Consider the following 57,671-nt stretch of genomic DNA (forward strand, 5'->3'; position numbering starts at 1 on the left):
AGGGCGTGACGCCCGAACATCAAGCCCAGCGGCGCCATCAGCATCACCGCCCCGACCCGAGGGTCAGCCCGTGGCGCCAATTCGCTGTGGTCGGCAATTAGCACGCCATGGGTCTTGCAGGCATCGGCATCGCCCGGGCGGGCCTCACAGTAGCGGCGCAGCCGTTCGAGGTCAGGCCTGGCGCCAGACAGGATCAACGCGGTTTCGCCCCCGGCCGAATAACCGATCACCCCGACCTTGCCATCGTTCAGGTAAGGCGCGAGCAAGGCATCGGCACGCGCCGCCGTGATCGCGGCGCTTATCTGCAAAGGGCGGCCATAGAGGTTGCTGAGGGTGCCCAGGCGGCTGTGGTCGCGGTTGTTGTCGCCGGGATGGATCACCGCCACCACCACGAACCCCAGGCGTGCCAAGCCATTGGCCAAATCGTGCAGGGCCATCGGGCTGCCGGTGTTGCCGTGGGAGATCAGCAGCAGCGGGAACCGCCCCATGGCCACCGGTGCTTCTTCGGCGACCCGGGTCTGGTAGCCCTCGATCCGCAGGTTGCGCACCTGGCCATTGGCCGGATAGAACACCAGCGCCTGCATGGGCCGCGCATCGACCGGGTCGGCCAGGGTCAGATGGTGCAAACCGGCAACCCATGGCGCCGCGTCGGCGCGAGCCAACAGGCCGGCGAGCAGCAACAGGGCCATCAGGGTGCGGGTTCGGTTCATCGCGGTGCGTCAAGCGGGCAGCGGTATGGATCAGCATAGAACCCGCTTCGCCGTGGCCACATGAAAACTGGATGAAAAAAACCGACTGGCGCGCGAGGCGCCAGTCGGCTTGCTTGCCGCAGTGCGGGATCAGGCAGCGGCGAACAGTTCACCGGCAATCTGCGCCTGGGCGGCGTCGATGGCCTTGGCGCGGTGCTCGGGGCCATAGGCCAGGCCGTGGGCACGGACGATTTCCAGGTCGGTGATACCGATGAAGCCGAGGAACACCTTGAGGAAGTCCTCATGGCCAACACCGGTCGGCTGGCCCTGGTGCAGACCACCGGCGGTGGACACCAGTATCACCTTCTTGTCGCCGCACAGACCTTCAGGGCCGGCTTCGCTATAACGGAAGGTCTTGCCGGCGACGGCCACGCGGTCGATCCAGGCCTTGAGTTGGGTCGGCACGGTGAAGTTGTACATCGGCGCGCCAATCACCACCGCGTCGGCGGCCAGGAACTCTTCCAGGGTTTCGGCGCTGAGCCTGGCTTCGTGGGCCTGGGCGGCGTCGCGCATTTCCTCGGGGGTGCCAGCGGCGACCAAGGTGGCGGCGGAGAAATGGCTGATGGCGTCACCGGCCAGGTCACGGTAGACCACCTCGATGCTCGGATCTGCGGCTTTCCAGGCGTCGACCACTTCGCGGCTCAGTTGGCGGGAGGCGGAATTGTCGCCCAGGATGCTCGAATCGATATGCAACAGTTTCATGGGACTCTCCTGTGAATGAAGACCGCGGCGGTGGGCGATCACGTTGGAGAGAATCCTACCTATACAGCGAATGGCTGATAAGTCGGCAAAAATGCGTTAGTTTGTTCTACTGATGGAACAATGAGACTGTCACATGCAAGACCTCAACGACCTGTTCTACTTCGCCCGGGTGGTCGAAGCTGGCGGTTTCGCCGCTGCCGGGCGCCAGCTGGGGATTCCCAAGTCGCGGCTGTCGCGGCGCATCGCCGAGCTCGAAGAGCGCCTGGGCACCCGCCTGCTGCAACGCACCACCCGCCAGCTCAAGCTCACCGCGGTGGGCGAACGCTACCTGAGCCACTGCCAGGCCATGCTGCTGGAGGCAGAAATGGCCGACGAAGTGGTGGCCAGCATGTCCAGCGAGCCCCGCGGCCGCCTGCGGGTGTCCTGTCCGGTGGCCCTGGCCCATGCCTTTCTGCCGGATGTCATCAGCCGCTTCTTGGCCCAGTACCCTCAGGTGCAACTGGACATGGTACTGCTCAACCGTCGCGTCGACCTGATCTCCGAGGGTATCGACGTGGCCCTGCGCGTACGCGACCTGGGCGATGAAGACCCGGCGCTGGTCACCCGCCGCCTGCGTCAGGCGCAGATGCAACTGGTGGCGGCGCCGGGCTTTGCCGAGCATGTCCACGAGCCGGCGCAACTGGCGACATTGCCGGTGCTGGGCGCCACCGAGGCCGACCGCCTGGTGCATTTTCGCCTGTTCGGCCCCGGCGGTCGTGAGGAGGAAGTGGCGCTGGAACCACGCCTGGCCATCGACGACTTCGTCGTGCGCAATGCCGCGGTCCGCGCGGGCCTGGGCTTTACCGCCCTGCCCAGCATGTTCTGCGAGGAGGAACTGGCGCGTGGCGAGTTGGTGCGCCTGCTGCCAGACTGGTCGCTGCCGGGCGGCTACCTGCAGGCGGTATATCCGCACCGGCGAGGGTTGCTGCCGGCGGTCAGGGTATGGATAGACCACCTCGCGGCTTCGTTCGAGGCATGTGGAGAGCGTTATGTCTGAGCACAGGATGACGGCAGAACAGGTCGCGGCCTTCTGCCTGGCCCTGCCCGGGGCGCAAGAGGACTATAAATGGGGCGGCATACGGGTGTTCTCGGTGGCCGGCAACAAGATGTTCGCGATCCAGGGCCTGAGCGGCGACGGGCTGGCGTTCAAGGTGGCCGATGAGCTGTTCCTGGGCTACTGCGACCGCCCGGGGATACGCCCGGCGCCCTACCTGGCGCGGGCCAAGTGGGTCAGCCTGGAACAGCCCTATCCCATGGCCCGGGAAGAAATGAGCGACTTGCTGCGCCGCTCGCACCAGTTGGTGGTACGGCGCTTGCCCAAGCGGCTGCAGCTGGGGTTGCTGCTGGACTGATGTGCTGTGCATGCGCCGCGTTGCCTGGTTCGCCAGCAAGGCTGGCGCCTACAGGTGGCAAAGCGCATGTGGATCAAAACCATTGGCCGAACCAACGGCCACCCAGCAGCAGGTGATCGATCCAGAACAGCTGATGCACCGCGACAATGGCCCAGAACACCAGCTGATACGACAGCTTGCGAGTCTTGTGGCGCAACAGCTGCTGGGCCAGCAATGCCCCCGGCCAGCCCCCCAGCAGCTCGCTGGCATGCAACACCTTTTCCGGCGTACGCCAGGCCTGGGCACGTGCCTGCTGCTTGTCCTGCCAGTACAACAGCAAACTGATCAAGCTCACCGCCGGATATAACGCCAATGGCAACCACGACTGGCCGCTGAGGCCCATCTGCAGCCCCCCCAGCAACGGCAGCAGGCACAGCCCCGCCAGCACCAGCAACTTCAGGCGCGCATGGCGCACGCCCTGGGCCTCTCCCCGGCCCGCTGTCTGTGCCCGCGCCATCAGCCGTGCGCCGTCGCCCAGTCGACCCAGCCAAACTCCCAGGTAGCCAGGATCAGCAAGCCAAAGGCAATGCGGTACCAGGCAAATACCGCGTAGCTATGGTTGGCAATGAACTTGAGCAAGCCGCGCACGGCAATCATGGCGAAGATGAACGACACCACGAAGCCCAGGGCGAACACCGGCAAGTCGCCGGGCTGGAACAGCTCGCGGTACTTGTACCCCGAGTACACCGCCGCGCCGACCATGGTCGGCATGGCCAGGAAGAACGAGAACTCGGTGGCGGCCTTGCGCGACAGGCCGAACAACAAGCCGCCGATGATGGTCGAGCCGGACCGCGAGGTGCCCGGGATCATTGCCAGGCATTGGATGAAACCGATCTTCAAGGCATGGCTCCAGCGCATCTCGTCGACATGGTCGACGTCCACCCGGTGCTCGCGCCGCTCGGCCCACAGCATGATCAGGCCGCCCACCACCAGCGCGGCCGCCACCGTCACCGGGTTGAACAGGTACTCATGAATCAGGTCGGCGAACAGCACGCCCAACACCACCGCCGGTAGGAAGGCGATCAGCAGGTTGGCGGTGAAACGCCGCGCGGGTGCCTGCGTCGGCAAGCCGACCACGACATCGAGGATCTTGCGTCGAAACTCCCACACCACCGCCAGGATGGCGCCCAGCTGGATGATGATGTTGAACGCCATGGCGCGTTCACCGCCAAAGCCAATCAGGTCGGCAACGATGATCTGGTGCCCGGTACTGGAAATCGGCAAAAATTCCGTCAGGCCTTCAACCACGCCCAAGATGATTGCCTGCAAGGCACTCCAAAAATCCATCAATCCCCCAAGTGCGACGCTGCGCGTGGCAGGCCGCTTATTTTGATTTATCTACAGGTGCCACACGCGGCGACGCTGTTTTACAGCGACAGTTGGTCCCGCAGCCAGCGGAAAAGTTCAGCGGCCTAAAGGTTTCATCTGGCGCGGCCGAAATCTTATCAAAGCAAGTGTTGCAGCTTCTGTATTACCTGCAACAAGGCTTGTCTGGTTTTACCCATTAGCCGTTGGTCGTGTGGGGGCCGATGGCAAAGCATGCTTGGATGCAGACAAAAAAGAACAAGACTGGAGTAACGCATCATGAAGACCCTGAGGTCGATGTCGATCAGCCGCCGCCTGTGGCTGATCCTGCTGGTGGCGGTGGCCATGCTGGTGGTACTGGGCCTGCTGCTGTTGCGCCAGTTGCATGGCGACCTGTACCAGGCCAAGGCCGAGAAGACCCGCCACGTGGTGCAAACCGCCGCCGGCGTGCTGGCCTACTATCAAGGCCTGGAAGCCGCTGGCAGCCTGACGCGTGAGGCCGCGCAGCAGCAGGCCCTGCAGGTGGTGCGCGGGCTGCGCTACGACCAGAACGACTATTTCTGGATCAACGACCTGCAGCCGAAGATGATCATGCACCCGGCCAATCCCAAGCTCGATGGCCAGGACCTGTCTGCGATCCGCGACCCTGACGGTTTCGCCGTGTTCAATGAAATGGTCACCCTGGCCCGCAGCCAGGGCGCAGGCCCGGTCGACTATCGCTGGCCCAAGCCCGGCGCCAGCGAGCCGGTGGCCAAGACCTCCTACATCCAGCTGTTCAAGCCCTGGGGCTGGATCATCGGCTCAGGCGTGTACATCGACGATGTGCAGGCCGAGTTCGCCCGCCAGTTGCGCGATGCCTCGTTGGTCGGCCTCGCCATTGCCCTGGCAATGGCCCTGCTGGTAATGCTGATCGCCCGCAGCATCGCCCGCCCGCTGCAAGAGGCGGTACACGCCATGGGCACCATCGCCAGCGGCGAAAGCGACCTGACCCGGCGTCTGGATACCCACGGCCGTGACGAGATCACCCACCTGGGCGAGCACTTCAACCGTTTCAACGGCAAATTGCAGGGAGTGATCGGCCAGTTGCAAGGCGCCGCCCACGCCCTGGCCGAGTCTGCCGGGCATGTCGGCGACAACGCCGGCGCAGCCCAGGCCCGCAGCGCCCAGCAGTCGCTGCAGATGGACCAGGTGGCCACCGCGGTCAACGAAGTCACCTACGCCGTGCACGACGTGGCCAAGCACGCCGAGCAGGCCGCCAGCGAGATGCGCAACGCCCAGGCCCAGGTCGGCCATGGCCAGCAGGCGATCCATGGCAGCCTGCAACAGATCGACCGGCTCTCGGCGACCATCGACCAGGCCGTGCAGGTGATCCGCGAACTGGCCAGCCACAGCACCAAGATTGGCGGTGTGCTCGAGGTAATCCGCTCGATCGCCGAACAGACCAACCTGCTGGCCCTCAACGCCGCCATCGAGGCGGCCCGTGCCGGTGAACAGGGCCGTGGCTTCGCCGTGGTCGCCGACGAAGTGCGCCTGCTGGCCCAGCGTACCGCCCAATCGACCGCCGAGATCCAGACCATGATCGAGCACTTGCAAGGGCAATCGGAGGCGGCAGTGCGCGCCATCGACACCAGCAGCGAGGCCTCGCGCCAGACCGTCGAGCAGGCCCGTGAGGCCGGCAGCAGCCTGGATGCCATCAGCCAGGCCCTGGGCAACCTCGGCGCGCTCAACGCCTCGATCGCCAGCGCCACCTTGCAGCAGTCCCATGTGGTCGAGGAGATCAACCGCAACGTCACCGAAACCGCCGACCTGTCGCAGCAGACCGCCGAGGCGGCGCGCCAGTCCAGTGATGCGGGCAGTGCCCTGGCACGGTTGAGCGAGGAGCTGGAGCAGTTGCTCAAGCAGTTCAAGGTCTGAGGCCTTTGGCAACCTGGTATTTTTTCCAGTAGACGCCTCTACCTGCGTAACAGAACCTTGACCTCCCAGCCAAGACAGGAGGTCTCATGTACCAGCACACATTGGTGATTGCGTTGCTTCTCGGGACGTCGGCCGCCCAAGCTGCCACGGTTGTGGCCGTCGACACCCCGCAGAACACCGTCAAGCGCATCAACGCGAACTACAACAGCCTTCGCAGCGACTGCAAGGAGCCCGCTGGCGCGCCGCGCGGTTATTACTATTGCAGCGGGGTCAGCGTGCGGATGGTCGACGACGGCCCCTTCAACCCATGGGACTACAGCCCTTATGCGCTGAAAACAGGCGCCACCTCCTTCAGCTGGATTCGCGCGGACCTGAGCACCAATCGCCTGATCCGCCCTGCCGGTTTCATCCTGCGCACGCCGGAGGATGCCCGGCAACTCAAGGCGCCGGTCATGGAGACCGGCTTCATGTGCATCTACAGCTTCGATGGTTTCACCGGGCCGGAGCGTCTAGCCCATGGCTGCGGCGCCTACAATGCCGCGCTTCCCGCCAACCATCAGGCTCGTTCGGCGACCAGCCCGCAAAACCTCAACAACACCCTGGCCTATGGCAGTTGCGACAGTGCCGGCATCGATACCGCGGACCAGTGGCGCAAAAACTATCGCTATGTGCGCAACGACCTGAACCGCATCCAGGTCACCCAGTGCTCCTGGAACGTCGAGCAGCCCAGCGACTGGGCGGCGATGATCGATGTGCACCAGAACCCGCGAACAGTCACGCGCTACCCGCTGGGCAGGGAGGAGCCGGCAGCCGACAGTTTTGCCCGCAAAGAGCTGACCAATGAAATGCTGCTGCGCAACGCAGGCCAAACCAGTGATGGCAGCGCGCGCCTGCCGTTTATCGACGCCTTCGTCTGGGATCCCAACAGCACCTATGTTGCCAATACCCGTGGCGATACCAGCAAGGCCAAGCCCACCGTCGGGCTCAAACCGGCACAGGCGTTCCAGCGTAAGCTCTATGCGCAAGGCTACGCGGTACCGGTGCTGCGCATCGACTTCAGCAAGCCGGCCAGCGAGCGCTTCAGCTATGTAGCCGCCGATCAGGTCGTGCCGCTGGGTGATCAACCCTTACCCAGCGACGGCGACGCTCAAGACCAGGACTACATCGACTCCGCCACCTGGGTGAAGCGCCACGACCCTGGCATGGGCCGCGAGGAGTGGACACTCAATGTCGTGCTCAAGCAAGGAGTCAAGGTGAGCGCGGGCAACCTCCAGGCCATCTACCAGGCGCTGGAAAATCGCTATGGCGACGGACAGCACTGGCGTGAAAACGAGATCTATCCAGGCAGCATGCGCGCCCAGGTCGAATGCCTGGCCAGCCACTATCCGAACAAGACGCAATGGAACCTTGAGCCCTTCCGCCCGACCGTCTCTGCCAATGACATGCGAAAGAGCGGCTGCAACCCGGTGCGCAAGTAGATCGAGGCGGCTGCCTGGTCCGAACAGACCGATAACAAGACCGGGGCGAAATTCTTCGGACTGCAGGTCGTGCCGACCCTGAGCGGGCGGCAGGCTTCAAAAGACTGGAACCTCGAACCCTACCGCCAGGCCACCTCGTCGGGCCAGACCGAAGCGGCCCAGTGCAACCCTTGACGGCCCATTGAACCACTGCCATGAAAACGGCCCGCAGAGAATCGCGGGCCGATTTCATGGGTCACCCCATACCACTGGGCGCAACAGCGCCCGTCAATAGGGATTGCACTTCATCTTCAACGCCGTTTCATGGTCGACATAGGGGCGCGCAGGCTCCAAATTCCACTCAGGTTTGTTGCGCACTGGCCGATCATCATCCACCAAGGTCAGGTGACAAACCATTTGCCGGCGCATGGAGCCACCATTCTGGCTGTATTGGCGCCACTCTTGGTCATCCTTATGCTTGTTGTACAGCTCGGCCCACATCCGATCAGTCTGCTCGTCGGAGATCTTGCGCCCGCAATCGGTAGGCACGACCTCCAGCGTCCAGGTGTCTTTTCCCAGTTTGGGGTCGTCACGCTGGATCCAGTTGCTGGAGGCGATGTACTTGTCACAATACGGGTTGGCAGGCGGTGTCGGCGCCGTGCTCACGCAGGAGAACCTGGCCTTGCCGTTCGGTGTCTTGGGGAAATCGATCTTGACGATATTGCGCTCCTTGCCCGTCTTCGCCTTGTAGTCCGCCGCGTTTTTCTTCGCGTCCTCCAGGCCTCGGGGTTCACTGTAGAAGAAGGCCAGAATCGGCAACTCATCGGTTTTCGGATTGCCCAGGCGCAGCTCGGTCTGCGTCTGGAACTCGCGGCTATTGATAACCTGCCGCGCCTTGATGAATTGCTCAAACGCAACAGTGCGGTTGTCATTGTCCTTGGCGCTGCGCCCCCTCATGTCGAAGCCACATTGCCGCAAGTTCTGCTGTTTATCGCTCTGGTACTTTTTGAACAACGCCACCCAGGCTTTGGCGTCATTGATCGGTGGCTGCATGGCCTGGCAGACCGGCTCTTGGGTCGAGGAGGTTCTTTCGTTGTCACCGCAGCCCTGATCGTCGCGAAAATCGGTCCAGGCATCGTTGGGAAAGGCGCAATACACGTGTACGGGTGTCTCTGGCTTATCGACCCTGTCGAACGGTGTAATCAGATAACCATTGTTGGTTCGCAGCCCCGGGTCTTCATAGCTGATCCCATCGGCGCGCATCCACGAGGCAGCGAAGGTGCCTTTTTGCACCGCCGTCGGACTGGGGTTCCAAACGTCGTACTTGCCGTCTGGCGAACGATGGGTGCCTCTGATCAGCAGCCCTGAACAGTTCGACGCCGGCCCCGAGCGGCACCTGTCAACGGTGTTGTTGTACAGCGACTCGACGGTTTTCAAGGTTTCAGCGCACGACTCGGCACTGGCGGCCAAAGGTTGCAACAGTACTGGGAACACCAGGCACGGCAGCAGTTTTACGAATGTTGTTTTCATCACCCCTCCATCGAATCCATGATTGAGCGTGCGGCGCCCAGGCGCCGCAGTGTGGTTTTCCCACACCCGCCGGGTTAGCCTGCCAACTCCCATAGCCAGGCGAAACTGACAAAACTGCCAGGTGCAGGGTCGGCACAAGGTGGGTGGCACACCACGTGCCAACGGGTACAATCCCCTCCCTTCACTAAACCAGCCCAAGGATCGCCGATGTCCGGCCTCGAACTCTTCGCCGCCGCGCTCGGCGTCATCGCCGTCTGGCTCACCGTCAAGCAGAACCCCTGGTGCTGGCCCATCGGCCTGGTGATGGTGGTGCTGTATAGCTGGATCTTCTACGAAGTGAAGCTGTACTCGGACATGCTCCTGCAACTGGTCTACGCCGTGCTGCAGCTGTACGGCTGGTGGCAATGGACCCGCCCGGAGCGGGTCGAGGACGCCCGCCAGGTCAGCCGCCTGGCCGTCGCGCCGCTGCTCAAGGGCCTGGCGGCGGGCCTGCTGGCCAGCCTGCTGCTGGGCGCCGGCATGGCCCACTGGACCGATGCCGCGCAGCCCTGGCTGGATGCCGCCCTCACCGGCTTCAGCCTGGTGGCGCAGCTGTGGATGGCGCAGAAACGCCTGCAATGCTGGGCCCTGTGGGTAGTGCTGGACGTGACATTCGTCGGCCTGTTCCTGTACAAGGGGCTGTACCTGACCGCCGCCCTGTATGCCTTGTTCACCCTGATCGCGGTGCGCGGCTGGCTGGAGTGGCGCCGCGACCCGGCGCTGGTCGCGGCATGAAGGTCCTGGTGCTGTGTGGCCCGGAATCCAGCGGCAAGAGCTGGTTGGCCGGCGAAATCCAGGCCCACTTCGGTGGCGTGCTGGTGGGCGAGTACGTGCGCCACTTCATGGAACGCGAGCAGCGCGACACCTGCTACGCCGACATCCCCACCATCGCCCGTGGCCAGCTCGCCTGGGAAGACCTGGGCCGCGCCCAGGCGCCGGGCCTGCTGATCCTCGACACGCACCTGCTGAGCAATATCCTCTGGAGCCGCGCGCTGTTCCATGACTGCCCCGCCTGGCTTGAGCAAGCCCTCGCCGCCCGGCATTACGACCTGCACTTGCTGCTGCGCCCCGAGGGCGTCGAGTGGATCGGCGACGGGCTACGCTGCCAGCCGCAGCTGGAGGAACGCCAGGCGTTCTTCGAAGACAGCCTGGCCTGGTTGCAACGCCATCGACAGACCGTCCAGATCATCGACGGCGACTGGGCGCGGCGCAGCGCCGTGGTGCTGCAGGCGGTGCAACGGCTACTAGACGGCAAACTGCCATGCTGCCCCGCCGAGTGTTAGCCTGCCGTTACACGCCACCGCGCCCCACCCCCCGTGTTTGCGAGCCCAGCGCAAAATCTGGGGGGAGTGTCTCAGGCGTGCAACAGTTTTGTGAAAACCTCGTGGATTCCCCGCCACTGCCGGGTTTGCCGACGGTTTGCCCGTGAGTTTGTCTCAACACTGATACAACAAAAAGCCGGCGCGGCCCATCACACCGCGCAACCCTTTGATTCAACAGCACTAACAAAAAGCGGCACACCTTCTGCTCTGCCCTTGGCAACGCGCGGCGCCAGGCCGACACGCCAAAGAAGGAATTGCCATCGTGGGGAAACCAGACAAAGGCATGTATCGCCTCCTGCTGCTCGGCTGCGCACTGGGGTCGAGCTTCAGCCTGCCAGTGCAGGCCGACAACGGTATCGTCGTCATCACCCGTGAAGTCCAGGTACGCAATGCCATCCGCCCGCCAGTGATCCCCGACCCCAACCCGGTCACCGTCAACACCAATCCCTCGGCGCAAATCCTGCGCCAGACCAACGAGCTGAGCGACGGCGACTTCGCCGGCATCAGCAGCGGCGCGGGCATCAATTCGCTGATCACCCAGCAGACCAGCACCCTCGGCACCAGCATCAACACCCAGACACAACTGCCGAACATCGCCGGTGGCCGTGGCTCGGGTTCCGGCGGCAACGGCATCGCCAACATGGTCAATTCCAACGTCCAGCAAGGCCTGGGCGCGCTGAAGATCCTCAACGGAGGCCAGTGACATGAGGCGCTCGCTGCTGATGCTCGTCACCCTGTGCAGTGCTTCGGTCCTCGCCCAACCGCCGGTGGTCAACAACGCCACCATCGACAGCTCCGGCGCCCGCTACCAGGGCAACCTGGGGGTCAACCAGGCGGCCGGCGACCAACAGCAGCAGGTCAACGCGCGGGCCATCGCCATCGGCCATGACGCCAACGCCAGCACCCAGATCCGCCAGCGCTCGCGCAGCCTGGTCGACCCGGCGCTCGACGCCCAGGCGAGCATCCAGGGCAACGCCTTCAGCCAGGGCAGCGGCATCCTCGGGGTCAACCAGAGCGCCGGCGCCAGCAACCAGCAAGCCAACGCACTGCGCATCAGCGTCAGTGCCCAGCCACAAAGCATCGACGACAGCGTCCTTCTGCAACAGAACGTGGCGCTGCTCAACAGCTCGGATTCAACCGCAGCAACACCCGGCCATCGCCAGGTCAGCACCAGCGACCAGGCATTCACCGGTAGCCGTGGCGTGGTGCAGTTGAATCAGAGTGCCGGGGTGGGCAACCGAACGGCCAACACCCTGAGCATCCGGGTCGCTGACTGACCCAAAACCTGCAAGACAACACTTAACCTAAGAAAAGTACGGAGAATCACCATGAAACCCTCGATGGCACTCAAGCCTCTGGTTTTCGCAATTGCTGCGATCATGGCTGTAGCTGTACAAGCTGGGCAGAACGACCGGCGTGGCAATGACCACCATAATGGCCACCATAACAACGGTCACCACACCCCTCCTCCGACCAAGATCCCTGTGTATGCCACCGCCAATGCCTGGGACAAGCAAAGCAGCACTGGCAACCGCATCCGCAACGAAGGGACTGTCAACGAAGCTGAAATGAGCAACTCGGCCTCCGGCACCAGCGGCAACGTGGGTGTCAACGTGGCGGCCGGTGCTGGCAACCAGCAGGATAACGCCGCCGCCATCGCCAACGCCGGCGCCGACTCCAGCCTGGACAACAGCTTCGTGTTCGGCTCCGCCTCGGCCACGGCCGATGTGCGCCAATACAGCAACAACAACCGCGTCGACAACTACGGCACCACCAACTCCGGCATCATGAGCGGCTCGGGCAACAACGGCAGCGGCAACATGGGCATCAACGTGGCCGGTGGCGATCTGAACCAACAGAAAAACACCATGGCCATTGCCAACTCCAATGCGCCACTGGGCAACGCCACCGCTACCGCCTCCGCCGACCAGAACGGCCCAGGCCTGACCGTGAACAACAACGCCGACCGCACCTACCGGGTCGACACCCTGTCGTTCACCACCACCAAGTCCGGCAGCGCCTCGTACAACAAGGACTCGAACTACAGCAAGGACAGCAGCGCCTCGTCGAGCTGGGAAGCGGCCGGTGCCAACAGCTGGAGCGCCAATGGCTCCAACAGCTCCAACGCCAGCGGCTCGCATAGCCGTGACTCGAGCTCGTCGGCCAGTGGTTCGTTCAACGCCTCGCTGGAAGCTTCGGCAGACGGCAGCGTGACCCGCACCCAGGACTTCGGCCGCCACGAGCGCAGCCGCACCGACTCGTTCGATGCCTCGCTCAACGCCTCGATCGACGCCTCGTACGAGAAGTCGCACGAGAAGTCCTCCAGCTCCTCGTTCGAGAAGGCCTACGACTCTTCGTTCGAGAAAGCCTACGACTCCTCGTACGAGAAGTCGGGCAGCGCGGCCAACGAGTCGTCCAAGTCGGGTTCGAAGAGCTTCAGCGAATCCAGCTCGTATGATCTGAGCAACACTGTGTCGTTCCAGGTCCTGACCCCGACCGGCTGGGCCAACCCTGTGACCAACACCGCCACCCTGAGCGGCTCGGTCAACGGTGGCAGCGGCAACCTCGGTGTCAACGTGGCTGCCGGTGTGGGCAACCAGCAAAGCAACTCGCTGGCCATCTCCAACACTTCGTTCTGAGTGCAATGCCCATGAGGCCCCCTTCGGGGGGCCTTTCTTCGAACAGGACCAGGAGGCACCGACCATGCGTATGATCGCCCTGGCGTTTGTGCTGTGCATGGCCAGTTACAGCGAGGCGGCGCAAATGCCGCTTTCGGTGTTGCCGGGGGGCGCGGTGATCTACAAGCCCATCCAGAGCATCCGCGAGCGCAAGTTCGCCGACCTGGTGCAACAGAAAACCGACTTCAGTTGCGGCGCCGCGTCGCTGGCAACCATCCTGCGCCAGGCCTACTGGCTGGATGTGAACGAGGAGCAGGTGATCGAAGGCATGCTGGCCCACGCCGACCAGGACCTGGTCCGCGTCCAGGGTTTCTCCATGCTCGACATGAAGCGCTACGTCGAAAGCCTGGGCATGCGCGCCCGCGGCTACCGAGTGGCCGCCGACACCCTGACCAGCGTGCGCATCCCGGTGGTGGTGCTGATGGATATCCGCGGCTACAAGCATTTCGTGGTCCTGCAGCGCGTCGACAAAGGCTGGGTATACATCGGCGACCCGGTGCTCGGCCACAAGCGCTACAAGGTCGAGGACTTCCTCAAGGGCTGGAACGGCATCATCTTTGCCGTGATCGGCCAGGGCTACGACAAGGCCAACGCCTTGCTCGACCCGCCGTTGCCCTTGAGCGCCAGGGATCGGATCAACCGTTTCACCCCGGTCAAAGATGCCGAACTTCTGGACTTCGGCTTCATCCGCAGCGATTTCTTCTAATGACAATCGAGCACGACGCTCCGGGAGCATCCGATGAAGACCCCAGCCTGGCTCACCCTGATCTGCCTGGCCGCCGCCCTGCCGGCCCAGGCAGAGACGTTCAAGCCCATTGAGCTCAAAGACCAGGAGCTGGCGAACCTGCGCGGGCGCTATGTGATGCCCGGGCGCATCGTCAGCTTCGGCATCGTCATGTCCACCACCTGGCAGAACGCCAATGGCGATGTCATCGGCGCGACGTCCTCCATGCAGGTCCAGCAGACCACCATCAAGCCGCAGTTCTACGTGTCGATGATCGACAAGAAGGGCTCCGGCCTGGGCAACGCCGAAGGCCGCGGCAGCGTCACCGGTGGCAGCGGCCTGAACACCAGCGAAGGCGTCACCCAGGTGGTCAGGGCGGCCGGCGACAACAACACCGCCTACAACAACGTCGATATCAACGTGAGCAAGGCCAGCCAGGCGCCGGACACGCCGCAGCAAGGCCAGGTGCTGGCCGCCGGCACCACGCTGGTGGGTGCCAATGGCGCCGGCTCGCTGAGCGTCTCCGCCAGCGGCGGCGGCGTGCAGCTCAATGTGGTGGCCAACAACAACCAGGGCAGCAGCCTGCAACGCATCGCCCAGGGCGGGTTGCTGCAGAACGCGACGCTGCTTGGCGATGGCAACCGGGTCAGCAACCTCACCTCGCTCAACGTGGTGCTGCGCGACAATATGGCCGCCACTTCGCTGAACGGCAATCTTGACCAGCTCAAAGGGCTTCGCGGCTTCGGATACTGATCTACGCTGACGTTCATCGTATGTTGTCTGAAGGGACGGCTAACCCATGCACCGATCGTTGACGTTCAGAGCTGTAGTCTGTTTGAGTACGCTGGCCCCCGCCACCGCGCTGTATGCAGCCGCGGACCCTACGGTCGAGGCGCTCAAGCAGGAGCTTCGCGAGCTGAAACAGCGCTACGAAGCCCAGCAAAATGCCCTGATGGTGCTCGAGCAACGCGTTCGCCAGGTCGAGGAGGCCCCCGCGCTGGCCCCGCCCAAGCGCCTGGTGCGCTCCCCCTCGACGCCGGCCAAGGGCGCCGAAACCGTGGCCACGGCCAATGGCGGCAGCTCCTACGGCCAGTCGCTCAAGGAAGACTCGGAACCCGCGCAAAGCGTTTCCAACCTGTACGACGAGGCCAGTGGATTCTTCGGTGGCGGCAAGTTCAGCGTCGAGACCGGCCTGACCTACACCCACTACGACACCCGGGCGCTGACCCTCAATGGCTTCCTGGCGCTGGATTCGATTTTCCTCGGCAACATCAACATCGACCGCATCAAGGCCGATAACTGGACACTGGACCTGACCGCTCGTTACAACATGGACCAACGCTGGCAGTTCGACATAAACGTACCGATTGTCTATCGCGAAACAACCTATTCCTCAGGTGGCGTCAGTGGTTCCGGCACCAACGCCTCGGATGCCTCGGTCACCCGCGATCCCGCCATCGGCGATGTCAACGTGGGGGTCGCCTACAAGTTTCTCGATGAGTCGGAGAACTGGCCGGACGCGGTGGTCACGCTACGGGTCAAGGCCCCCACGGGCAAGGATCCTTATGGCATCAAGCTGATCCAGGACCCAACCAACGACAACCTCGCGGTTCCAGAAAGCCTGCCAACCGGCAACGGTGTCTGGGCGATCACACCGGGGATCTCGCTGGTCAAGACCTTCGACCCCGCCGTGCTATTCGCCAGCCTGTCCTATACCTACAACGTGCAGGACTCGTTCAGCGATGTCAGTCCTCAGGTGAACAGCAAGGTGAAGGGCGATGTCAAGCTGGGGGACTCCTGGCAAATCGGCGGCGGTATCGCCTTCGCCTTGAACGAACGGATGAGCATGTCGTTCTCCGTCACCGACCAGTTCGCCAGCAAGAGCAAGATCAGACCCGACGGCCAGGACTGGCAGTCGATCACCAACAGCGACTACAACGCCGCGAACTTCAACGTCGGCCTGACCTTCGCCGCCACCGACAACCTGACCATCGTGCCCAACCTGTCCATTGGCCTGACCGAGGATGCCCCCGACTTCTCGTTCAGCCTGAAATTCCCCTACTACTTCTGAGCCTGCCCATGCCGGCCCCGCTTTACCGGGCCGGCGTTTCGTAACCAGCCTTGTCCTACAGCACCTTCGTATGCCCAGCCTGATATCATCCAGCAGATTTGTGTGACGGTTTGATGGCAAGAAGGAATGCTGCAGTGAGAAATTTGCTTGACCACCCTCGGGCCCGGCTGATCGCCCTGGCCAGCCTGGTGCTGGTCTTCCCCCTGTGCGCACGTGCGCTGCTGGGCTGGTCGGACCCGCTCGGTTACCTTTCTGACCTGGCCATCGGCGCCCTGCTGCTGCTCCTGTTGCAGCGCTGCCCGCTGTGGCTGGCGCTGCCGCTGCTGCTGGCCTGGGGCGGGCTGATGATCGCTTCGGCCGAACTGGTCAGCGCCGTGGGTCGTCTGCCCAACCAGACCGACCTCGGCTACCTGTTCGACCCGCAGTTCATGGAAAACTCCACCGGTGGCGGCCTGGCGCAGCCCTGGCTGCCGTGGTTGCTGGGTGGCGCGCTGCTGGCCTGGCTGGCCAGCGCCTGGTTCGCGCGCCAGCAACGCCCCGCCACCTTGCCGCGCAAGGCCTGGGCCGTGCCAGCGGTGTTGCTGGCCGCCCACTGGGGCAGCCAGCAACTCGCGCCATCGGACGCCGACCAGTGGCGCCAGTACAACCTGCCTCACCAACTGCTGGCCGCCGCCACCGGCGCGCTGCAACACCGCGCCCAGGTGCTGGTGGCCGGCGAAACGCCGGTGACGCCGCTGCCAATCAACGGCCTGACCCAGGCCGACCTCGATGGCCGCCGCCTGCTCGACGGCCCCGGCGCGGCGCGCAACCTGCTGGTGATCACCGTCGAGGGCATCCCCGGCGCCTATATCCGCAGCAACCGCCAGGCCATCGGCAGCCGCTTCGACGACGAGCTGATGCCCAACCTCAGCCGCTGGGCCGAGCGCGGCATGAACACCCCCGACTACGTGCTGCATACCCACCAGACCATCCGCGGCCTGTACGCGATGCTCTGCGGTGACTACGACAAGCTGGCCAACGGCACGCCCAAGGGCGTCGAGCTGCTGACCCAGGACCTGCGCAACCAGTCCTGCCTGCCAGCGCAACTGCGCCAGGCCGGGTTCACCACCCACTACCTGCAAGGCGCCGGCCTGCGCTTCATGGCCAAGGACCGGATCATGCCGCACATCGGCTTCGATGCGGTGCACGGCCTGGAATGGTTCACCAACGACAACTACCTGGAGTTCCCCTGGGGCAAGGACGACCGGGCCTTCTTCGAAGGCGCGCTGGATTATGTCGGCGAGCTGCGCAAGCAACCGCAACCCTGGATGTTGACCCTGCTCACGGTCGGTACCCATCAGCCCTACTCAGCGCCGGAGGCGTACCTGCAACGCCATGCCACCGCCAAGCAGGCCGCCGTGGCCTATCTGGACGACGCCCTGGGCGACTTCCTCGACAGCCTCGAACACCAGGGTGTGCTCAAGGACACCCTGGTGGTGGTCACTTCGGATGAATCCCACGGTATCGATGGCGTGCGCCTGGCCTCGGCCTGGGGCTTCAACCTGACCCTGGCTCCTGAACAGGCACAGTTGCCGCACCTCAAGCGCGGCACCTATGGCCATGTCGACCTGAGCACCTCGCTGCTGGACTACTTCGCCCTGCCGATCCCGGCGGCGCTGAGTGGTCGCTCGTTGTACCGCGACTACGAGACCGGTCGCGAGATGATTTCCTACACCAACGGTGTGCTGCGCTACCACGATGGCCAGGGCACGTTCAGCGAGTGCGACTTCCAGCAACGCTGCCGACGCTACGCCAGCGAGGGCTTCATTGCCGCGCAGGCCAAGTACCTGGGGCGCGGCGCCGACAGCTTGGGTCCGCAGATGAACCTGCTAGCGGCGACCCTGGACCAGTCCTTGCTGCAAACGCCGCTCAACCTGCGTTACCAGTTCGGCGGCCCGTCGCCCATTGCCCTGCAGGCCCGCATCCGCGACGACTGGGCCGACAACCTGATCGGCGCGCAGTATCTGGAAATGCCGCAGGGCACCCGCACCAAGGTGCGCTTGAAAGTCCGCGCCCTTGACCCCCGGCATGACGCCTACATTCAGCTAAAGGCCAAGGAGCTGGAGCAGGATGTCCAGCTGGGCCTGCCCGAGGAGATGCGGGTTAGCGCCGACCAGCCGTTGGAAATGGAGTTCGACTTCGACAACCCGACCGTGCGCAAGGCGTTTTCCTTCCACTTGCTGGGTTACGGCGGCGGTGAGGTCGAGGTGAGTGATTTCAGCGTGATCACCGCCGTGCCAGGTGAAGAGGAACTACCCGAGGAACTGCTCGACACCCCTATCGCCCATTCGAGCTGAGTGGCCGTTATCCACGGGCTGGCACCGGCGACGCCGGTGTTCGCCGGCAAGCCGGCTCCTACACTGACTGCGATCTGCCTGGCCCGCAGGAGCCAGCTTGCTGGCGAACCAGGCGACGCGCTGGCTGGCACCGGCCGTGCCGGTGTTCGCCGGCAAGCCGGCTCCTACACTGATTGCGACCTGCCTGGCCCGTAGGAGCCAGCTTGCTGGCGAACCAGGCGACGCGCTGGCTGGCACCGGCCGTGCCGGTGTTCGCCGGCAAGCCGGCTCCTACACTGATTGCGACCTGCCTGGCCCGTAGGAGCCAGCTTGCTGGCGAACCAGGCGACGCGCTGGCTGGCACCGGCCGTGCCGGTGTTCGCCGGCAAGCCGGCTCCTACACTGATTGCGACCTGCCTGGCCCGTAGGAGCCAGCTTGCTGGCGAACCAGGCGACGCGGTGCTTGGCAGTGTTCGCCGGCAACAGTGTCACCCAGCCCGCCGCCAACCAGTCCTCAGCAGCCCTCGGCGGCCTCCTGCGCCGACACCGGCACGTCGAAGACCTTGTCGAAGCCCCACTGGAAGACAAAGGCATAGGCGAAGAAGAACACGAACAACGCCAGGTTGGTCACCAATGCCGCCCACAGGCTGATGTCCAACCAGTACGCCACCAGCGGCAGCAGGAGCAGCACCAGCCCACCCTCGAAGCCCAACGCATGCAGCAAGCGGCGCATGAAGGTGCGACTGCGCTTTTGCTGGCGCGCCTCCCAGCGCTCGAACGCCCAGTTGTAGGCCATGTTCCAACTCATGGCGATGCCCGACATCAGGATCGACAGCACCGTCGATTGCGCCATGCCCGCGCTGAACGCCAGTTCCAGCGCCGGCGCCACGCAAGCCACGGCAATGGCCTCGTAGAGGATGGCCTGAACGACCTTGCGCGCCTTGCCTTGCATGTGCAGCCCCCTCAGAAAAGACCCATCACGTTACTAAAACTGTCCTACAAGTAAAAGTCAGAAATACTTTATTGACTGACCGTTCAATCAAGAAAAACTAGCATAAACGTTTCCGCAAGCTGTATCTCCCTGGTGTCCGGCCCCCTTCCCGCGCCGACACGACCCCGCTTGCATGACGCCTCGCCAGGGTTTGCCCTGCTGCTTTGAGGGTCATCGGGCGCATTGGACAACCCCGCATTCGGCTGCTTGTATCTATCACGTGCAAGCGGCGACACGTCGTACAACTTCGTCCAGGGAATCGAACGAGGAACTCCACGATGGCCTACACCGTGATGATGGTATTCGGTACCCGCCCAGAAGCGATCAAGATGGCCCCACTGGCCCGGGTGCTGCGCAACTGGCCCGGGGTCGACCTGCGCATCTGCTCCACCGGCCAGCACCGCGAAATGCTCGAACAGGTGCTCACCGCCTTCGGCCTGGCGGTCGACCAGGACCTCCAGGTGATGACCCAGAACCAGACCCTCAACGGCCTGTCCCGCGACCTGCTGGACAAGCTCGACCAGACCTACGAACAGGCCAAGCCGGACATCGTCCTGGTCCACGGCGACACCACCACCAGCTTCATCGCCTCGTTGGCGGCATTCCATCGGCATATTCCCATCGGCCATGTGGAAGCCGGGCTACGCACCGGCAACCTGCAGCAGCCGTGGCCCGAGGAGGCCAACCGGCGCCTGACCGGGGTGCTCGCCGACCTGCACTTCACCCCCACCCGCGACTCGGACGCCAACCTGATCCGCGAGGGGGTATCACCCGAGCACATCGAGGTCACCGGCAATACGGTCATCGACGCCCTGCTGTGGATGCGCGACAAACTTCAGCAGGACAACTGGCGCCCCGCGCCCGAATCTCCGCTCAACGTGCTGCGCGACGACCAGCGCATGGTGCTGATCACCGGCCACCGCCGCGAGAACTTCGGCAGCGGCTTCGAACGCATCTGCCTGGCCCTGGCCGAACTCGCCTTGCGCTACCCGGATGTGCAGTTCGTCTATCCCGTGCATCTCAACCCGCAGGTACAGCACGCGGTGTACAGCGTGCTGTCCGGCCGTGACAACATCCACCTGGTCGCGCCCCAGGACTACCCGCACTTCGTCTGGCTGATGAACCGTGCCCATATCATCCTCACCGACTCTGGCGGCGTGCAGGAAGAGGCCCCGGCGCTGGGCAAGCCGGTGCTGGTGCTACGCAAGGTCACCGAACGCCCCGCAGTGCTCAAGGGTGGCACGGTCAAGCTGGTTGGCACGCTCACCGAACGCATCGTCCACGAGACCAGCCAGTTGCTTGACGACCCACAAGCCTACGAGCGCATGGCTCAGGTCTACACGCCCTTCGGCGACGGCCACGCCAGCGAACGCATCGCCGAGCGCCTGAGCCAGTGGTTCGCCGAGCAATCTGCCGCACGGGACGACGCATGAGCCTGGCCTTCATCGATTTCCTCACCTATGTGCTGTTTGGCCTGAAGATCCTGGCCATCGTCCTGGCCGCCTTGATGTTCGTGCTCGGCCTGGACGATCTGTTCATCGACCTGTGCTACTGGGGCCGCAAGCTGATCCGCCGCTTTCGCATCTACGACAAGTACGAGAAAGCCGACGAGAAGCGTCTGTTCGAGGTAGCGGAGAAGCCCTTGGCGATCATGGTGCCAGCCTGGAACGAAGTCGGCGTGGTCGGCGAAATGGCGCGCCTGGCGGCCTCGACCCTCGACTACGAGAACTACCAGATATTCGTCGGCACCTACCCCAACGACCCACAGACCCAGGCCGACGTCGATGCCGTGTGCCTGCACTACCCCAACGTGCACAAGGTGGTCTGCGCCCGCCCGGGCCCTACTAGCAAGGCCGACTGCCTGAACAACATCATCGACGCCATCCTGCGCTTCCAGCAGGACGCGCGCATCGAGTTCGCCGGTTTCATCCTGCATGACGCCGAGGACGTGATCTCGCCCATGGAACTGCGGCTGTACAACTACCTGCTGCCGAACAAGGACATGATCCAGATCCCGGTGTACCCCTATGCCCCAGAATGGAAAGGCTTCACTGCTGGCCACTACGTCGACGAGTTCGCCGAGAACCACGGCAAGGACGTGATCGTGCGCGAGGCCCTCACCGGCCAGGTGCCCAGCGCCGGCGTCGGCACCTGCTTCAGCCGCCGGGCGATCAGTGCCCTGCTCGAGGACGGCGACGGCATCGCCTTCGATGTGCAGTCGCTGACCGAGGACTACGACATCGGCTTTCGTCTCAAGCAAAAGGGCATGAAGTGCATCTTCGCCCGCTACTCGATCACCGACCCCAGCCTGGCCCTGAAGCAGGAATGGCGCTTGGGCATGAGCCGTGAGTTCGCCCAGGTGATCTGCGTGCGCGAGCACTTCCCGCGGGACTGGCAACACGCCATCCGGCAAAAATCACGGTGGATCGTCGGCATCGTATTCCAAGGCACCAGCAACCTGGGCTGGAGTCGCAAGGGCGCGCTCAACTATTTCCTCTGGCGCGACCGTCGCGGGTTGTTCGCCTACCTGCTGAGCTTCCTGGTCAACCTGTTGTTGCTGGTGCTGCTGGCCATGTGGCTGGTCACCGTCATTGCCCCTGAGTCGTGGCGCTTCATGTCGATCCTCAGCGACAGCCACCTGCTCACCACGCTGCTGTGGCTCAACGGCCTGCTGCTGTTCAACCGCCTGTTCCAGCGCTTCTGGTTCGTCACTCGCTACTACGGCATCTTCGAGGGCCTGCTGTCGGCACCGCGGATGATGTGGAGCAACTTCGTCAACTTTTTCGCCAACCTGCGCGCCCTGCGCCAGGTGATGGAGATGGGCGATTCGCGGCGCGTGGCCTGGGACAAGACCACCCACGAGTTCCCCGCCCTCGCCTCGCCGGCGCGCACGCCGCTGGGCCATCGCCTGGTAGATAAAGGCCTGATCAACGAAGAACAGCTGCAGCAGGCGATCACCAGCCCGGTACGCCGGCGCCTGGGCCGCGAACTGCTGCTGCGCGGCTGGATCAGCAGCGAGCAGTTGGTCGAGGCCCTGGCCGAACAGCTGGACCTGCCCTGGGCGCCGCTCAACCCGTTCAAGATTGCCCCAGCGCTGATCGCCAAGCTGCCGCGCAAGCTGGCCACCCACTACGGCGTGCTGCCGGTGGAAGAAGATGGCGAAACCTTGGTGCTGGCCAGCGAAAGCCCGGTCAGCCAGGTGTCCCTGGGCGTCATCAGCCGCCAGCTCAAGCGCCCGGTGCGCGCCCGCCTGGCCCCCCAGGGCCGGGTGACCCTGGGCCTGCGCCATCACTACCCCAGCCCCTGGCAGAAACCGGAAACCCGCGAGATGCTCGCGGTGCTGGAGCGTCACCAGGACGACGCCGAGCTGCTGGAAAAGGTCAGCAGCCACCAGGTGATGCTCGGTGCCCTGCTGCAAGTGCGCGGCATGGTGCCGGTCACCCTGTTCAACCAGGCGCTGATCGACTTCAACCCCGAGCAGCAGAGCCTGGGCGAGCACCTGATCGCCCGCGGCATCATTACCGAAGCCGTGCTGCAACAGGCCCTTGCCGAACAGGCCAGCGAACAACAGGCGGCCTATGAACTGACCCGGGAGGTGGCATGAAGCCCGGTATTTCCCTGGCGCTCGCCAGCCTGTTGCTGTGTTCTTCGACCCTGGCCGCGCCAACCGCGCCGATGACCGACTTCCAGCGTTTCACCAGCTATCCGTTCATGGAGCGCGGCTACCGTGAAGCGCAGAAGGACAACTGGGCGGAGGTCGAGCGCCTGACCCGCCACCTGCTCAAACGCGTGCCGAATAACAACGAGGCCCGTGCCCTGCTGGCAGCATCCCTGGCGCACCAGCGGCGTTATCAGGAGGCCGAGGCCATCGCCGAGGACCTCGACGACAACCCCGAGCACGCCGACGCCCTGCTGGAACTGCGCCTGACCTGGATCGAACAGGACCCACCGCCCGCCGGCCAGGTGGAGGCCTGGCTCGCCAACAGCCAGGGCCAGCAGCGCGTGCGCCTGTGGCAAGCCTATAGTGTCAGCCTGGCCAAGTTCGGTGGCGCGGCCAAGGCACTGGAATGGCTCAACCACCTGCCGGTGCGCGACGACGGCCTGGTGCTGCGCAGCACCCGGGCCAACTTCGCCGAGCAGTTGCGCAACTGGGGCGAGACCATCGACCAGTTGCAACCGCTGGCCGACAAGGGCGAGCTACCTGCCGAAGACTGGCAACGCTTGGCCAATGCCTATGTGCAGCAGGTCGACGAAAAAGGCCTGAACAAGCTGCTGGCCAGCGCACCGTCCCAGGAGGCGGCAACCCGAACACGCCTGGCCATGGCCAACCGCGCCATTGCCATGGGCCACAACCAGCAGGCCGAGCGCTGGTTGCAAAGCCTGCCTGAGGAACAGTTGCAACACCCCGAACAGCGCCAGCAACTGTGGGAACTGGCACGCGAAGGCGACGACGCGCCGCTGGTGCGGCGCCTGAGCAATGAATTGCAGCGCCCGTGCCTGGAGACCGTCGACTGGCTGTCGCACAAGGACCTGGCCCTGGCCCGCGAGCAACTGGGCCAATGCCAGGCCGGCGACAACCAACGGAGCTACGCGGTCCTCAAGCAGCGCCTCTACGGTGATCCGCCCCAGCCCCCACAGCCACGTACCGTGGCGCAATGGGAGCAGCGCTACCGCCAGGGCGGCGACCTCGCAGCGTTGGAGCAAGCCACCTTCATGCTGCTCGAGCAAGGCCAGGCCGACCGTGCCCGGCAGTTGCTCGAACGCGCCTACGACCAGCGCCAGGGGCGCCTGACGCCCTCGTTATTGCAGCGCCTGGGCAACCTCTATGCGCACAACGATGACCCGCTGAACCGCCAGCGCATGCTGCTCCTGATCCCACGGGTCGATGCCGCCACCCGTGCCCAGTTGCTCGGCCGCCTGGCCGAGGCCGGACAGTGCGACGCTGTGCGCCAGGCGGTACCGGCCACGCCCACCGAGCCCGGCCAGTACCGCGCGCTTGGCCGTTGCGCCATGCCCGCCCAGCCCGGCGAGGCAGTAGTCTACTACCAGGCCGCCGAGCGCCTGGGCGACCCTGCCAGCCGCCTGCCCCTGGCCTATGCCCTGGAGGCCTCGGGTGATCCTGTCGCGGCCCTGCCGATCTGGAACAGCCTGCCGGCCAGCGCCTGGAACGACAACGCCCGGCTGACCGCCGCCCGTGGCGCGCTGAATGCCGGTGACGCCAGCACCGCCCGCCGGCACTGGGACGCGGCGGCGCACCGCAGTGCCGATGACTGGGCACTGGGCGCCGCCATCGCCCAGCGCCAGGGCGACGCTCAGCAAGCCCTGGCCTTCCAACGTGAAGCGCTGCGCCACGGCCCACGCGCCGATCACTACTATGCCGCCGCCGGCACCGCCCAACAGGCTGGCGACACGGCCCAGAGCACCGCCTGGCTGGCCGAAGCCGTGCGCCTGGCGCCGGAGCAGCCACGCTATCGCGCCGACTATGGCATGCGCCTGGCCGGCGCCGAGGACAAGGCCCTGCGCCGCCAGTCGATTCCCTATCTGCAACGCGCTACCCGCGACTTCCCCGAGGACTACCGCCTCGGCGAAACCCTGGCCCTGCGCTACGACGAAGCCGAGGACAGCGCCGCCGCTCGCGCAGAACTGCGCCGGGTGCTGGACGTCGAGCACAACCTGGTCGACGGCGACGACGAGTACGGCAGCCTGGAGGCCCGCAAGTACCGCCAGCGCCGCGCCCATGAAACCCTGTCGCGGCGCGATACCATCACCCTGGCCAGCACCTGGTCGCCGGCCGGCACCTCGACCAACGACAAGTTCCTCGACACCGGTGAGCGCAGCGGCACCTCGCGCAAGGCGCGCTCGCAGAATGTCCAGCTGGCCATGTGGGACCATGCCCTGGGCGAGGAACCCAGCCGCAACGGCAGTACCCTGTCGGTCTACGGCCGGGTGTTGTTCGGCGGCCAGAGCCGCACCGACTACGCCCAGAGCATGGGCACCGGCGTGGGCCTGCGCTACAAGCCGCTGGGCCAGGCCAACCTCAACCTGTACGCCGAGCTGTACCACCAGCGCCAGATCGACAGCGAGCACTACAACGGCCTGAGCCTGGGCGAGCTGCTCAGCCCGGCCAAGGTCGGCGGCAACTGGGGTGACCTGCGCCACCACGCCGAGTCGAGCAATGACCTGCTGCTGCGTGCCACCGCCTCGTTCCTCGACCAGGGCAAGTACCGCAACGACTGGCGTGTCGACGAGGATGACTGGGACGAGCGTTTCCTCTACCTCGACGCCGCCTGGTGGACCCGCGCCGGCGACCATGCCTGGCTGTCGCGTTTCCAGCAGGGCCATGCCTGGAAGCTGCCCGGTAACTCGCCGCAAAGCATCATGCCCTACGGTTTCATCGAATTCGCCAGCCAGGACCCGAGCAACGACTGGCGCCAGGATGCCCGCGCCGGGGTGGGGGTGCGCTGGCAATGGTGGTTCGACGACGACCGCTACAACGCCTATCGCGGATCGCTGAAAGTACGCGCCGAGTACCAGCAGGCACTGGGCGGCAACCTCTACGTGCGCGCCAATGGCGTGCTGGTGGGTGTGGAGATGAACTTCTGATGCGCACCTTACTGGCTATCTGCCTGTTGGCCCTGTGCCTGCCTGTCCAGGCTGACCAGCGCCTGTTCTACCAGCCGCTCAACCGCGATGCTGACGTGACTTCCACCCAATGGCAGCAGCTGTGGCGCGCAACCGTGGCCCAAGGCGGCAAGACCCTGATCGTGCAATGGAGCGCCTACGGCGACAGCGATTTCGGCGGTGCCCAGGGCTGGCTCGCCAACAGCCTGCGCGAAGCCCAGGCCCAGGGCCTGGATCTGGTGCTGGGCCTGTACATGGACCCGGCCTACTACCAGCGCCTGGAACAACTCGATGGCGAAGGTCTGAACAGCTACTTCAAGGCGCAACTGGGCCGCTCCCTGAGCCAATACCAACAGCTCAAGGCCAGCTGGGCGCTGTCGGTCTCGGGCTGGTACCTGCCCATGGAACTGGACGACTTGCACTTTCGCGACCCGGCCAGGCGCGATGCGCTGCACACGCAGTTGCAGGCTTTCAACCGGCAGCTGGACAAGCCCCTGCATATCAGCGCGTTCAGCGCCGGCCAGCTGTCGCCGCGGGTCACTGGCGCGTGGCTGGAGCAGTTGGCCAGCCTTGGCCTGAACGTCTGGTGGCAGGACGGCGCCGGCACAGGCCGCCTGGCGCCGCTGGTACGCCAAGGCTACGAACAGGCCCTGCCCTGCCGGGTGGGCATCGTGCGCGAGGCGTTTCGCCAGGTCAGCAAGCCTGGCCAGTCGTTCCGCGCGGAACCTGCGCAACCGGCGCTGAGCAGAGGTTGCCATGCCGAAGCCGTGTTCGCCCTGCGCTATCGGCCCTGGGCCAAGAATGTGCTAAAACTGGACGCGCTGTAGGAGCGGCCTTGTGTCGCGATTGGGTCGCGCAGCGGCCCCAGAATTTCACCATTCATGCAAGATCGCCGGGGCCGCCCTGCGGCCCTATCGCGACACAAGGCCGCTCCTACAGAGGCCTGACAGCCCTGAAGACACGCAGACAACAACCTCCATGTACAAGACCCTCGAAGCCCATATCCGCAAGCAGGTCGCCCCCGCCGCCCTGCGCGCCGAGTTTCGCCAGCACGAATTCGAGGCCATGCGCCGCTTCTGCCTGCTGATCTTCTGTATCGGTATCGCCATCTGGCTGGTCTTCGACCTGATTGTCAGCTACCTGGGCAGGCAGGACTTCACCTGGCGTTCGGGCCTGTTCATCGCCCTGCTCTGCTGTCTCACCGTGGTCTTGGGGTTCACCCGCAAGAGCCATCACTTCGACGTGCTCAACCTATTGTTCGTGACCGTCATCACCCTGGCCATGCGCCTGGTGATCGAGGGCGTGCCGATCACCCTGCGGCCGCTGTGGCTGATGCTCGGTGTCTCCACCGTGCTGTACACGGTGTCGGTGCTGCCAGTACGGCGCTGGTCGTTCTTCTGCACCATGGCCATTACCTGGGCACTGCTCACGCCGTTCTACCATACCGGCCTGCAAGTGCTGGAGCTCGAAGGCGCCATGCTGCTCAGCTACGCGCTATGCCTGAGCGGCCTGGTCAGCTACAGCTACCTGCGCATCCGCCAGGCCAAGCTGCACAACTTCTACCTGACCAAGGTGCTGCTGGAACAAGCCTATATCGATACCCTCACCGAGATCCCCAACCGCCGCTCGTTCATGGCCAAGGCCGAGCACCAACTGCAACTGGGCGGGCCCAGGCAATACCTGGCGATGATCGACATCGACAATTTCAAGCAGGTCAACGACCGCTTCGGGCATGACGTCGGCGATGAAGTGCTCAAGCGCGTGGCGGGGCATATCAAGGGGGCAGCAAGCGGGCATGAGTTCGCCCGCTTGGGCGGCGAGGAGTTCGCGGTGTTCTTCCAGGGGCTGGATGAGCCTGCGGCCCAGCAGCAGGCCGCGGCGTTGTGCCAGCGCGTGCGCGAGGACGACAGCGCGCACCCGGTGACGATCAGCATCGGCCTGGCCCGGGTCGACCGTGGCGATACCCTGAGCGTGGCGCTGGTGCGGGCCGACCAGGCGTTGTACGAAGCCAAGCGCGCTGGCAAGGACCGCTGCGCGACCTGGTCGGCAAGCCAGCCGCGATGATGCCGCTTCAGCCGCGGCATCAACCAGCGGGTAAGCGAATCCTGAACTGCGCCCCGCCCAGCGCCGACTGCGCCACCGTCAGCGTGCCGCCCTGCCCCTCGATGGCCCGCCGGCTGATCGCCAGCCCCAGGCCGAACCCACCGGTATTGCGATCGCGGCTGCGATCCAACCGGTAGAACGGCTGAAAGATCCGTTCGCGCTCCTCTGGCGGGATGCCGATGCCATCGTCCTCTACCGTCAACAGGCAGGCCCCGTCTTCCAGGCGCAGGCGCAGCACCAGGCTCTCGTCGCAATAGCGCATGGCATTGCGCACCAGGTTCTGCACCGCCCGGGCGGTCAGCCGCGGGTCGAGCACAAACCGCGGCAGTTCGGACTCGCAGCGCACTTCCCATTGGATACCGCGGCTGTCGAGCTCCTCGGCGAAACCGCCGAGCACGCTGTCGACCAGCTCCAGCAACGACACCTCGACCCGCTCGCGGGCCTGGTCGGCGTTCTCCAGGCGGCTGTACGACAGCAACTCCAGCACCAGCTCGTCGAGTTCGCGTACATGCCCCACCAGCTCCAGCAGGCGCTTGCGGCTGGCCGGCGGCACCTCGTCGTACAGCAGCACCAGGCCGAAATCCAGCCGGGTCAGCGGCGTGCGCAGCTCATGGGACACCGCGTTGAGCAGTTCGCGCTGGTGGTTGACGTGGCGCTCCAGGTCACCGGCCATGGTGTCGAACACCCCCGCCAGCTCGCCGATGTTCGAGCGCGGCGGAATCTGCGTACGCTCGCTCATCGCGCCCTGGCCCAGGCGCCGGGCGGTTTCCTTCAGGCGCTCCAGGTCGCGCCAGTGCGGCCATACCCACAGCAGCAGGCAGCCGAGCATGGCCGCGCCGATCAGCACCGTCACGCCCCAGGACAGCAGGTTGATGTCCAGCGGATCGTCCGGCGAGTGCAGGCGCACCAGCCATTGCTGGTTCAGCGGCGCCAGCGCCGTTTCGTAGTAGCCCCAATCGGCCAGGCGCACCACGTACAGGCCCTGCGCCAGGCGCGTCTTTTCCTCCGGCGCGAGGTCGGCCTGGTCGATGCGCTGCAAGGTCACCTCCAGCGGGCTGAACGCCGCGGCCAGGTCTTTCTCCAGCGCCGGCCACTGCGCCTGCGGCGTCTGCTGGAACTGGCGAACGATCAGGGTCTGCACGCCCTTGGCCTGATCCAGGTTGTAGGCCATGAAGCGCTCATGGAACAGCCCGACGATGGCATCGGGGATCAGCAGCAAGGCACCGGCATAGGCGACGATGATCACCAGGTACAGGCGCACCAGGATTTTCAGCATGTTGGCTCAGCACTCCCACTCGACGCGGCTGAACAGGTAGCCCTTGCCCCACACGGTCTTGATCTTGCGCGCCTCGCCGGCGCTGTCGTCGAAACGCCGGCGCAGCTTGGAAATCGCCACGTCCACCGAGCGGTCGGTGCCGTTGAACTCGATACCGCGCAATTGCTGGAGGATCCGGTCACGGCTCATCACCTCGCCGGCGTTGCGCGCCAGCACCACCAGCAGGTTGTACTCGCCGCTGGACAGCTCCACTTCTTCGCCGCGCCAGCTGACGTTGCGCTCGGCCAGGTCGATGCGCAGGCCGCCAATCTGGATCAAGTCGCTGTCCAGGCGCGGCTCGTTGACGCTGCTGCGGCGCAGCAAGGTGCGCACCCGCGCCAGCAACACCCGCGGTTCGCAGGGTTTGGTGACATAGTCGTCGGCGCCCATTTCCAGCCCCAGCACCTGGTCGTGGCTGTCGTCGCGGGCCGTCAGCATGAGGATCGGCAGGCCCTGGGACTCCTGGCGCAGCAGGCGGCACACCTGCAAACCATCGAGGCCCGGCAGCATCAGGTCGAGGATCACCAGGTCCGGCTTGTGCCGGTGAAAGTCCTCCAGCACATGGTCGCCCCGGGCGATCACCCGGACATGGAAATCGTTGCGTTGCAGGTAGCTGGCAATCAGCTCGGACAGGGCGCTGTCGTCTTCGACCAGGAGAATGTTCGGCATAAGGGGATTTGACGAAAGATTGAAGTAAGGCAGGATATAGAATCCCGGGCGGGCCACCGCCGATTGTTCACACTTTTTCACACACGCCCAACACAGCTTAACAGCCGCCACCCGAACGGCTGCTTTAGCATACGCTGGATCAAACCTGGAAGATCCGTATGTCCACGCTCCGTGCTTTGCGCCTGCGCCCTCTGGCGCTGCTGGCGCTGATGACCCTTTCCCTGGCCGCTTGCAACGACGCCGCCGAGCAGGAAGAAAAGGCCCCACCCTCCCAGGTCCGGGTCGAAACCCTGGCCGTGCAGCCGCTGGCCATCAGCACCGAACTCAGCGGCCGCATCCTCGCCCCGCGCACCGCCGAAGTACGCGCCCGGGTCGCCGGCGTGGTGCTCAAACGCGTATACCGCGAAGGCAGCGACGTGAAACAGGGCGATGTGCTGTTCCTGATCGACCCGGCGCCATTCAAGGCCGACTTCGACAGCGCCCGCGCCACCCTGGCCAAGGCCGAGGCCACCCTGTACCAGGCCCGCCTGCAAGAACAGCGCTACCGCGAGCTGGTCGACGACAAGGCGGTCAGCCGCCAGGAGTACGACAACTCCCGCGCCGCCTTCCTCCAGGCCGATGCCGCTGTCGCCGAGGCCAAGGCCGCGCTGGAACGCGCGCGCCTGAGCCTGGGCTACGCCACGGTCACCGCGCCGATCGCCGGGCGCGTCGGGCGCGCCCTGGTGACCGAAGGTGCGCTGGTCGGCCAGAACGAGACCACGCCGCTGGCGATCATCCAACAACTGAACCCGATCCACGCCGACGTCACCCAGTCGACCCGCGAGCTCAACGCCCTGCGCCGTTCGCTGCGCGCCGGCGAGCTGCAACGGGTCGGCCAGGACCAAGTCAAGGCCACCTTGATCCAGGATGACGGCAGCGCCTACCCGCTGGCTGGCAAGCTGCTGTTCTCCGACATCAGCGTCGACCCGAGCACCAACCAGATCACCCTGCGCAGCGAGTTCCCCAACCCCGACCTCGACCTGTTGCCGGGCAGTTACGTGCGCGTGCGCCTGGAGCAGGCCGTGCAGCCCAAGGGCATCAGCGTGCCGCAGCGCGCCATCCTGCGCGACAGTGCTGGCGTGCCCAAGGTGCTGGTGGTCGACCAGCAGGACCGCATCAGCGAACGCCAGGTGACCCTGGGCAGCGCCCAGGGCGACCGCTGGATCGTCAGCGAGGGCCTGGCCCCGGGTGACCGCGTGGTGGTCGAGGGCCTGCAACACGTCAAGGCCGGCGACCAGGTGCAAGTCGACGAACAACCAGGCGCCACCGCAGTCGCCCAACACAACGGCCAATGAGGGCCTGATCCATGCCGCAGTTCTTCATCGACCGCCCGGTGTTCGCCTGGGTGGTGGCCTTGTTCATCCTCCTGGTCGGCGCCCTGGCCATCCCGCAGTTGCCGGTGGCCCAGTATCCCGATGTGGCCCCGCCGCAGGTGGAAATCTACGCCGTCTACCCCGGCGCTTCGGCGGCGACCATGGACGAGAGCGTGGTCAGCATCATCGAGCAGGAGCTCAACGGTGCCGACAACCTGCTGTACTTCGAGTCGCAGAGCAGCCTGGGCAGCGCCACCATCACCGCCAGCTTCCAGCCTGGCACCAACCCGGACCTGGCCCAGGTGGACGTGCAGAACCGCCTGAAAGTGATCGAGTCGCGCCTGCCACGCCCGGTAACCCAGCAGGGCCTGCAAGTGGAGAAAGTGTCCACCGGTTTCCTGCTCATGGCCACCCTTACCGCCGAGGATGGCAGCCTCGACGAGATCGCCCTGTCCGATATCCTCGCGCGCAACGTGATGAACGAGATCCGTCGCCTCAAGGGCGTCGGCAAGGCGCAGCTGTATGGCTCCGAACGGGCCATGCGCATCTGGATCGACCCGGCCAAGCTGGTCGGCTTCAACCTCACGCCCAACGACGTTGCCGAGGCCATCGCCGCGCAGAACGCCCAGGTCGCCCCCGGCAGCATCGGCGACCTGCCGAGCCGACCGACCCAGGAGATCACCGCCAACGTGGTGGTCAAGGGCCAGTTGAGCACCCCCGAGGAGTTCGCCGCCATCGTCCTGCGCGCCAACACCGATGGCTCCACGGTCACTGTCGGTGACGTCGCGCGGGTCGAGATCGGGGCCCAGGAGTACCAGTACGGCACCCGCCTCAACGGCAAGGCCACCAGCGCCTTCAGCGTCAAGCTGTCGCCCGGCGCCAACGCCATGGAAACCGCGACCCTGGTCAAGCAGAAGCTCGACGAGCTGTCGCGCTACTTCCCGGCCGGGGTGAAGTACGACATTCCCTACGATACCTCGCCCTTCGTCAAGGTCTCGATCAAGCAGGTGATCAACACCCTGCTCGAGGCCATGGTGCTGGTGTTCGCGGTGATGTTCCTGTTCCTGCAGAACTTCCGCTACACGCTGATTCCAACCCTGGTGGTGCCGGTGGCGCTGATGGGCACCTTCGCGGTGATGAACGTGCTGGGCTTCTCGGTCAACGTGCTGACCCTGTTCGGCATGGTGCTGGCCATCGGTATCCTGGTGGACGACGCCATCGTCGTGGTGGAAAACGTCGAGCGGATCATGGCCGAGGAAGGCCTGCCGCCCAAGGAAGCCACGCGCAAGGCCATGGGCCAGATCAGCGGCGCCATCGTCGGCATTACCCTGGTGCTGGTGGCGGTATTCCTGCCGATGGCCTTCATGCAAGGTTCGGTGGGGGTGATCTACCAGCAGTTCTCGGTGTCGATGGCGGTGTCGATCCTGTTCTCGGCGTTCCTCGCCCTGAGCCTGACCCCGGCCCTGTGCGCCACCCTGCTCAAGCCGCTGGAGAAAGGCGAGCATCATGAGCGCAAGGGCTTCTTCGGCTGGTTCAACCGCCGCTTCGAAGGCATGAGCAACGGCTACCAGCGCTGGGTGGCCCACGCCCTGGCCCGCAGCGGTCGCTACCTGCTGGTGTACGCCGCGCTGGTCGGCGTGCTGGTGTACGGTTTCAGCCAGCTGCCCACCGCCTTCCTGCCCACCGAGGACCAGGGCTACACCATCACCGACATCCAGCTGCCGCCGGGCGCCAGCCAGGCACGCACCATCGAGGTCGGGCAGCAAATCGAGGCGCACAACGCCGAAGAGCCTGGCGTGGCCAACACCACGCTGATCCTCGGCTTCAGCTTCTCCGGCAGCGGACAGAATGCGGCGCTGGCCTTCACCACGCTCAAGGACTGGTCCGAGCGCGGTGGCGACGACAGCGCGCAGTCGATCGCCGAGCGCGCCACCATGGCCTTCACCCAGCTCAAGGATGCCATCGCCTACGCAGTGCTGCCGCCGCCGGTGGATGGCCTGGGCGAGTCGACCGGTTTCGAGTTCCGTCTGCAGGACCGTGGCGGCATGGGCCACCGCGAGCTGATGCAGGCACGCGACCAACTGCTGGACGAGGCGCGCAAGAGCAAGGTGCTGGTCAACGTGCGCGAAGCCTCGCTGGCCGAAAGCCCGCAGGTGGAGCTGGAGGTGGATCGCCGCCAGGCCAATGCCCTGGGCGTGTCGTTCGCCGATATCGGCGCGGTGCTCGACACGGCGGTGGGTTCCAACTACGTCAACGACTTCCCCAACCAGGGCCGCATGCAGCGGGTGGTGGTACAGGCCGAAGGCGACCAGCGCAGCCAGGTCGAAGACCTGCTGAAGATCCACGTGCGCAACAACGCCGGCAAGATGGTCCCGCTGGGCGCCTTCGTGCGTGCCCACTGGCAGACCGGGCCGGTGCAGCTGACCCGCTACAACGGCTACCCGGCGGTGTCGATCTCCGGCGAGCCAGCGCCTGGCTTCAGCTCGGGCGAAGCCATGGCCGAGATCGAGCGCTTGGTGGCGCAGTTGCCGGCAGGCTCCGGCCTGGAGTGGACCGGCCTGTCGCTGCAGGAACGGCTGTCCGGCAGCCAGGCGCCGTTGCTGATGGCACTGTCGCTGCTGGTGGTGTTCCTGTGCCTGGCGGCGCTGTATGAAAGCTGGTCGATTCCCACCGCGGTGCTGCTGGTGGTGCCGCTGGGGGTGCTCGGCGCGGTGGTCGCGGTGACCCTGCGCGGCCTGCCCAACGACGTGTTCTTCAAGGTGGGCCTGATCACCCTGATCGGCCTTTCGGCGAAGAACGCCATCCTGATCATCGAGTTCGCCAAGGACCTGGTGGACCAGGGCCACGATGCCGTGGACGCGGCGCTCAAGGCGGCGCGCCTGCGCTTGCGGCCGATCGTGATGACCTCGCTGGCGTTCATCCTCGGCGTGGTGCCGCTGGCCATCGCCAGCGGCGCCAGCTCGGCGAGCCAGCAAGCGATCGGCACCGGGGTGATTGGCGGCATGCTCAGCGCCACCTTCGCCGTGGTGTTCGTGCCGGTGTTCTTCGTGGTGGTGATGCGCCTGGCCCGGCGTGGTAAAGCCAAGGCCGGCGCGGTGGCCAACAGCGAAGCCTGACTGGACAAGCCCCGCGTTAAATGGGAGGGTTCCCGGCATTGACTGCCCGGAACCCTTTTTCATGCCCGACGTTCTTCCCCCCTGCTCCATCCTTGTTCTTGCCGGCGGCCGCGGCCAGCGCATGGGCGGGCGCGACAAGGGGCTGCTGACCTGGCACGGCGAGCCGCTGGTGGCCCATGTGCAGCGTGCCGTACGCGCGCTCAGCGATGACCTGGTGATCTCTTGCAACCGCAACCAAGCAGCCTATGCGGCTTATGCCGACCAGCTGGTCGGCGACGCCGACGCGGACTTCCCCGGGCCGCTGGCCGGAGTGATCAGCGGGCTCAAGGTGGCGCGGCATCAATGGGTGGTGTTGCTGGCCTGCGATGCGCCACGGATCGACAAGGCCTTGATCGAAGACCTGCTGGCATTGTCGGTGGCCCACGACAGCGCGGCCATGGTGCGCCAGGGTGGCTACTGGCAGCCGATGTTCAGTGTATTGCCGCGACGCTTGTTGCCGCTGCTGGAGCAGGCCTGGCAAGCGGGCGAGCGGAGTTTGCAGAAGGCGTTGTTGCAGGACAGCGTGCAGGGCCTGGAATGTGCTGAAGATGACCTGCGCCTGAGCAACTTCAATAGCCCGGAGTGGTTACAGGATTAACCTGGACCTTGGTACACCTCGCTCCTACACAGCTTGTGTAAACCCGAATAAAAAAAAGCCCCGAGGCAAAGATCCCCGGGGCCGAGCGGTTGGAATCCCCAACCAAAGGAGTTGGTTTCAGCCCTTGTCCGGCCAACCGCCACCCAGTGCACGGAACAGATCGACCAGTGCCAGTTGCCGCTGGGTGCTGGCCTCGATGAAGGCCGCCTCATTCACATAATTGCTGCGCTGCGCGTCCAGGTAGCGCAGGTGGTTGTCCACCCCGCCCTCATAACGCGCCTTGGCCAACGCCTCGGTCGCCCGGCTGGTATCGGCCAGGGCACGCCGCGCGGCTTCCTCGCGACGCAAGGTATCGGTGGCGGCCAGGGCGTCGGCCACTTCGCGGAAGGCGCTCTGGATCGTGCCTTCGTAAGCGGCCACCGCCGAATCCTTGCGTGCCTCGGCCAGGCTCAGGCCGGCCTTGTTGCGCCCGCCGTCGAACAGCGGCAGCGACAGCTGCGGCATGAACGTCCAGCTACGCGAGCCACCGTCGAACAGCCCGGACATCTGCGCGCTGGAGGTGCCGAAGCTGCCGGTCAGGCTGATCCGCGGGAAGAACGCCGCCCGCGCCGCGCCGATATCGGCATTGCGCGCCCGCAGCCGGTGCTCGGCGGCGAGGATGTCCGGGCGGCGCTCGATCAGCGCCGACGGCGCGCCTGGGGCGATGTCCTGCAGGACCATCGGCTCAGCCGAGCGCCCGGCCGGAATGACCTTGCCCGCCTCGGCGCTACCCAGCAGCAGGACCAGCGCGTTATAGGCCTGGCGCTGCTCGCGCACGATGCCTTCCAGCTCGGCCCGTGACTGCTCGACCAGCCCCAGCGCTTCCTGGTGGTCCAGCGCCGTGGCCGTGCCGGCGCCTCGCCGCTGGCCTACCAGGGCCAGCGAGTCCTCGCGGCTGGCCAGGGTCTGGCGAGTCAGCGTCAGGCGCCGTTCGGCACCGTCCAGGGTCAGGTAGGCCTGGCTCACTTCGGCGATCAGCGCGATGCGCGCGGCACGGCCGACTTCCTCGGTGGCCAGGTACTGCTGCAGGGCCGCATCGCTCAGGCTCTTGACCCGACCGAACAGGTCCACTTCGTACTCTGGCAGCGATAGCCCCACCTGGTAACTGCTGCTGACCCCTTCCCTGCCGCTGTTCGACAGGTCCGCCGGCAGGTGCTGGCGGTTGCCAGAAGCACCTGCATTCAGGCCAGGTACCCGGTCGGCCCGCTGGATACGGTACTGCGCGCGGGCCTGCTCGATATCCAGCAGCGTTTGACGCAAGGAGCGGTTGTTGTCCAGTGCCGTGGTGACCAGTTGGCGCAAGGCCGGATCGACGATGAACGCCTGCCAATCCAGCTGCTCCACCGCCTTGCCCTGATGGCCGGCGGCATCGCCCCAGGCAGCCGCCACCGGCGCCTCCGGGCGCTGGTAGGTCGGTGCCAGGGAGCAGCCGACCAGGGTAAAGGCCAGCGCGAACGGGAGTGCATATTTACCCATGACCATCACTTCGTCACCTCGACAGCATGTTGCACCGGGGCCGGCTTGCGCTTGAGCAGCTTCAGCACCCAGACGAAACAGATCGGCACGAACACCACGCCCAGCAAGGTGGCGCTGAGCATGCCGCCGATCACGCCGGTACCAATGGCCCGTTGGCTGGCCGCGCCGGCGCCAGTGGCGATGGCCAGGGGCACCACGCCGAGGATGAAGGCCATGGAGGTCATCACGATCGGGCGGAAACGCAGGCGCGCGGCCTCGATGGCGGCGTCACTCAAGCTGTAGCCCTTCTCCCACAGTTCCTTGGCGAACTCGACGATCAGGATGGCGTTCTTCGCCGCCAGGCCGATGATGGTGATCAGGCCGACCTTGAAGTACACGTCGTTGGGCATACCGGTGAGCAATACCGCCCAGACCGCGCCCAAGGCGCCGATCGGCACGATCAGCATCACCGTCAGCGGGATCGCCCAGCTCTCGTACAATGCCACCAGCAGCAGGAACACCACCAGGATGGCCAGGGCGAACAGGCCGGCGGCCTGGCCACTGGAGACCTTCTCCTGATAGGAAAGGCCGGTCCAGGCATAGCCGATGCCGGGTTGCAGCTCGCCGACCAGACGCTCCATCTCGGCCATCGCCTGGCCAGTGCTGTAGCCGGGCGCGGCGTCGCCGGCGATACGGATCGACGGGTAGCCGTTGTAGCGCACCAACTGCACCGGCCCTTCCTCCCACTGGGTGGTGGCGAAGGCACTGAACGGCACCTGCTCGCCGCTGGCGTTCGGCGCATAGAGGCGCAGCACGCTTTCCGGGGTCATGCGCTCGCCCTGCTCGGCCTGCACCACCACGCGCTGTTGGCGCCCGGCATTGGTGAAGTCGTTGATCACCGCCGAACCGAAGGCGGTGGCCAGGGTGCTGTTGATCGACTCGAAGTTCACCCCCAGGGCGCGGGCCTTGTCGCGGTCGATCTTGACGCGCAACTGTGGTGCTTCTGCCAGGCCTTCCATCATCGCGTACAGGAACACCGGGTTGCCGTTGGCGCGGGCCAGCAACTGGTCACGGGCCGCCAGCAACGCTTCACGCCCCAGGCCGCCACGGTCCATCAGGCGCAGGGCGAAACCGCCGGAGTTGCCCAGGCCGTCGATCGGCGGTGGCATGACCGCGGTAATGGCACCATCGCCGTTGGCCGCGAAGCGCTCGTTGGTCGCGACGATTTCGTCTGCCGCCGATTGGCCCTTGCCGCGTTGCGACCAGTCCTTGTAGGTCGGGAAGGCCAGCGCGGCATTCTCACCCTGACCCGAGAAACTGAAGCCGGTCACCACGATCGAGTTGGCCACCGCCTCGCGAGACATCAGGAACTGCTCGAGCGCTTCGGCGGTATGGTCGGTGCGCACCCGGCTGGCGCCCGGCGGCAGTTGCACGTCGACGATGCCGTAGCCGAGGTCCTCGGCAGGCACGAAGGCCTCCGGGACGCGCAGGTAGGAATAACCCAGCACCACCAGGATGCCGACATAGGCCAGCATCCAGCGCCCGGCACGGGCCACCAGGGCACTGTTCATTACCGAGTAACGTTCGGTCATGCGGGCGAAGCCGCGGTTGAACGCACCGAAGAAACCGCCTTTCTCGTGGTGCCCATGGGCCACGGGTTTGAGCAGCGTGGCGCACAGCGCCGGGGTGAAGGTCAGGGCCAGGAAGCCGGAGAACAGGATCGATACCGCCAGCGACACCGAAAACTGCTGGTAGATCACCCCCACCGAACCGGACATGAACGCCAACGGCAGGAACACCGCCGCCAGCACCATGGTGATACCAATGATCGCCCCGGACACCTGCCCCATCGCCTTGATGGTCGCTTCCGCCGGCGACAGCCCTTCCTCGGCCATCAAGCGCTCGACGTTCTCCACCACGACGATGGCGTCGTCCACCAGGATACCGATGGCCAGCACCATGCCGAACATGGTCATCATGTTCACCGAGAAACCCAGCAGCTTCATGATCATCAGCGTGCCCAGCAGGCACACCGGCACCACGATCGACGGGATCAGGGTGTAGCGCACGTTCTGCAGGAACAGGAACATCACCAGGAACACCAGCACCATGGCTTCGATCAGGGTGTGGATCACCTTCTCGATGGCCACGTCGACGAAGCGCGAGGTGTCGTAGGGCACCGAGTATTCGACGCCCTCCGGGAAGAACTGCGACAGCTCGGCCAGGCGCTCCTTGACCAGGGTCGCGGTTTCGATGGCGTTGGCGCCCGGTGCCAGCTGCACCGCGGCGACCACGGCGGGCTTGCCGTCCAGGCGCGCCGAGAGGTTGTAGTTCTCGCTGCCGATGGCCAGGCGCGCGACGTCGCCCAGGCGCACGCTGGAGCCGTCCGGGTTGGCGCGCAGGACGATGCCGGCGAAGGCCTCGGGGGTTTCCAGGGTGCCCTGCACGGCCAGGGTCGCGGTCAGTTCCTGCTCGCTGGCGCCAGGCGTGCTGCCGAAACTGCCGGCGGGTACCTGGACGTTCTGGCCACGAATGGCGTTGCCGATGTCGTCGATGGACAGGCCGTAGCCCACCAGCTTCTGCGGATCGACCCAGACCCGCATCGCCGCCTCGGAGGCGAAGAACTGCAGCTTGCCCACGCCGGGGACGCGCAGCAGCTCGTTGTTGATGTTGCGCGCGGCATAGTCGGCCAGGGTGGTGATGTCGTCACGCCCACCGCTGGCGCTGGTCAGGGCGTACATCAGCAGGAAGCCGGAACTGGCCTGCTCGACCTTCAGGCCCTGGGTCAACACCGCCTGGGGCATGCGCGCCTCGGCCTTCTTCAGGCGGTTCTGCACGTCGACCTGGGCCATGTCCGGGTCGGTGCCGGGCTGGAACGTCACCATTACCTCGGCTACGCCGTTGGAGTTGTTGGTGGACTCGTAGTACAGCAGGCCCTTGGCGCCGTTGAGCGACTCCTCGATGATGCTGGTCACCGACTCGACCATCACCTTGGCGGACGCGCCCGGGTAGACGGCGTTGATGGAAATCTGTGGCGGCGCCACGCTGGGATACTGGGCCACCGGCAACGCCGGAATCACCAGCAACCCGGCCAGGGAAATGAACAGCGCCACGACCCAGGCGAAGTTCGGCCGATTGATGAAGAACTTGGACATCTCGCTACCCTCGCCTTAGTGTGCCGCGGCCTGTTGCGCCTGGGCCGGCTGCACCGGCATGCCAGGGGCAAGGCCGGCCGGGCCGCCGACGATGACCTGGTCACCGGCGCGCAGGCCCTCGGTGATCTGCCAGCGCGAGCCGTGCATACCGCCGGTGCGCACGCTGCGCGCCTCGGCCAGGTTGCCGGTGCCGACCACCAGCACCCGCGCCTCGCCGTCACTGCCGCGCTGCACCGCGCGCTGCGGCACCAGGATGGCCTGCTGGTCGGTACCCTGCGGGGTGCGCACGCGCACGTACATGCCCGGCAGCAGGATGCCGTCGGCATTGTCGAAGCGACCGCGCAGGGTGACCTGGCCGGTGCCACGGTCGACCGCCACGTCGGTGAACATCAGCGCGCCCTGGCGCTGGTAGTCGGTGCCTTCCACCTGGGCGGTCAGCGCCTTGTCGTCGCCACCACCGAGCGCGCCGTCCTTGAGGGCCTGACGCAGACGCAGGGCTTCGGCGGCGGACTGGGTGAAGTCGACGTAGATCGGATCGAGCTGCTGGATGCGCGCCATCAAGGTGGCGTCGCCCTGCCCGACCAGGGCGCCTTCGGTGGCCAGGGCGCGGCCGATGCGCCCGGAGATCGGCGCGGTGACCGTGGCATAGCCCAGGTTCAGGCGCGCGGTCTGCACGTCGGCCTGGGCCGAGCGCACGGCCGCCTGGGCGCTGCGCAACTCGGCGCTGGCGGTGTCGAAGTCCTGCTGGCTGACCGCCTCGATCTTGACCAGCGGCTCATAGCGCTTGACCCGTGCCTGGGCCTCCTGCTGCACCGCCTGGGCCCGCGCAAGGTCGGCCTCGACCCGCGCCAGGGCAGCCTTGAACGGTGCCGGGTCGATCTGGAACAGCACATCGCCGGCTTTGACGTCGGCGCCTTCCTCGAAACGTTTGTGCAGGACAATGCCGGCCACCCGGGCACGCACCTCGGCCACCCGCATCGGTTCGACCCGGCCCGGCAGGGTCGAGGCCAGGGCCAGCTGTTCGCTGGCCAGCGTTACGGTCTGCACCGCAAATGCCGTTTCAGTCGCGGCCTGCTGTTCTTCAGCCGCTCCGCAGCCGGCCAGTGCTACCGCCACTGCCAGCCAGCTGACCATCCCTATTGCACGCAAATTGCTCATGAACTCACCCGAGCCGTTAACTAAAATTGGCGCGAATGGTACTGGTGCATTCGATTTGAGTCAATTTAGTCTCATTTGAACTTTTTGTGAAATCTTGTAATCACCCTTCCGATCGTCGGCTGGGCGCAGCCTGGCTCCATGGCAGGCGTCAAATGAACACAACCTGCTGAGGAGATCCCCATGACCTTCCATGCCGTGGCCAGCCTCGACCAGCTTGATGAACACCGTCCCCTGCGCGTCCAGGCCGGCACCGAAGACATCGTCCTGGTACGCCAGGGCGAGCGGGTGCGTGCCTACCAGGCCAACTGCCCGCATGAGGGCGCGCCACTGGAACAAGGCGCGGTTTGTGGTGGGTTGCTGATCTGCCCCTGGCACAAGGCCGCCTTCGCCGTGGACGAGGGCGCGGTATGCGAGCCCCCGGCGCTGGCCGGTTTGCGCCGGCATGCCGTGCAGGTCAGGGACGGCCAGGTATGGGTGGACGAGCAGCCACTGCCGGAGGCTGAAGTGCCGCGCCACAGCGACGCGCGCACCTTCGTCGTGGTCGGTGCCGGCGCAGCCGGGGCGGCCGCCATCGCCACCTTGCTCGACCATGGCTTTGCCGGCCGCCTGTTGTGGATCGACCAGGAACAGCCGAACGCCTACGATCGCACCGCCCTGAGCAAATTCGTCATCGCCGGGCAGATGCCGGTGGACGAAGTAGCCTCACTGCTCGCGCCACTCGACCTGCGCCGAGGCCAGCTGCGGCGCATTCACGGCAAGGTACGCGCGCTCGATGCCGGCAAGCGCGTGATCAGCCTGGCTGACGGCCAGCAGTTGAAGTACGACGCCGCCTTGCTGGCCACCGGCGCCAAGCCCAACCGTCCCCAGCTCCCCGGCGTGCAACTGCCCGGCATCTGCGTACTGCGCTCGCGCACCGATGCCGCGCAGTTGCTCGACCTGGCCGAGCCGGCCCAGCCGGTGGTGATCGTCGGCGACAGTTTTATCGGCCTGGAGGCCGCCAGCGCCCTGCGCAAGTACGGCCTACAGGTGCATGTGGTCACGCGCCACGCCATCCCGCTGGCCCGCCAGTTGGGCGAGCGCATCGGCCAGACCCTGCGCGATCTGCATGAGCGCAAGGGTGTGCAGTTCCACGGGCCGACCGAGGTGATCGGCTTCGACGGCCACGAGCGCGTCGAGGCCGTGCTGCTGGCCAATGGCGAGCGCCTGGAGACCGCGCTGGTGCTGCTGGGTACCGGCGTCACCCCGGCCAGCCGTTTCGTCCAGGGCCTGGCCCTGGCCGAAGACCATTCGCTCACGGTGGACGCGCACCTGCAGGCAGCCGACGGTCTGTGGGCGGCCGGCGATATCGCCACCTTCCCCCTGGCCGGCCGCCCGGTGCGCATCGAACATTGGCGCCTGGCCCAGCAGCACGGCGTGATCGCCGCCGCCAATATGCTCGGCGAAAGGCGCCGCTACGACGACGTGCCGTTCTTCTGGACCTACCAGCACGGGCGCACCTACGAAGTGCTCGGGCATGCCAGCGGCTGGAACCGCATCGAGTACGTCGGCTCGCCGGAACAGGGAGACTTCATCGCCCTGCAGTGCCTTGACGACCAGGTCGAGGCGGTGATCGCCAAGGGCTATTCACGGGCCATGGCCGTGCTGTCGCAGCGCATGAAGCGACCGCTGTCGAGCCGCGAGGCGCGTGAGCTGATCGATGCCTGGCCAGAGGGATGAGCCATTCGCCAGCGCCTGGAAACGGCGTCTGGCCCGCGCTTTCAAAGCAGCGCGGAACTGTGTAAAAGAGGGGAACCCCTCTCAGGCTGTCAGAAAAGGATTATCTGTAATGATCTACCGCCCTCTCGGCCATTCTGGCCTGCAAGTCTCGGCCCTCACGCTCGGCAGCATGATGTTCGGTGAACAGACCAGCACCGAAGACTCGCTGCGCATTATCGACAAGGCCTGGGACCAGGGCATCAACTTCGTCGACACCGCCGATGTCTACAATGGCGGCCGTTCCGAGGAGATCGTCGGCGAGGCGGTGGCGCGCAACCGTCACCAGTGGATCGTCGCCTCCAAGGCCGGCTATGGTCCGATCGACGGCCTGCCGAACCGCAGCGGCCTGTCGCGCAAACACCTGTTCAATGCCATCGAGGCCACCCTCACGCGCATGGGCACCGACTACCTGGACATCTACTACCTGCACCGCGAGGACCATTCGGTACCGCTGGAAGAGACCGTGCGCGCCATCGGCGACCTGCTGGCGCAAGGCAAGATCCGCTACTGGGGCGTGTCCAACTTCCGCGGCTGGCGCATCGCCGAAATCTGCAACGTGGCACAAAGGCTCGGCGTGGCCAAGCCAGTAGTCAGCCAGCCGCTGTACAACATCGTCAACCGCCAGGCCGAGCCCGAGCAACTCACCGCCGCCGCCTACCACGGCCTGGGCGTGGTGCCGTTCAGCCCGCTGGCCCGTGGCGTTCTCAGCGGCAAGTACGCCCCTGGCTCGACCCCGGACCAAGGCAGCCGCGCCGGGCGCCAGGACAAGCGGATCATGGAAGTGGAATGGCGCCAGGAGTCACTGGCCATCGCCCAGAAGATCCACGCCTACACCGAGGCCAAGGGGGTCGGCATCGTCGAGTTCGCCATCGCCTGGGTGCTGAACAATCGCCTGGTCAGCTCGGCCATCGTCGGGCCGCGTACCGAAGCGCAGTGGGACACCTATGCCGGGGCACTGACCGTGAAGATCAGCACCGAGGACGAGGCGTTCATCGATTCGCTGGTGACGCCGGGGCATGCGTCCACGCCAGGCTTCAATGACGTGGCGCATTTCGTCAGCGGGCGGTTGCCGCGTTGAGATTGCGCGCCATTGCTACCTTTTACAGCAATGGCGCACAAACCGGGGGCTAGCGGATCTGGTGCTTGTGCAGCAGGCGGTAGAACGTCGGCCTGGACACCCCCAGCACCTTCGCCGCGATGCTCAGGTTGTCGCTGTGGCGATTCAACACATCGCACAAAGCCTGGCGCTCGGCCCGGTGCTTGTAATCCTCCAGGGTGCCCAAGGGTTGGTCCTGCTCCGGCAGCGCCTGCAGGCCCAGGTCCTGGGCCTCGATCTGGCGCCCTTCGGCCAGAACCAGGCCACGCCTGACCCGATTGGCCAGCTCACGCACGTTGCCTGGCCAGTCGTGCCGCCCCATCGCCGCCAGGGCGCCTTCACTGAACGAACGGGGTCGCCTGCCCGTCTCCTGGCTGTAGAACTGCGAAAAATGGCTGGCCAGCATCGACAGGTCGCCATGCCGATCGCGCAAGGGCGCGGTCACCACCTGCAAGACGTTGAGGCGGTAGTACAGGTCTTCGCGAAAGCGCCCTTGCCCGATCGCCTTTTCCAGGTCCACATGGGTGGCCGCCAATACCCTGACATCCACGGCAATGGGCTGGTTGCCGCCCACCCGTTCAATGTGTTTCTCCTGGAGAAAACGCAACAAGTTTGCCTGCAACTCCAAGGGAAGATCGCCGATCTCGTCGAGAAACAGCGTGCCGCCATTGGCCGCCTCGATGCGCCCCACCTTGCGCTGGTGGGCCCCGGTGAACGCGCCCTTCTCATGGCCGAACAGCTCGGACTGGATCAGGTGCTCGGGGATGGCGCCACAGTTGATGGCGATGAACGGCATGTCGTGGCGCTGGCTCTGCCGATGCAGCGTACGCGCCACCAGCTCCTTGCCGGTGCCGCTCTCGCCGCGGATCAGCACCGGCGACTCGGTGGGCGCCAGCTTGCCCAGCAGCTTGCGCAGTTCGCGCAGCGGTCGACTCTCGCCCAGCAGCTCATGCGCAGGCTCATTGACCTGCACGGCCCCCTTGCCACGCAGGCGCGCCATGCCGAACGCGCGCCCCAGGGTGACCTGAACCCGCGACACATCGAACGGCAAGGTATGGAAGTCGAAAAACCATTCGCACACAAAGTCGCCGACATTCTGCAAGCGCAGCTCCTCGGCGCTGAGCACGGCGATCCATTCGGTGTTGCTGCGCTTGATCAGATCCTTGACGGCCTCGGGATGACGCAGGTGCGAGGCCTGCAAACGCACCAGGCCCACATCGCACGGCTGCTGCAAGGCAGCGTCCAAGGTACAGCTGCGGACCTCCCAGCCGACGCTGCGCAAGCCCGGGAGCAAACGGTGGCAATCGTCGCACGGGTCGACGATCAACAGGCGGCGGTGGGAAGCAGGTTCAAGCATGACCGTTCCTTGGCGCCAGATTTTAGTTTTTTACGTATAAACAGTTAGTTGCGACGCCAAAATTAACAGTAGCAATGAACTTGACGCCCTCCATGACCGTTGGTCAGCCCATCTGCTTCGGTAAAAGCGCTGCGGGGAATTTTCACCCAGACCTGACGTCATAGGCGCCGGGGAGACTCAGATTAAAATCGGCACAAGTAAAAAAATTTCAACGGCCATGTGACTTCAACCCTGACCTGGAGCATCAGTACGAATAACCCCGCGCTGTAGACTTTTGAAAAACTGCACCGCGGAACTTTATTTCGCTGTTTGGGACCATGAGAGAGACCGAACCATGAATGCCCCGCTCCGTGTCAACGAAGCACTGCTGATCGCCGACCACGCCTTCGAACCCTTCCAGTGCGTTGCCTGGGATGCACCCAATGGCACTGGTGAGCTGAGCCTGGCAGTGATCGACCGGACCAGCACCCGTATCGGCAGCAAGCAAGTATCCTCGCGGGTCTACTCCGACCCTGCGCAATGGGCCAGCCTGATCGAGGAAGTGCGCGCGGAACTGTCGCGCAAGGGTTATGACCTGCAACCCTGGTCCATGCCGAAGTAAGTACTGCCCCACCACAAGTGCGCGCCCTCGCGCACTTGTGCAAACATCCCTTGGGTATTTGTAACAACTTCATACTTGCGACAAAGTGTCGCACTTGTACCGTTCAATTGACCGCCGCGAACTGTTCGATATGTCGATAGTCGGCCTGAAGTTGTTCGGCAAGTTGTCGTGCGCGGCCGATACGCACCGGCGCCATTTCCATATCCACCAACAGGGTGCTGCAAGGCATCGGCTGTGGCGCGCGCCATTGTTGCAAGCGGCCGTCGGTCAATATCAAGCAGCGCTGCACCTCATGGGGCAGACGCTTGCCGCGCGCCAGCAGCCATTGGCGGGCCTCCTCCAGCGCCGCGAACAGTGGCGTCCCGCCGCCCGCGCCCAGGCCCTGCAGCCATGGCTGCAAGGCGCCTGAGGCCTTGAGCCCGTGGCGCTGCCAGTGCGGCTTGCTACCACTGGCGGTCAGCAATGCCAAACGGGCCCGCTGCCGATAAGCCTGGTCGAACAACCCGGCCAGCAGGCCTTTGCCCTGGGCCAGGGCCTGGTGCCGACGGGTAGAGGCCGAGGCATCGACAATCACCAGCCACAGCTCAGGGCCTTGGGCCTGGCGCTGTTGCCAGCACAGGTCACGGCGCTGGCGGGGCCGGCCCTTGAGCAGAGTCGCCAGCCAAGCGATACGGCCGCTGTCGGCGACGCGTGCGCGACCACGGACAGTGCCCGTCAAATCACCGCCGCGCGGTCTGGCATCCGACGCCTGGGCGCTGCGCGCGCGGATGCTCAGGGCTTTTTTGCCCAGTTAGGCACCTCGCGGCGGGCCGCGCTGGTGACGGCCTGGGGTGGCAATGCGCCCCAGTCGCCCTGCCCGCCCTGGGCATCTTGCCCAGGCGCTGGCCCACCGGTTGCGGGGGGCGGTGCCTCTGCAGCATCGCCGCGGCGACGATGGCGCAAGGCGAATTCGGCAACCGCCTCGACGTCCGCCTCCTCGATCGCCTGGTTGCCGCGCCAGGCGGCATGGGCCCGGGCGGCGCGCAGCCAGACCAGGTCGGCACGCAGGCCATCGACCCCGGCGGCGAAACAGCGCTCGGTGATCCAGGCCAGGGCCTGGTCGTCCAGGGCGATGCCGGCCAGGCGCTCGCGGGCAACCTGGCAACGGTCGCGCAAGGCTGCTTGCGCGTCGGCCCATTGGCCACGGAATGCTTCAGGGTCGCTATCGAATGCCAGGCGCCGGCGAATGATCTGCTGGCGCGCCTCGGGCGCCGGCAGGCCGTCCAGGGCGACATTCAAGCCGAAGCGGTCGAGCAGTTGCGGGCGCAACTCCCCCTCTTCCGGGTTCATCGTGCCGATCAGCACGAAGCGCGCCGCATGACGGTGGGAGATGCCGTCGCGCTCGATACGGTTGGTTCCACTGGCCGCCACGTCCAGCAGCAGGTCGACCAGCGGATCGGGCAGCAGGTTGACCTCGTCCACATACAGCACGCCGCCGTCGGCATGGGCCAGCACGCCAGGCGAGAAACGCGCCTGGCCCTGGCCTAGGGCGGCATCCAGATCGAGGCTGCCGACCAGGCGCTCCTCGGTCGCCCCCAGGGGCAGGGTCACGAACGGGCCATCACCCAACAGGTCGGCCAGGCCACGGGCCAGGGTGCTCTTGGCCATGCCGCGCGGGCCCTCGATCAGCACGCCGCCAATCTTCGGGTCGATGGCGGTCAGGCACAGGGCCAGCTTGAGGTCGTCGGCGCCGACAACCGCTGCCAGCGGGAATTGCACGGGTTCACTCATTTTCAGCTGTCTTCCTCGCCATCGAGCAGCTGTTGCTCGAGGCTGTCGCGGTAATCGCCCGGTTCCTGCCACAAACCACGCTGCTGGGCTTCCAGCAGGCGTTCGGTAAGGTCGCGCAGGGCCTCGGGGTTGTGCTCGCGCAGAAACGCACGGGTCGCCGGGTCGAGCACATAGGCGTCGGCCAGGCCTTGGTAATGGTGGTCGTCGATCAGGTGCGTGGTGGCGTCGAAGGCGAACAGGTTATCGACCGTCGCCGCCAGTTCGAAGGCACCTTTATAGCCGTGCCGCTTGGCGCCGTCGATCCACTTGGGGTTGAGGGCGCGGGCGCGGATCACCCGGTTCAACTCTTCCTTCAAGGTGCGGATGCGCGGTCGGTCGGCCTGGCTGTGGTCGCCGTGGTAACTGGCGCGAGCACTGCCGGCCAAGGTCTCGGCGGCGGCCAGCATGCCGCCCTGGAACTGGTAATAGTCGTTGGAGTCGAGCAGATCGTGCTCGTGGTTGTCCTGGTTCTGCAGCACAGCCTGCACCTGGCTCAGGCGCTGGGCGAAGCGCGCGCGCGCCGGGGTGCCCTGGTCGCTGGCGCCATAGGCGTAGCCACCATGGTTGAGGTAAACCTCGGCCAAGTCGTCGCGGCTGTGCCACAGGCGTGCGTCGATGGCGTTCTGCACGCCGGCGCCATAGGCCCCGGGCTTGGCGCCGAACACCCGCCAACCCGCCTGACGAGCCGCCTGCTCGGGGTCCAGGCCCTCGGCCAGCAGGGCTGCGCGCTCGGCGCGCACGCGGGCGGCCAGCGGGTTGTAGGCGTCAGGCTCGTCCAGCGCCGCCACCGCCTGCACCGCCGCGTCGAACAGGCGGATGAGGTTGCCGAAGGCGTCGCGGAAGAACCCGGAGACCCGCAGCGTCACGTCCACCCGCGGCCGGTCGAGCAGGCTCAAGGGCAGGATCTCGAAGTCGTCGACCCGCTGGCTGGCGCTGGCCCAGACCGGGCGCACCCCCATCAGCGCCATGGCCTGGGCGATATCGTCGCCGCCAGTGCGCATGGTCGCCGTGCCCCACACCGACAGGCCCAGTTGGCGCAGGTGGTCACCGTGGTCCTGCAGGTGGCGCTCGAGGATCAGGTTGGCCGAGGCGAAGCCCAGGCGCCAGGCGGTGGTGGTTGGCAGGTTGCGCACATCGACGGTATAGAAGTTGCGCCCGGTGGGCAGCACGTCCAAGCGCCCGCGGCTGGGCGCGCCACTGGGCCCGGCCGGGACGAAACGCCCAGCCAGGGCTGCCAGCAGGCCGTCCATTTCGGCGCCGCCACAGGCATCGAGGCGAGGCGCGACATCGTCCAGCAAGGCCGCGAGCACTTCGCGCAGCGGTTGCCAGCACGGCTCTTGCGGCAGCTCGACAGCGCCGCGCAATGCCTGCTCGATCAGGCTCGACGCCAGCAGCTCGAGGCGTTCGCGGGTATCGCCACAAGTCCGCCACAAGGCCGCGTCCACCGCCTGCAGCGGCGCAGGCCGCGGCCCATCCCAGGCCTGTCCCAGGTCGCAGTCCAGTGGATCGAAGCCTAGCCCAAGCGCCTTGGCCAAGGTACGGATCAGGCTGGCGTTGGCCCCCTTGCCATCACCGCGCGCCACACGCAACAAGGCCAGCAAGGTATCGTTGCGCAAGCGCCCGGCCGGCGATTGGCCGAACACATGCAGGCCGTCGCGGATCTGCGACTCCTTGAGATCACATAGATAGGTGTCCAGGCGTGGCAGCCACACCGCCGCATCGTCGAGCTGGCCTTCGAGTTGCAGCTCGCGGTCGATATGGTTGCGCTTGAGCAACTCGAGTATGTCCCGTTGCAGCTCCTGGGCCCGACGCGGGTCGAGCAACTGGGCTTCGTAGTATTCGTCGGCCAGCTGTTCCAGGTGACGCAACGGGCCGTAGGTTTCGGCTCGGGTCAGCGGCGGCATCAGGTGGTCGATGATCACCGCCTGGGTACGGCGCTTGGCCTGGGCGCCCTCGCCCGGATCGTTGACGATGAACGGGTAGATGTTCGGCAGCGGCCCGAGCAGCGCGTCCGGCCAGCACTCGGCTGACAGCCCCACGCCCTTGCCCGGCAACCACTCCAGGTTGCCGTGCTTGCCGACATGGATCACGGCATCGGCGGCAAAGCCGTTGCGCAGCCAGAAATGGAACGCCAGGTAGCCATGCGGCGGCACCAGGTCCGGGTCGTGGTACACCGCGCTGTGGTCCACCTGGTAGCCCCGCGCCGGCTGGATACCGACGAAGGTCAGGCCATAGCGCAAGCCGGCGACCATCATCCGCCCGCTGCGGAACATCGGGTCCTGCTCGGGCGTGCCCCAGCGCGCCAGCACGGCACGCTGGTTGGCCTCGGGCAGCGCGGCGAAGGCCGCCTGGTAATCGGCCAGGCTCAGGCTCTGGGCGCACGGGCGCTGGTCGAGATGATCGAGGTCGTTGGTCACGCCACCCAGCAATTGGTGGATCAGCGCGGTGCCGCTGTCGGGCAGGCCGGCGACCGGGTAGCCCTGGCCCTGCATGGCCCTGAGTATGTTCAACGCCGCGCCCGGGGTATCCAGGCCCACGCCATTGCCAATGCGCCCGTCGCGGGTCGGGTAGTTGGCCAGCACCAAGGCCACGCGCTTTTCCTGGTTGTCCAGGCGCGCCAGCGCCACCCAGCGCCGTGCCAACTCGGCCACGAAGTCCATGCGTTCGGGGTGGGCACGGTAGCAGACCACGTCGGATTGACTGCGCTCGCTGCGCCAGGCCAGGTCCTTGAAACTCACTGGACGGGTGATGATGCGCCCGTCAAGCTCCGGCAAGGCAATGTGCATGGCCAGGTCGCGAGCGCCCAGGCCCTGCTCGCTCTGCTCCCAGCCGGGTTGGTTGTCCTGGGCGCAGATTGCCTGCAACACCGGCACGTCGCGGCGCAGCGGGCGCAGGTTGGGCTGTTCCGGGCTGGACAAGGCAAAACCAGTGGTGTTGATCACCACCTCGGCCTGCACCTCGTCGAGCCAGGCTTGCACCTGCTCCAGACAGGCCTGCTCCTTGAGGCTGGCCACGGCGATCGGCAGCGGGTTGAGCCCGCACGCCTGCAAGCGCTGGCAGAACACATCGATGAACGCAGTGTTGGCCGCCTGCAAGTGCGAGCGATAGAACAGCAGCGGTGCCACCGGGTACTCGGGGTTCCACTCGCCGTACCAGTCCTGCAGCTCGGCACTGGGGCGGGCCGGGTGATAGACCGCCGTGCGCGGCAGCGGCTGGGGCTCGTCCCAGCGGTAGTCACGCCCCAGCCATTGACTGGCCAGGCACTTGAACAGGTTGATCGCGTTGGCCTTGCCACCTTGGCGCAGGTAGTGCCACAAACGCTCGGCCTCGGCCCCGCGCAGCGTGCCCAGCTCGGTGAGCTCCGGGTCCGGGCGGTCGTCCCCCGGCACCAGGACCAACTGCACGCCACGGCTGGCGAGGGCCACCAACTGCTCGACACCGTAGCGCCAGTAGCCGACGCCGCCGTGCAACGAGACCAGGATCAGCTTGGCATGGCGCAGTACCTGGTCGACATACAGGTCGACCGAGGCATGGTTCTGCACCTGCATCGGGTTGGCCAGGCGCACGCTGGGGAAATCGTCCGGCAACTGCTCGGCGGTTTCGGCGAGCAGTGCCAGATGGGAATCGCCGCTGCAGAGGATCACCAACTCGGCAGGTGTCTGGCCGAGATCGGCAATGCTGTCGTCCGGCACGAAGCCGCCGGGCTGGGTCCGCAGCAGGTGCATGGATCAGGCGCCCAAGGCCTGGCGCAGGCGCGCTTCAAGCTGCGCGGCGTCCAGGTCCTGGCCAATCAGCACCAGGCGGGTGATGCGCGCTTCATCGCTGCGCCAGGCACGGTCGAAGTGCTTGTCGAAACGGGTACCCACGCCCTGGATCAGCAGGCGCATCGGCTTGCCGGGAATGGCGGCGAAGCCCTTGGCGCGCAGGATGCCGAACTCACCGACCAGTTGGCTCAGGGCACCGAGCAGCAGGCTTTCGTCGGCCTCGGGCAGGTCGATGGAAATCGAATCGAAGGCATCATGATCGTGGTCGTCGTGATCGTCACCGTCGTGGTGCGAATCATGGTGGGTGCGACGGCCATCGATATGCGCCTCGGACTCGGCGCCCACGCCCAGCAGCACGTCGAGTGGCAGGCGGCCACTGCTGGCCTCGATCACCTTGACCGCCGGCGGCAGTTCCTCGGCCACCTCGGCGCGCACCTTGGCCAGGCCCGCGGCGTCGATCAGGTCGGCCTTGTTCAGCACCACCAGGTCGGCACTGGCCAACTGGTCGGCGAACAGCTCGTGCAGCGGCGATTCGTGGTCCAGGTTGGGGTCGAGCTTGCGCTGGGCGTCGACCTGCTCGGGGTAGGCGGCGAAGGTGCCGGCGGCCACCGCCGGGCTGTCGACCACGGTGATCACCGCATCGACGGTGCAGGCGTTGCGAATTTCCGGCCACTGGAAGGCTTGCACCAGGGGTTTGGGCAGGGCCAGGCCGCTGGTTTCGATAAGGATATGGTCAAGGTCGCCGCGGCGGGCCACCAGCTCGCGCATCACTGGGAAGAACTCTTCCTGCACGGTGCAGCACAGGCAGCCGTTGGCCAGCTCGAAGACCCGGCCCTGCGCCTCTTCCTCGGTGCAGCCGATGCTGCACTGCTTGAGGATCTCGCCGTCGATGCCCAGTTCGCCGAACTCGTTGACGATCACCGCGATACGACGGCCCTGGGCGTTGTCGAGCATGTGGCGGAGCAAGGTGGTCTTGCCCGAGCCGAGAAAGCCGGTGACGATGGTGACAGGGAGCTTGGCCAGTGTTTTCATGTCGCGTTGCCCTTGGCGGCTGTGGCGCGGGCATGCGGGACGGCGGCCGCGGCCATGCTGGCCGGGCGCGTTCGCCACCGGATCACCCCGCCCGGTTGAAAGTCGAAAACGTCGCGAGGCAGGTCTCCTGGCTTGCACCAATCCGGCGCCGGGGCCGGTGGCTCAGCGCCTTCCCGCGCGCCTGCGCAGTGGCTGTGCCGAACCTTTCAGTGCCTACAGTTGCGGGGGCAGCCGCGGCTTGTACCGCGTTCCCGTCTTAGCTCAGGCCAGGCCTGAGAACCTCGAAGCGGCAAGGCTACGCATCCACCCGACAACGGTCAACCGCCGCCGCGATTGACGCCGGCCACGCCCCGTGATTTGCTAGCGCACTGCCTTCAGGTGCCCCCAATTGGGGGTGAAACGGGAAACCGGTGCGACGCGGCCTCTACAACAGGGGCGGACAAAGCCGGTGCTGCCCCCGCAACGGTAAGCGAGCGATGCTCGCCAGCCCGGAGACCGGCCTGTGGTGCTCGATGAACAACCCCGCGGTGGGCGGGTGCTGTCGCATGCCCTGGGCCATCCGCGCCTGGGGGCGTCGCGCTTGCCCGTTGCCCAAAACAAAAGCAGCAGAGGAACGCGTCATGCCTATCACCAGTGCCAAGCACAGCATCGTCACCCCCGTCAGCCTCAGCCAGCGCCTGCTGGTCGCCGTGGGCGCCAGCCTGCTGGGCCTGAGCCTGGTGTACTTCGCCGGCTTCTCGCACATCGAGGCGGTGCACAACGCCGCCCACGACACCCGTCACAGCGCCGCCTTCCCCTGCCACTGAGTATCCCCGCATGATCACGCGTATTGCCCGCACCGCGGGCTTCAGCGGGCTGCTCGCCGCCCTGCTGCTGACCCTGCTGCAAAGTTTCTGGATCGCCCCGCTGATCCTCCAGGCGGAAACCTTCGAGAGCGCCGCCCCGGTAGCCGAGCAGCATGAACATGCGCCAGCCGAAGCCGGCCACAGCCATGAGCACAACGCCGAGGCCTGGGCACCGCAAGACGGCTGGCAGCGAGTGCTGGCCACCACCGGCGGCAACCTGGTGGTAGCCGTCGGCTTCGCCCTGATCCTCGCCGCGCTGTACAGCCTGCGTGAACCTGGCCGCGTCAGCACCGGCGCGCTCTGGGGCCTGGCCGGCTTCGCCGTGTTCTGCCTGGCGCCCACCCTGGGCTTGCCGGCCGAGCTGCCAGGCACCGCCGCCGCCGACCTGGGCCAACGCCAGGCCTGGTGGATCGGCACCGCCGCCGCCACCGCGGCCGGCCTGGCCTTGCTGGTGTTTAGCCGGCATTGGTTGTTCAAGGTGCTGGGGGTCGTGCTGCTGGTGATCCCTCACCTGATCGGCGCGCCACAACCGGCAGTGCACGCAAGCCTGGCCCCAGAGACCCTGGCCACACAGTTCAAGATCGCTTCCTGGCTGACCAACGCCGCGTTCTGGCTGGCCCTGGGCCTGCTCAGCGCCTGGCTGTTCCGCCGCGCCAACCCGGCCTGATGCTCGATTTCAGCCCGCAGCCCGCGCTGTACGCGGGCTTTGGTTGTCGCCGTGGCTGCCCCGTCGAGACCCTGGCGGTGCTGCTGCGCCAGACCATGGCCCGCCACGTCCTGCCCCTGTCGGCCTTGCGCGCCATCGCCAGCATCGACCCGAAGGCCCGCGAACCGGGCTTGCTGGCCCTGGCCGAGCGCCTTGGCGTGCCGTTCCTGTGCTTCGACGCCGCGCACCTGCTAGCTTTCGAACCGTTGCTCAGCCAACGCTCGGCCACCGCCTACGCCCAGACCGGCTGCTGGGGCGTGGCCGAAAGCGCCGCCCTGGCCCTGGCTGCCCGCGTCGCGCCACAGCCCAGCCTGCACGTGCCGCGGCAAGTCCTTGCCGGCGCTACCCTGGCGCTGGCCATCGGCGGATAATCCGCTTCTTTATCTGCAAGGAACCGCCATGACGGTCTACTTCATCGGTGCCGGCCCCGGCGATCCGGAACTGATCACGGTCAAGGGCCAGCGCCTGATTCGCCAGTGCCCGGTGATCATCTACGCAGGCTCCCTGGTCCCGCCCGCGGTGCTCGAGGGCCATAACGCCCGAACCGTGCTCAACAGCGCCGAACTGCACCTGGAGCAGATCGTCGAGGCCATGCGCCAGGCCCACGCCGAAGGCCTGGACGTGGCCCGGGTGCACAGCGGCGATCCCAGCCTGTACGGCGCCATCGGCGAACAGATCCGCCACCTGCAGGCACTGGGCATCGACTACCAGATCATCCCCGGGGTCACCGCCACCGCCGCCAGCGCCGCGCTGCTGGGCTGCGAGCTGACCCTCCCGGACGTGGCGCAGACGGTGATCCTCACCCGTTATGGCGACAGCTCGCCGATGCCGCCAGGCGAGCAGCTGGCCGATCTGGCCCGGCATGGCAGCACCCTGGCCATCCACCTGGGGGTCAAGCACCTGGCGCGCATCGTCGACGAGCTCTTGCCGCACTATGGCGGTGACTGCCCGATTGCCGTGGTGCACCGCGCCACCTGGCCGGACCAGGATTGGGCTCGTGGCAGCCTGGCGGATATCGTCGAGCGGGTAGCGGCCAAAGGCTTTCGCCGTACCGCGCTGATTCTGGTCGGCCAGGTGCTGGGCGATGCGCCGTTCGCCGAATCCGCGCTGTACCGGGCCGGGCACGCCCACTTGTACCGGCAGGGCAACTGAAGCGATTGCCGTCGGGGGCGGTGGCGTTGCACACTGCGTGCAACTTGCCAACGGAATGCCTGCCATGCTCGAACTGCGCCCCAACTGCGAATGCTGCGACCGCGACCTGCCGGCCGAAAGCCCGGATGCACTGATCTGCTCGTTCGAGTGCACCTTCTGCCGCGCCTGCAACGACCGCCACTTCCAGGGCCAGTGCCCCAATTGCGGCGGGCAACTGGTGACTCGCCCTACCCGCACCGGCAAGGCCCTGGCCAACAACCCGGCAACGACCCTGCGGGTCCACAAACCACACGCTGCTTGCGCTTGAGGTGTATTTGTAGGATTTTTCAGCAAGCGATCGTAGGTTTATCAACACACCTATACTCGCCTATTACCAAGGCTCCTGATTCTCCGTAAGGTGCGCGCAGCCCAGTTGGCCCGCCACCTTGCGCATGCAGTAAAACGCAGGACGCGGGCTGCACTTTGACAGGAGTTACCCAAATGACATCCGTGTTGCTGGTTGATGACCACCATATTGTTCGATTGGCCGTGCGCATGCTGCTCGAGCGGGAGCGCTTCACCATCGTGGGTGAGACAGGCAAAGGCAAGGACGCCGCGCGCCTGGCCAAAGAAACCAAAGCCGAAGTCGTCATCCTCGATATCGGCTTGCCCGACCTTGATGGCATGGAGGTAATCAAGCGCCTCAAGCTGCTGGAGCCCGCGCCGAGGATCATGGCGCTCACCGGCCAGCCTGCCGACCTTTACGTGCGCCGTTGCATGGATGCCGGTATCAGCGCCTTCGTCAACAAGGACGAAGACCTCGATGCCCTGGTGTTTGCCCTCAAGGCCCTGGTCAAGGGCTACTCGACCTTCCCGCAGATGGCGGTCAACAGCAATACCCTGGAGAGCGAAAGCGCCCGGCTGATGCAGCTGTCCAATCGGGAAATGGAAGTGCTGCGTCGCCTCTGCGCGGGCCAGTCCAACAAACTCATTGGCGAACAGATGAACCTCAGCGCCAAGACCGTCAGTACCTACCGCGGGCGAATCATGGAAAAGCTCAAGGTCGAGTCGCTGGTTGAAATGGTCGACCTGGCCAAGCGCAACAACGTGGCCTGACCCATGATCGGGCGCACGCTGCTGTGCCTGGTGTTGGCCCTAGCATGGCCGTTGTCCGCCCCTGCCGCCGTGCCGGGCGAAAGCCGCCACTTGCTGGCGCGGGCCTTGAGCGCCGCGCCCCCGTTGCAACTCGACGACACCGACCGGCGCTGGCTGGAGCAGCGTAAAGCGCTGGTGCTGGGAAGCTCGCGTCCGGACTACCCACCATTCGACATCAACACCAGCCAGGCCGACTACGAAGGCTTGAGCGCCGACTACGCCGGGCTGATCGGCGAGCAGCTCGGCGTGCCGGTGCGGGTGCGCCGCTATGCCAGCCGCGCCATGGCCCTGGCCGCGCTGCGCGCCGGCGAAGTCGACTTGCTGGGGACGTCCAACGCCTTCGAGGCCAACGATGCCGAGCTGGCCCTCAGCCACTCCTATGCCGACGATCTGCCGGTCATCGCCTCGAGCCATTCCCGCACACTGCGCGAAAACAGCGACCTGGCCGGGCTGCACTTGGCCATGGTCGACCACTATCTGCCGATGCAGACCGTGCAGCAGTTGTTCCCCCAGGCCCAGCTGCGCCTCTACCGCTCGACGCTGGCCGGTATCGCGGCGGTAGCCCTGGGCCAGGCCGACGCCTACCTGGGCGATGCCATCAGTACCGACTACGTGATCGCCAAGGGTTACCAGGGGATGGTCAAGGTCGACCACTTCGTCAAGGCGCCGGTCGGCACCTTTGCCTTTGCCCTGGCCCGCGACAACCCACGGCTGCTGAAACTGGTGAACCTGGCCTTGGCCAGGATCGCCGACAGCGAGCGGCTGAACATTCTGCGCCGCTGGACCAGCGGCAGCACCAGTGTCTTGCTCGATCGCCGCCTGGCCGCCCTGACCCCGGAAGAGCGCGACTGGATCGAGGGACACCGCCAGGTCAAGGTCATGATCAATACCACCCTGGCGCCGCTGAGCTTTACCGATGCCCAGCAAAACCCCCGTGGCATCGCCTTGGACCTTCTGGAACGTATCAGCCTGCGCACCGGCCTGCGCTTCCAGATCGTCGAGTCCGAGTCATTCCAGGACATGGTCGAGCAGACCGCCCAGGGCCAGGTCGACATGATCGGCGCCATCGGCTATGGCGTGCACCGCGCCTTGCGCCTGCGCTACACCCGGCCCTACATGATCAGCCCGCGGGTGCTGGTTACCCGGCACAATGCTCCGCCACTGATCGGCGACCAACCGTTGAGCGGCCTGCGCGTGGCGCTGCTGCGCGGCTCGCCGCTGCGCGATGGCCTGACGCTCCAGGCCAGCGGCATCCAGCCGATCGAGAAGGAGAACCCCTTGCAACTGATGGAGGCCGTGGCCAACGGTGAGGCGGATGTGGCGATCAGTTCACACATCAACGCCGCCTACTTCATCAACCAGGTGTTCAAGGGCCGCCTGAGGATCGCCGGCCTGCAAGGTGACGAGCCGGCCCTGGCAGCATTCGCCGTCAGCCCGGCGCAGCCGCAGTTGCAGGCGATCCTCGACAAAGCGCTGCTTAGCATCCCGCCGGACGAACTTGAACAACTGGTCAACCGCTGGCGTACCAATGCCGTGGTCAGCGACAGCCCCTGGCGCAACTACCGTACCCTGG

Annotated in this window: 47 protein-coding genes, 1 pseudogene and 2 riboswitches (2 of these 50 only partly in view); of the genes and pseudogenes, 32 read left to right on the forward strand and 16 right to left on the reverse strand. The window is 65.8% G+C overall.

The features are described from left to right. A protein-coding gene (locus ACODS5_RS05035) for an alpha/beta hydrolase family protein (RefSeq protein WP_134689695.1) crosses the window boundary here: on the reverse strand, positions 1–710 show its 5' portion. 349 nt of this gene lie to the left of the window's left edge; the window shows 710 of its 1,059 coding nt (coding positions 1–710); its start codon is at positions 708–710; its stop codon lies off the left edge, out of view. A gap of 129 nt (positions 711–839) precedes the next feature. After that, positions 840–1,451 carry an FMN-dependent NADH-azoreductase gene (locus ACODS5_RS05040; RefSeq protein WP_134689696.1) on the reverse strand — a complete coding sequence of 204 codons (612 nt, stop codon included), beginning with the start codon at positions 1,449–1,451 and terminating at the stop codon, positions 840–842. A 133-nt stretch (positions 1,452–1,584) separates the two neighbouring features. On the opposite strand from ACODS5_RS05040, the gene ACODS5_RS05045 reads away from it, so the two are divergent. After that, a complete protein-coding gene (locus tag ACODS5_RS05045; protein WP_134689697.1) occupies positions 1,585–2,487 on the forward strand; it encodes a LysR substrate-binding domain-containing protein in 903 nt (300 codons plus the stop codon). Then, positions 2,480–2,842 (forward strand): MmcQ/YjbR family DNA-binding protein, encoded by a 363-nt coding sequence (locus ACODS5_RS05050; RefSeq protein WP_134689698.1) that lies wholly within the window; start codon positions 2,480–2,482, stop codon positions 2,840–2,842. The genes ACODS5_RS05045 and ACODS5_RS05050 overlap by 8 nt, the downstream gene beginning before the upstream one ends. 73 nt (positions 2,843–2,915) lie before the next feature. Here ACODS5_RS05050 and ACODS5_RS05055 read toward each other — a convergent pair whose 3' ends face one another. Further along, positions 2,916–3,338: a DUF1294 domain-containing protein gene (locus ACODS5_RS05055; RefSeq protein ID WP_489108113.1), complete on the reverse strand. Its 423-nt coding sequence runs from the start codon at positions 3,336–3,338 to the stop codon at positions 2,916–2,918. Then, on the reverse strand, positions 3,338–4,168 hold the full coding sequence (locus ACODS5_RS05060) for an undecaprenyl-diphosphate phosphatase (protein WP_134689700.1): 831 nt from the start codon (positions 4,166–4,168) through the stop codon (positions 3,338–3,340). Before ACODS5_RS05060 ends, ACODS5_RS05055 begins: the two co-directional genes overlap by 1 nt. Positions 4,169–4,531: 363 nt before the next feature. Between ACODS5_RS05060 and ACODS5_RS05065 the strand changes: the two are divergent. The 3 genes and pseudogenes from ACODS5_RS05065 to ACODS5_RS05075 all read left to right on the forward strand — a co-directional run. After that, positions 4,532–5,227 (forward strand): annotated as a pseudogene (locus ACODS5_RS05065) (cache domain-containing protein); the annotation flags it as partial. 138 nt (positions 5,228–5,365) lie between these two features. Continuing rightward, positions 5,366–6,100, forward strand: a complete 735-nt coding sequence (locus ACODS5_RS05070) for a methyl-accepting chemotaxis protein (protein ID WP_372239473.1) — start codon at positions 5,366–5,368, stop codon at positions 6,098–6,100. Between the two features lie 86 nt (positions 6,101–6,186). Further along, a complete protein-coding gene (locus ACODS5_RS05075) occupies positions 6,187–7,578 on the forward strand; it encodes a DUF2599 domain-containing protein (protein WP_489108114.1) in 1,392 nt (463 codons plus the stop codon). A gap of 267 nt (positions 7,579–7,845) precedes the next feature. Here ACODS5_RS05075 and ACODS5_RS05080 read toward each other — a convergent pair whose 3' ends face one another. Continuing rightward, on the reverse strand, positions 7,846–9,087 hold the full coding sequence (locus ACODS5_RS05080; RefSeq protein WP_489108115.1) for a DUF2599 domain-containing protein: 1,242 nt from the start codon (positions 9,085–9,087) through the stop codon (positions 7,846–7,848). A gap of 207 nt (positions 9,088–9,294) precedes the next feature. On the opposite strand from ACODS5_RS05080, the gene pnuC reads away from it, so the two are divergent. The 9 genes from pnuC to ACODS5_RS05125 all read left to right on the forward strand — a co-directional run bounded on the left by pnuC (position 9,295) and on the right by ACODS5_RS05125 (position 18,257). Further along, positions 9,295–9,861, forward strand: a complete 567-nt coding sequence (pnuC, locus tag ACODS5_RS05085; RefSeq protein WP_134689705.1) for a nicotinamide riboside transporter PnuC — start codon at positions 9,295–9,297, stop codon at positions 9,859–9,861. After that, positions 9,858–10,409, forward strand: a complete 552-nt coding sequence (locus ACODS5_RS05090) for an AAA family ATPase (RefSeq protein WP_489108116.1) — start codon at positions 9,858–9,860, stop codon at positions 10,407–10,409. The genes pnuC and ACODS5_RS05090 overlap by 4 nt, the downstream gene beginning before the upstream one ends. A gap of 301 nt (positions 10,410–10,710) precedes the next feature. Beyond that, positions 10,711–11,151 (forward strand): fibril amyloid chaperone protein FapA, encoded by a 441-nt coding sequence (fapA, locus tag ACODS5_RS05095; RefSeq protein ID WP_489108117.1) that lies wholly within the window; start codon positions 10,711–10,713, stop codon positions 11,149–11,151. 1 nt (position 11,152) lies between these two features. Then, positions 11,153–11,725: a fibril amyloid subunit FapB gene (fapB, locus tag ACODS5_RS05100; RefSeq protein WP_489108118.1), complete on the forward strand. Its 573-nt coding sequence runs from the start codon at positions 11,153–11,155 to the stop codon at positions 11,723–11,725. 51 nt (positions 11,726–11,776) lie between these two features. Then, positions 11,777–13,087 (forward strand): heme utilization protein, encoded by a 1,311-nt coding sequence (locus tag ACODS5_RS05105; protein WP_134689709.1) that lies wholly within the window; start codon positions 11,777–11,779, stop codon positions 13,085–13,087. Positions 13,088–13,151: 64 nt separating this feature from the next. Beyond that, positions 13,152–13,832, forward strand: a complete 681-nt coding sequence (locus ACODS5_RS05110; RefSeq protein WP_134689710.1) for a C39 family peptidase — start codon at positions 13,152–13,154, stop codon at positions 13,830–13,832. A 33-nt stretch (positions 13,833–13,865) separates the two neighbouring features. Continuing rightward, positions 13,866–14,603, forward strand: coding sequence for a fibril amyloid subunit FapE (gene fapE, locus ACODS5_RS05115; protein WP_134689711.1), 738 nt, complete (start codon positions 13,866–13,868; stop codon positions 14,601–14,603). Between the two features lie 46 nt (positions 14,604–14,649). Continuing rightward, complete coding sequence (gene fapF / locus ACODS5_RS05120) at positions 14,650–15,921, forward strand: fibril amyloid transporter FapF (protein ID WP_134689712.1); 1,272 nt, start codon at positions 14,650–14,652, stop codon at positions 15,919–15,921. 134 nt (positions 15,922–16,055) lie between these two features. Further along, the gene (locus ACODS5_RS05125) at positions 16,056–18,257 is read left to right on the forward strand and encodes an LTA synthase family protein (protein WP_489108119.1); all 2,202 of its coding nucleotides are present in this window, start codon (positions 16,056–16,058) and stop codon (positions 18,255–18,257) included. A 493-nt stretch (positions 18,258–18,750) separates the two neighbouring features. Here the strand turns inward: ACODS5_RS05125 and ACODS5_RS05130 are convergent, their stop codons facing one another. Beyond that, on the reverse strand, positions 18,751–19,188 hold the full coding sequence (locus ACODS5_RS05130) for a PACE efflux transporter (RefSeq protein ID WP_489108120.1): 438 nt from the start codon (positions 19,186–19,188) through the stop codon (positions 18,751–18,753). A gap of 317 nt (positions 19,189–19,505) precedes the next feature. On the opposite strand from ACODS5_RS05130, the gene wecB reads away from it, so the two are divergent. The 5 genes from wecB (at position 19,506) to ACODS5_RS05155 (ending at position 27,912) form a co-directional block, all read left to right on the forward strand. Continuing rightward, positions 19,506–20,660 carry a non-hydrolyzing UDP-N-acetylglucosamine 2-epimerase gene (gene wecB, locus ACODS5_RS05135; protein WP_489108121.1) on the forward strand — a complete coding sequence of 385 codons (1,155 nt, stop codon included), beginning with the start codon at positions 19,506–19,508 and terminating at the stop codon, positions 20,658–20,660. After that, positions 20,657–22,831, forward strand: a complete 2,175-nt coding sequence (gene nfrB / locus ACODS5_RS05140) for a cyclic di-3',5'-guanylate-activated glycosyltransferase NfrB (RefSeq protein ID WP_489108122.1) — start codon at positions 20,657–20,659, stop codon at positions 22,829–22,831. Before wecB ends, nfrB begins: the two co-directional genes overlap by 4 nt. After that, positions 22,828–25,830 (forward strand): phage receptor, encoded by a 3,003-nt coding sequence (locus ACODS5_RS05145; protein ID WP_489108123.1) that lies wholly within the window; start codon positions 22,828–22,830, stop codon positions 25,828–25,830. Before nfrB ends, ACODS5_RS05145 begins: the two co-directional genes overlap by 4 nt. Then, positions 25,830–26,675, forward strand: coding sequence for a DUF4434 family protein (locus ACODS5_RS05150; protein WP_134689718.1), 846 nt, complete (start codon positions 25,830–25,832; stop codon positions 26,673–26,675). The genes ACODS5_RS05145 and ACODS5_RS05150 overlap by 1 nt, the downstream gene beginning before the upstream one ends. A gap of 151 nt (positions 26,676–26,826) precedes the next feature. After that, complete coding sequence (locus tag ACODS5_RS05155) at positions 26,827–27,912, forward strand: GGDEF domain-containing protein (protein ID WP_489108124.1); 1,086 nt, start codon at positions 26,827–26,829, stop codon at positions 27,910–27,912. 19 nt (positions 27,913–27,931) lie between these two features. Here the strand turns inward: ACODS5_RS05155 and ACODS5_RS05160 are convergent, their stop codons facing one another. Together ACODS5_RS05160 and ACODS5_RS05165 are read right to left on the reverse strand one after the other, a co-directional pair. Next, a complete protein-coding gene (locus ACODS5_RS05160) occupies positions 27,932–29,227 on the reverse strand; it encodes an ATP-binding protein (protein WP_134689720.1) in 1,296 nt (431 codons plus the stop codon). Between the two features lie 6 nt (positions 29,228–29,233). Next, positions 29,234–29,935 (reverse strand): response regulator, encoded by a 702-nt coding sequence (locus ACODS5_RS05165; protein WP_134689721.1) that lies wholly within the window; start codon positions 29,933–29,935, stop codon positions 29,234–29,236. Between the two features lie 158 nt (positions 29,936–30,093). Between ACODS5_RS05165 and ACODS5_RS05170 the strand changes: the two genes are divergently transcribed. From ACODS5_RS05170 to mobA, 3 genes are all read left to right on the forward strand, one after another. After that, positions 30,094–31,269, forward strand: coding sequence for an efflux RND transporter periplasmic adaptor subunit (locus ACODS5_RS05170; RefSeq protein ID WP_134689722.1), 1,176 nt, complete (start codon positions 30,094–30,096; stop codon positions 31,267–31,269). 11 nt (positions 31,270–31,280) lie between these two features. Then, on the forward strand, positions 31,281–34,403 hold the full coding sequence (locus ACODS5_RS05175; RefSeq protein ID WP_489108125.1) for a multidrug efflux RND transporter permease subunit: 3,123 nt from the start codon (positions 31,281–31,283) through the stop codon (positions 34,401–34,403). Positions 34,404–34,464: 61 nt separating this feature from the next. After that, positions 34,465–35,040 carry a molybdenum cofactor guanylyltransferase MobA gene (gene mobA / locus ACODS5_RS05180; protein ID WP_489108126.1) on the forward strand — a complete coding sequence of 192 codons (576 nt, stop codon included), beginning with the start codon at positions 34,465–34,467 and terminating at the stop codon, positions 35,038–35,040. 117 nt (positions 35,041–35,157) lie between these two features. Here the strand turns inward: mobA and ACODS5_RS05185 are convergent, their stop codons facing one another. The 3 genes from ACODS5_RS05185 to ACODS5_RS05195 are packed head-to-tail and all read right to left on the reverse strand — an operon-like array spanning position 35,158 to position 40,847. Beyond that, entirely contained in the window at positions 35,158–36,561 is a 1,404-nt protein-coding gene (locus tag ACODS5_RS05185; RefSeq protein WP_134689725.1) for an efflux transporter outer membrane subunit, read from the reverse strand. Beyond that, complete coding sequence (locus ACODS5_RS05190; RefSeq protein ID WP_489108127.1) at positions 36,561–39,689, reverse strand: multidrug efflux RND transporter permease subunit; 3,129 nt, start codon at positions 39,687–39,689, stop codon at positions 36,561–36,563. Before ACODS5_RS05190 ends, ACODS5_RS05185 begins: the two co-directional genes overlap by 1 nt. 15 nt (positions 39,690–39,704) lie before the next feature. Further along, positions 39,705–40,847 carry a MexC family multidrug efflux RND transporter periplasmic adaptor subunit gene (locus tag ACODS5_RS05195; protein ID WP_489108128.1) on the reverse strand — a complete coding sequence of 381 codons (1,143 nt, stop codon included), beginning with the start codon at positions 40,845–40,847 and terminating at the stop codon, positions 39,705–39,707. Positions 40,848–41,027: 180 nt separating this feature from the next. On the opposite strand from ACODS5_RS05195, the gene ACODS5_RS05200 reads away from it, so the two are divergent. Beyond that, positions 41,028–42,563: an FAD-dependent oxidoreductase gene (locus ACODS5_RS05200; RefSeq protein ID WP_489108129.1), complete on the forward strand. Its 1,536-nt coding sequence runs from the start codon at positions 41,028–41,030 to the stop codon at positions 42,561–42,563. 109 nt (positions 42,564–42,672) lie between these two features. After that, a complete protein-coding gene (locus ACODS5_RS05205; RefSeq protein ID WP_489108130.1) occupies positions 42,673–43,680 on the forward strand; it encodes an aldo/keto reductase in 1,008 nt (335 codons plus the stop codon). Between the two features lie 49 nt (positions 43,681–43,729). Here the strand turns inward: ACODS5_RS05205 and ACODS5_RS05210 are convergent, their stop codons facing one another. Continuing rightward, entirely contained in the window at positions 43,730–45,055 is a 1,326-nt protein-coding gene (locus tag ACODS5_RS05210; RefSeq protein WP_134689730.1) for a sigma-54 dependent transcriptional regulator, read from the reverse strand. 334 nt (positions 45,056–45,389) lie between these two features. Here ACODS5_RS05210 and ACODS5_RS05215 point away from each other — a divergent pair, with 334 nt between their 5' ends. Further along, positions 45,390–45,656 (forward strand): hypothetical protein, encoded by a 267-nt coding sequence (locus ACODS5_RS05215; RefSeq protein ID WP_134689731.1) that lies wholly within the window; start codon positions 45,390–45,392, stop codon positions 45,654–45,656. Positions 45,657–45,759: 103 nt separating this feature from the next. On the opposite strand, the gene ACODS5_RS05220 is transcribed toward ACODS5_RS05215, so the two are convergent. From ACODS5_RS05220 to cobW, 4 genes are read right to left on the reverse strand one after another with little or no spacing between them, the layout of a single operon-like run. Next, complete coding sequence (locus ACODS5_RS05220) at positions 45,760–46,374, reverse strand: vWA domain-containing protein (RefSeq protein WP_256660220.1); 615 nt, start codon at positions 46,372–46,374, stop codon at positions 45,760–45,762. 53 nt (positions 46,375–46,427) lie between these two features. After that, positions 46,428–47,426: a magnesium chelatase ATPase subunit I gene (locus ACODS5_RS05225; RefSeq protein WP_489108131.1), complete on the reverse strand. Its 999-nt coding sequence runs from the start codon at positions 47,424–47,426 to the stop codon at positions 46,428–46,430. Positions 47,427–47,428: 2 nt separating this feature from the next. After that, positions 47,429–51,190, reverse strand: a complete 3,762-nt coding sequence (gene cobN, locus ACODS5_RS05230) for a cobaltochelatase subunit CobN (RefSeq protein ID WP_489108132.1) — start codon at positions 51,188–51,190, stop codon at positions 47,429–47,431. Positions 51,191–51,193: 3 nt separating this feature from the next. Then, positions 51,194–52,261, reverse strand: a complete 1,068-nt coding sequence (cobW, locus tag ACODS5_RS05235; protein ID WP_489108133.1) for a cobalamin biosynthesis protein CobW — start codon at positions 52,259–52,261, stop codon at positions 51,194–51,196. Positions 52,262–52,361: 100 nt separating this feature from the next. Continuing rightward, positions 52,362–52,560, reverse strand: a riboswitch (cobalamin riboswitch). Between the two features lie 60 nt (positions 52,561–52,620). Next, positions 52,621–52,779: riboswitch (cobalamin riboswitch) on the forward strand. Positions 52,780–52,881: 102 nt separating this feature from the next. On the opposite strand from cobW, the gene ACODS5_RS05240 reads away from it, so the two are divergent. The 7 genes from ACODS5_RS05240 to ACODS5_RS05270 all read left to right on the forward strand — a co-directional run. Continuing rightward, positions 52,882–53,067, forward strand: a complete 186-nt coding sequence (locus ACODS5_RS05240) for a CbtB domain-containing protein (protein WP_489108134.1) — start codon at positions 52,882–52,884, stop codon at positions 53,065–53,067. 10 nt (positions 53,068–53,077) lie between these two features. Further along, positions 53,078–53,773 carry a CbtA family protein gene (locus tag ACODS5_RS05245; protein WP_134689736.1) on the forward strand — a complete coding sequence of 232 codons (696 nt, stop codon included), beginning with the start codon at positions 53,078–53,080 and terminating at the stop codon, positions 53,771–53,773. Further along, positions 53,773–54,183, forward strand: coding sequence for a cobalamin biosynthesis protein (locus ACODS5_RS05250; RefSeq protein ID WP_134689737.1), 411 nt, complete (start codon positions 53,773–53,775; stop codon positions 54,181–54,183). Before ACODS5_RS05245 ends, ACODS5_RS05250 begins: the two co-directional genes overlap by 1 nt. A gap of 28 nt (positions 54,184–54,211) precedes the next feature. After that, positions 54,212–54,964 carry a precorrin-4 C(11)-methyltransferase gene (cobM, locus tag ACODS5_RS05255; protein WP_134689738.1) on the forward strand — a complete coding sequence of 251 codons (753 nt, stop codon included), beginning with the start codon at positions 54,212–54,214 and terminating at the stop codon, positions 54,962–54,964. Positions 54,965–55,028: 64 nt separating this feature from the next. Then, positions 55,029–55,271, forward strand: a complete 243-nt coding sequence (locus tag ACODS5_RS05260) for a DUF1272 domain-containing protein (RefSeq protein WP_489108135.1) — start codon at positions 55,029–55,031, stop codon at positions 55,269–55,271. A 173-nt stretch (positions 55,272–55,444) separates the two neighbouring features. Further along, positions 55,445–56,059 (forward strand): response regulator, encoded by a 615-nt coding sequence (locus ACODS5_RS05265; protein ID WP_489108136.1) that lies wholly within the window; start codon positions 55,445–55,447, stop codon positions 56,057–56,059. A gap of 3 nt (positions 56,060–56,062) precedes the next feature. Beyond that, on the forward strand, positions 56,063–57,671 hold the beginning of the coding sequence (locus ACODS5_RS05270; RefSeq protein ID WP_489108137.1) for a transporter substrate-binding domain-containing protein. It continues 1,670 nt past the right edge of the window; the window shows 1,609 of its 3,279 coding nt (coding positions 1–1,609); its start codon is at positions 56,063–56,065; its stop codon lies off the right edge, out of view.

The organism is Pseudomonas sp. FG47 (assembly GCF_057809115.1).

Bases quoted from the DNA above. Each gene is read 5' to 3' on its own strand.
- wecB (WP_489108121.1), top strand. From the start codon at position 19,506: ATGGCCTACACCGTGATGATGGTATTCGGTACCCGCCCAGAAGCGATC.
- ACODS5_RS05160 (WP_134689720.1), bottom strand. From the start codon at position 29,227: ATGCTGAAAATCCTGGTGCGCCTGTACCTGGTGATCATCGTCGCCTAT.
- fapF (WP_134689712.1), top strand. From the start codon at position 14,650: ATGCACCGATCGTTGACGTTCAGAGCTGTAGTCTGTTTGAGTACGCTG.
- ACODS5_RS05050 (WP_134689698.1), top strand. From the start codon at position 2,480: ATGTCTGAGCACAGGATGACGGCAGAACAGGTCGCGGCCTTCTGCCTG.
- fapB (WP_489108118.1), top strand. From the start codon at position 11,153: ATGAGGCGCTCGCTGCTGATGCTCGTCACCCTGTGCAGTGCTTCGGTC.
- ACODS5_RS05245 (WP_134689736.1), top strand. From the start codon at position 53,078: ATGATCACGCGTATTGCCCGCACCGCGGGCTTCAGCGGGCTGCTCGCC.
- ACODS5_RS05185 (WP_134689725.1), bottom strand. From the start codon at position 36,561: ATGGTCATGGGTAAATATGCACTCCCGTTCGCGCTGGCCTTTACCCTG.
- cobN (WP_489108132.1), bottom strand. From the start codon at position 51,190: ATGCACCTGCTGCGGACCCAGCCCGGCGGCTTCGTGCCGGACGACAGC.
- ACODS5_RS05175 (WP_489108125.1), top strand. From the start codon at position 31,281: ATGCCGCAGTTCTTCATCGACCGCCCGGTGTTCGCCTGGGTGGTGGCC.
- ACODS5_RS05080 (WP_489108115.1), bottom strand. From the start codon at position 9,087: ATGAAAACAACATTCGTAAAACTGCTGCCGTGCCTGGTGTTCCCAGTA.
- ACODS5_RS05260 (WP_489108135.1), top strand. From the start codon at position 55,029: ATGCTCGAACTGCGCCCCAACTGCGAATGCTGCGACCGCGACCTGCCG.
- cobM (WP_134689738.1), top strand. From the start codon at position 54,212: ATGACGGTCTACTTCATCGGTGCCGGCCCCGGCGATCCGGAACTGATC.
- ACODS5_RS05240 (WP_489108134.1), top strand. From the start codon at position 52,882: ATGCCTATCACCAGTGCCAAGCACAGCATCGTCACCCCCGTCAGCCTC.
- cobW (WP_489108133.1), bottom strand. From the start codon at position 52,261: ATGAAAACACTGGCCAAGCTCCCTGTCACCATCGTCACCGGCTTTCTC.
- ACODS5_RS05105 (WP_134689709.1), top strand. From the start codon at position 11,777: ATGAAACCCTCGATGGCACTCAAGCCTCTGGTTTTCGCAATTGCTGCG.
- ACODS5_RS05170 (WP_134689722.1), top strand. From the start codon at position 30,094: ATGTCCACGCTCCGTGCTTTGCGCCTGCGCCCTCTGGCGCTGCTGGCG.
- ACODS5_RS05190 (WP_489108127.1), bottom strand. From the start codon at position 39,689: ATGTCCAAGTTCTTCATCAATCGGCCGAACTTCGCCTGGGTCGTGGCG.
- ACODS5_RS05055 (WP_489108113.1), bottom strand. From the start codon at position 3,338: ATGGCGCGGGCACAGACAGCGGGCCGGGGAGAGGCCCAGGGCGTGCGC.
- ACODS5_RS05205 (WP_489108130.1), top strand. From the start codon at position 42,673: ATGATCTACCGCCCTCTCGGCCATTCTGGCCTGCAAGTCTCGGCCCTC.
- ACODS5_RS05060 (WP_134689700.1), bottom strand. From the start codon at position 4,168: ATGGATTTTTGGAGTGCCTTGCAGGCAATCATCTTGGGCGTGGTTGAA.
- ACODS5_RS05165 (WP_134689721.1), bottom strand. From the start codon at position 29,935: ATGCCGAACATTCTCCTGGTCGAAGACGACAGCGCCCTGTCCGAGCTG.
- fapE (WP_134689711.1), top strand. From the start codon at position 13,866: ATGAAGACCCCAGCCTGGCTCACCCTGATCTGCCTGGCCGCCGCCCTG.
- ACODS5_RS05045 (WP_134689697.1), top strand. From the start codon at position 1,585: ATGCAAGACCTCAACGACCTGTTCTACTTCGCCCGGGTGGTCGAAGCT.
- ACODS5_RS05155 (WP_489108124.1), top strand. From the start codon at position 26,827: ATGTACAAGACCCTCGAAGCCCATATCCGCAAGCAGGTCGCCCCCGCC.
- ACODS5_RS05265 (WP_489108136.1), top strand. From the start codon at position 55,445: ATGACATCCGTGTTGCTGGTTGATGACCACCATATTGTTCGATTGGCC.
- ACODS5_RS05215 (WP_134689731.1), top strand. From the start codon at position 45,390: ATGAATGCCCCGCTCCGTGTCAACGAAGCACTGCTGATCGCCGACCAC.
- ACODS5_RS05150 (WP_134689718.1), top strand. From the start codon at position 25,830: ATGCGCACCTTACTGGCTATCTGCCTGTTGGCCCTGTGCCTGCCTGTC.
- ACODS5_RS05090 (WP_489108116.1), top strand. From the start codon at position 9,858: ATGAAGGTCCTGGTGCTGTGTGGCCCGGAATCCAGCGGCAAGAGCTGG.
- ACODS5_RS05200 (WP_489108129.1), top strand. From the start codon at position 41,028: ATGACCTTCCATGCCGTGGCCAGCCTCGACCAGCTTGATGAACACCGT.
- ACODS5_RS05195 (WP_489108128.1), bottom strand. From the start codon at position 40,847: ATGAGCAATTTGCGTGCAATAGGGATGGTCAGCTGGCTGGCAGTGGCG.
- nfrB (WP_489108122.1), top strand. From the start codon at position 20,657: ATGAGCCTGGCCTTCATCGATTTCCTCACCTATGTGCTGTTTGGCCTG.
- ACODS5_RS05070 (WP_372239473.1), top strand. From the start codon at position 5,366: ATGGACCAGGTGGCCACCGCGGTCAACGAAGTCACCTACGCCGTGCAC.
- pnuC (WP_134689705.1), top strand. From the start codon at position 9,295: ATGTCCGGCCTCGAACTCTTCGCCGCCGCGCTCGGCGTCATCGCCGTC.
- mobA (WP_489108126.1), top strand. From the start codon at position 34,465: ATGCCCGACGTTCTTCCCCCCTGCTCCATCCTTGTTCTTGCCGGCGGC.
- ACODS5_RS05040 (WP_134689696.1), bottom strand. From the start codon at position 1,451: ATGAAACTGTTGCATATCGATTCGAGCATCCTGGGCGACAATTCCGCC.
- ACODS5_RS05210 (WP_134689730.1), bottom strand. From the start codon at position 45,055: ATGCTTGAACCTGCTTCCCACCGCCGCCTGTTGATCGTCGACCCGTGC.
- ACODS5_RS05250 (WP_134689737.1), top strand. From the start codon at position 53,773: ATGCTCGATTTCAGCCCGCAGCCCGCGCTGTACGCGGGCTTTGGTTGT.
- ACODS5_RS05110 (WP_134689710.1), top strand. From the start codon at position 13,152: ATGCGTATGATCGCCCTGGCGTTTGTGCTGTGCATGGCCAGTTACAGC.
- ACODS5_RS05225 (WP_489108131.1), bottom strand. From the start codon at position 47,426: ATGAGTGAACCCGTGCAATTCCCGCTGGCAGCGGTTGTCGGCGCCGAC.
- ACODS5_RS05130 (WP_489108120.1), bottom strand. From the start codon at position 19,188: ATGCAAGGCAAGGCGCGCAAGGTCGTTCAGGCCATCCTCTACGAGGCC.
- ACODS5_RS05075 (WP_489108114.1), top strand. From the start codon at position 6,187: ATGTACCAGCACACATTGGTGATTGCGTTGCTTCTCGGGACGTCGGCC.
- ACODS5_RS05145 (WP_489108123.1), top strand. From the start codon at position 22,828: ATGAAGCCCGGTATTTCCCTGGCGCTCGCCAGCCTGTTGCTGTGTTCT.